The sequence below is a fragment of the Algoriphagus sp. A40 genome, assembly GCF_002002735.1.
Lineage (GTDB): Bacteria > Bacteroidota > Bacteroidia > Cytophagales > Cyclobacteriaceae > Algoriphagus.
Genome location: NZ_MUNY01000044.1, coordinates 115,343 through 173,013, shown reverse-complemented (window position 1 = coordinate 173,013; position 57,671 = coordinate 115,343). Strand labels below are relative to the sequence as shown.

Below are 57,671 nucleotides of genomic sequence, written 5' to 3'. Positions count from 1 at the left end.
AAATTGAACAGACTATTGAATTCAGATTCCAGGATTATTACCGATGGAGGGCTGGAAACCACCCTTATTTTTCACAAAGGAATTGAGCTTCGATCTTTTGCTGCCTTTGAGTTGTTAAATAACCCAGAAGGACGGGAAGCGCTGAAATCGTATTACCAGGAATATATTAAAATTGCCAGGGACCGGAATCTTCCATTTTTGCTTGAAACTCCCACTTGGAGGTCTAATCCGGATTGGGGGAAGAAATTGGGGTATTCAACTGAAGAGCTTTTTGAGGTCAATAAATTCGCTGTAAGTTTCTTTAAGGAGATGTTGGATGGGGAAAACGATCTGATTTCAGGTTGCCTAGGACCAAGAGGAGATGGCTATCAGCCCGGTGTTCAGATGAGCGTCGATGAAGCGAAGGGATATCACGTTACCCAAATACAGGCGTTCAAGGAAGCCGGTGCTGATTTGGTTTCGGCTATCACTATGAACTATCTGGAAGAAGCAGTAGGAATTACTCTTGCTGCAAAGGAGCAAGGCATTCCGGTGGTGATTTCATTCACCGTGGAGACTGACGGGAAGCTTCCAAGCGGTCTATCCCTAGCGGAGGCCATTCAGGAAAATGATCGGTTGACAGAGAGTTATCCAGCCTATTTCATGGTCAATTGCGCCCATCCCAAGCATTTTTCTTCTGTATTTGAAAGCAGCGAAAATTGGATCGGAAGAATTAAAGGAGTCCGCGCCAACGCATCTCTGAAAAGCCACGCGGAACTAGATGAATCCGAAACTCTGGATGAAGGGGATAAAGTACTGTTGGCTAATTGCTATGTCGAGCTGGATCGCTTGCTTCCTGAATTACGAGTGATTGGAGGATGCTGCGGGACAGATCATTCTCATATTGAGAAGGTTGTGGAAGGGTTGGTTTGAATCAGAAAGCCAAGGACAGCACTGTCCTGAAATAGAGATGCTGGTTTGAATTTTCACTGGCAGGGATACTATAACTTTTCCAAAGTTTCGAACTTTGGAAAAGTTTAAAAACTCAACACACCAATTTAAACCCATATCCCCGCACGTTCAGGATCTGAATCGCCGGATCGTCCTGCAGTTTTTTGCGGAGCTTGGTGATGAAGACATCCATGCTACGTGCGTTAAAAAAGTCGTCCGAACCCCAGATTTGGGTCAGAATCTTAGTTCGGTCGGTGATGTCATTCGCATTTTCCAGCAAAATCTGAAGCAACTGGGATTCACGGGAAGTAAGAGGATGCTCATTTTCTCCGAGTTTCAGCAATTGTCTGGTGGGGTGAAATTCGTATTTCCCCAAGACGATCCAATCACTTTGGCTTTGCCGGATTCGAATCTTGTCCAGATGGGATTTGATGCGTACAATAAGTTCCTCCATGCTGAATGGCTTGCGCACGTAGTCGTTGGCTCCGAGCCCAAAGCCTTTGACCACATCTTCGGTTTGGCTTTTGGAAGTGAGGAAGATGATCGGTGTGTAGGGATCGGTCTTGCGGATTTCCGCAGCCAAGGTGAAGCCGTCCTTTTTGGGCATCATTACGTCCAGGACCAGCACATCCGGCTTCTGCTGTTGGTAGCTTTCCCATGCTTTTTGCCCATCACCGCAAAGCCTGACCTTGAAATCCCGGCTTTCGAGACTTTCCTGGATGATCATCCCCAGGGCCAGCTCGTCTTCGGCCAATAATACGTTGATTTTGCTCATGGCCAGATGGTAGTGAAGGCCGTGTGCTTCGGCGCAGTGTCCAATTCGATTTTCCCCCCGTGTTTTTCGAGGATTTTTTTCACGTAATAAAGCCCGATTCCAAAGCCTTTGACATCATGCAAATCTCCCTGCGGAATCCTGTAAAACTGCTCAAAAACCCGCTCCTTTTGCGCAGATTCTATTTTTCCGCCATTGTCCCAAATTCGGATGCGGCTGTTGCCGTTTTGGTCCAGGCAAATCCGGATCTGGTCTCCACCGTATTTGATGGCGTTGTCCAGGAGGTTGGAGATGACATTTTCGAAGTGAAAGGGATCTGCCAAGATCGGTTTGCAATGGGAAGGCAGCGTGAGGTCAATGGATTTTTCGGGAGCCATCGTCTGGAATTTCTGCACGAGGGAGCGTAGCAAAATTTCAGGTTCGATTGGTTCGGGATGAAGCGGCAATTGGTCGGAGTCCAGGGTAGCAGTTTCCAGCAGTTTTTCCACCATCTGATTTAATTTGAGCATTTGGGCTTTGGAGATGCCCAAGTAGCGACTGGTCTTTGCCGGGTCATTTTCCGGATTGAAAAGCTGAATTCCCTCGATCGCTGATAGCGTGGTTGCAATCGGAGTTTTGAATTCGTGGGTGATATTGGCGATCAGGTCCTGCTTGATTTCGGCGATTTCCTTTTGGTTTTTGATCGTCTGATAGAGGTAATAGAAGGCATAGGCAATGATGGCCAAAAAGGTCAGAGAAGTCAAAATCTCAAAGATTCCACGTCTTACCAGGGTCTTCGAAATAATTTCAAAATGTATCTCCAACGACTGTCCCGGTGGCAAAAAGGTAGAGCGGGAAACGGTAATGTAGCTCAAGTCAGATTTTTTCTCTTTGGGTTTTGGAGGCTCGGCTTTTTCTCCAGTTCTGGGAATTCTTCTGTTGGATTGGAAAAGTTCGTAGTCGATTTCGATTCTTCTCCGATCCAGTTCCGCTTCGAGGAAGGTCTTTATTTTGTCAAAATCGAGAGAATCCCGGGTGATGGAGATGATGACCTTGTTGGTGAAGTAACGGAGCTGATTGATGCTGTCGTTTTCGTTTCTCCTGTAAAAAACGTTTAAATCTTGGCTTTTGTGCCCATTAATTCTTTGGGAAGAATCCAAAAAAATCATTTTAACAGTGGAGTCGGATGGTGCACTTTGCCAAAAAATGGAGTCAATTCCTTCGATATTTTCAGGATTTAGGGTCCTTTTCAGCCGAAGGGTATTCTGGCTCAGTCCATTCGCAGATATGCCTACAGTGTCTTGACTGTTTATGGTGATATGCGTGATATGGCCCGAGTCCAATCCGCCGATATTTGGGAGAGCGGGAGAGCCGGGCCGATTGGTCAACCCAATCACATTGGTTTGGGCCAGTTCGGCAAAGTAGCTTTCCAGGGCATTGTCCAGAGACTGCTGAATGTCGACAACGAGCTGACGTCTGATGATTTGCAATTGGGAATAGGTGCGCCAAGCCTGAACCCCGATGCTCACCAGCAGGGTAAATCCGATCAAAAATCCTATTCGCTTGAATTGCAGCTTTTTCACAACGCTAAATTAGGGGCTTATGTGAAAGCGAAAAACTGAGGTTAACACACGTTAACAGTGCTTAACGCTTTTGAAGTTTTCCTTTGGATTGGTTTGTAGCCGACAATTTTATCCCAATCCAAAATCCATTTAAGCCATGAAAACCAAACTTTTGATTCTTCTTTCCTTATTCGTCTTCCTAGTTGATGAGGCAAAATCCCAGCAGCTTTCTGGCCGGGCTTATTATAAAGCCTCCAATCAAATTATGATTAGAATAGACAGCGCCGATATGAGTCCGGAAGAAATTGCCGAAGCTCATGAAATTATGAAGAAACCCTGGCAGCGGGATTTTATCCTTTCTTTTACCCAAACTGAATCCAACTGGAAGCAAATGGAAACGCTGGAAAATGGCTCCAGTCCCTCAGCCTCCGATGGAATGACCGTAAATCTCTCCGGAAGTGGGGACGAAATTCTTTATAAAAACCTCGTAGATCAAAGCTATGTGCAGGAGCAAGAGTTTATGGGTAAGGAGTTTTTGATCCAGGATGCCTTGGTTCCACGCAAATGGGAGTTGAGCCCCGAGACGAAAAAGATCGGAGAATACACAGCGCGAAAGGCAAGCTATACGGAGCTGGTGGATGCTATGCACTTTTCGGCCGAAATGACTGAAATGGAAAATGTCAAAGACACGATCCGGGTCACAGTCTGGTTTACTACCGAAATCCCCGTGGCTCATGGTCCGGAAAATTATTTCGGACTGCCGGGTTTGATCTTGGAGGTTCATAATGGCGGTAGAACCTACTATTGTGAAAAAATCGAACTCAATCCTGCGGCCGATCCCGTGGAAATCGAAAAACCCAAGGAAGGAAAAGTGGTCAGCCAGGGAGAGTTTCAGTTGATCCAGGAAGAAAGCATCCAGCAGATGCAAAGCCGATATCAAGGCAAGCCGGGTGAGGGAAGTAAAGTCCGGATTGGAGGATGACTTGAAAAGTTAGTATCAAGAAAGTCAAAATCTGAAAGCCTCCAATTAAGGTTTTGCCAGCTTAAATTTCAACGTTAACACACGTTAACAGTGCTTAACGTATAGGTTTGATTGCTTTTTATTGGTTTGTGGCAGGATTGGAACTGTCAACAGTCCACGGTCAACAGACCATCGAATTTAATCCAAACAGTAAATTCAACTTATTAAGACAAATAATTTTACCCAGCCATGAAAGCAAAATTTCTATTACTCGCAGCGCTCTTTTTTGGAAGTGTGACGATTCCCCAGGCCATTGCTCAGGGATTGACCGGACGAGCTTATTACAAATCCTCCAGCAAAATACAGTTCCAGATGGACAGCAGCAAAACCAGCCCCGAGCAAATGGCCGAAATCCAAGCCCAGCTCAAAAAGCAGATGGAGAAAGATTACATTCTATCTTTTACCCAAACAGAGTCCAATTGGAAGCAAGCCGAAAGCCTTGGAGCCGGACCAGCTACTGCCAGTTCCGGAGGCATGACGATGGTGATCAATACAGGGAGTGCTGACCGGGTGCTATACAAAAACATCGCAGACCAAGCCTACGAGCAGGAGCAGGAGATGATGGGCAAGGAGTTTTTGATCAAAGACACACTGGAAACTGCCGAATGGGAACTCACAGGAGAGACCAAGAAAATCGGCAACTACAACGCTCAAAAAGCAACTTATTCAAGAATTATCGATTCCCAGCGGTTTTCCACCGGCATGACTGAGATGGAAGCTTTCAAAGACACTATCAAGGTAGAGGCTTGGTTTACCCCAGAAATCCCCGTTTCCCATGGTCCTGAAAATTACTTCGGCTTACCAGGTTTGATCCTGGAAGTCCATAATCAGGGCAGAACGCTCATTTGTGAAAAAATCGAACTGAATCCATCCTCTGATCCGGTGACAATCGAGCATCCCAAGCGTGGAAAAATCGTCAGCCGCGAAGAATTTCGGGTAGAGCAGGAAGAAGGCATGAAGCAAATGATGAACAAATATCAAGGCAAGCCCGGCGAGGGAAATCAGTTTACGATTCGAATAGGAAATTAGTGATAGTATCAAGGAGCAAGAATCAGTGGATGTCAGGCTGAGTCTAAAATATTCCGCGAACATAAAAAAAGGAAATGACGGCAATTTGATTGATTTGCCTGGATAGTGGTCACCCTGAGCGGAGTCGAAGGGTCCTCGACTCCGCTCGGACTGACACTAGTTAAGATCCTTAAGTTAATCAGTCATTGGTAGCGGAGTCGAAGCCTTTGCCCCGGTGAGTGCCTCTAATTACCGGAAATAGATAAGTAGAATTTTCCACGATCGACCCTGCCCCGGTGAGTGTCTCCACTCACGGGAATTCCAAGTCCAACTTCCAGTAAATACTGAAAACTAAACCAACTATGCCTTTTTTCTACCGGACTCTGATTTGCCTGGGCTTTGTCCTGATTTCCTTTTCTTCTTTTTCTCAAAGCAAACCCCTTGTCGGGCAGGTGTTGGACAGCCTTAATAGGCCGATTGCCTACGCAAATGTGGTGGCAGTGAACCAAAGCACGCAAAAGATCGGCGGATTTGGGATCACCAACGAGGAAGGGAGATTCAAGATCACGCTGGCCGAAGGGTCCCAATTTTTGCTCCGGGTTTCTTTTGTGGGGTATCACCAGTTTGAAAAACTGATCTCAGAATGGGATTCCGAGGTACAGATGCAGATTGTCCTGAAGCAAAGTGATACCGAGTTGGGCCTTGTCGAAGTGGTATCTGAGATGCCGGTCACGATGAAAGGCGATACACTGACCTACAAAACTGATGCTTTTACCACCGGGACGGAGCGCAAACTCGAAGATGTACTGGAAAAGCTGCCGGGATTCCAGATCGATGACAACGGGGATGTCAAAGTACAGGGGAAAAAGGTCGACAAAGTCCTGGTGGACGGCAAGCCGTTCTTCGATGGAGACACCAAATTGGCCACCAAAAACCTTCCAGCAAATGCTGTGGACCGAGTGCAAGTGTTGAAGAATTTCAATGAAATCTCCCCGATACGGGGATTGGATAATGACGAATCTTTGGCCCTGAACATCCAACTCAAAGACGGGAAAAAGAACATGGTCTTCGGGGATGTGACGGCAGGTGCGGGTCCGGAAGAACGCTACCTCGGTCACGCCAATGTCTTTTATTATGCTCCCAAACTGAATCTGAATCTTATCGGTGGTACCAACAACGTCGGAGAGCAGACCTTTACGCTTCAGGATTATTTTCGCTTTAGCGGCGGAATGGCAGGTTTGGGCCGAAGAACCGGGTCGAACGTGGCACTTGCAGGGGATGATATAGGAATTCCAATGGCCAGTCGGGACAATGCTGCTTCCCTGGAGACGACGCTTGGAGCACTTAATTTCAACTTCAACCCGAGCAAAAAGTGGCGGCATTCAGGATTCCTGATAGGTTCAAGTTCGGACAACAAGATGGGAAGTACTTCCTTGCGCACCTATTTGAATTCGGGCGAAAACAACCAGGAATTGCTGACCTCGGCCAGCCGGGTTGAAAACAAATCCGGACTCATGAAGTACGGTTTGACATTCACTCCCAAAGAGGAGACCTATTTCAAATACAGCTTTTTTGGAAAGCTTTCTGAAATCGAAAATGGGAATGTGATGAATTCTGATTTTGGGCAAAGGGAGCAAAATCTGGCAACCATCCAGTCTCGGACTCCCTACAGCTTTCAGCAAAAAGCCGAATGGTACCATGCCCCAAGCGAAAAGCGGGTATTTTCGATGGAAGCCAATTGGGAAAAGAAATTCACAGATCCACTCTATGATCTGACCACCAATCTGAAACCTATGGAAGGTGTGATTCCCCTTATAAACCAGGAGAGCTACCGATTTCTCCAGTCCCAGGAAATCAACACACAAACGATCGAAGGGGCTTTCAACTACTATCACATACTGAACGCGACCAATCATCTCAACTGGTCACTGGGCTATCAAAATATTGCTCAAAAACTGACAGGATTTTTGGAACAAGCGGACTCTGAAAGTGAATTTGAGGCATTTGACAATGATAATGAGTTTGGCCTCCAGGATATTTACCTGGGGATGACCTACAAGACCAAATGGAAAAAAGTCATCATCAGCCCATCGGTTTACCTGCATCGATATGCCTGGAGAGACTTCCAATTCGGGGATGAACTGAACTATGACAAAATTTTGGCCTTGCCGGGCTTTTATTCCAAATGGAATATCAAATCGACCAAATCTCTGACTTATCGATTCCAGACCGAGGCGAATTTCATGGACATCCAAAAGCTCGCTCAGGGATATGTCCTCCAGGATTACAATGCCGTATTTCAGGGAAACCGGGTTTTGGATAATGGACTTTACTACTCCCATTCCCTGTATTACAACCATTTTGATATGTATTCCGGACTCAACCTTTCAGGCAACCTGAACTGGCAGCGAAAAAGGAACGAAATCATCACTACTACGGATTTTGCCGGGATCAACCGCTTGCTTTCTGTCCTGAATATCGATCCTGTAAATGAAACTGCCACGGCTGATTTGCGGATGGACAAGCGCTACAACCGGTTCAAGCTGGATGCTGGCGGACGCTGGAATGCCTTTTCCACCAATCTCGTTTTGGATGAAAATCCTACCAGAAACGAGCAGTTTTCACAGACCTACGATGTTGGGGTGACGTCCACTTTCTTTAAAATTTTGGAGGTGGATCTGGGATATTCTTTTACAGCAAATGCCTACAATTCAGGTGAAATCAAGAACACTTTCACCACTCACAGTCCCAAAGTGGAGATCGACCTAGATATTTATAAAGGCCTAAAGCTAAAAGCCGATTATACTTATAACTCTTATCTCAACCAAGGCAGTGGTATCCGAAGTGACTTCGAGTTTTTGAATGCGTTCCTTGCCTACCAGGGCAAATCAAGCCCTTGGGAATTTCGGGTTTCGGTTTGGAATATTCTGGACACGAGATCAATCCGCAGAGACAGCTTCAGCGAAAACCTGATCAGCACTTATGCCTATCTCGTCCAGCCTCGGTATGGCTTGCTAACTGTGAAATTTGACCTATAACGAGACTTAAATTGGATTTTTGACCAAGGCTGTGGTCTATCGACTGTGGGCTGTCGACGATTTTCATTTTTCCCAAAAACCGCTTAATCCAACAGTTTTAAAGGAAACTCCTGTTTATTTTTCATTTTAAGTAGTCCGATTAATCCCATTGGGAGGTAGTATGAATGTGGTTTTTTTTGGCAGAATGATCGCGGGTAACGGTCGTTCTGCCTTTATTTCATTCCCTCTATGATTAACAAATTCAGAATTTCAATTGCGCTTTGCCTGGCATTAGGCTTAATGGTGCATTTCCAAAGTGCGGCTCAAGTCCCTGATTCCATTCCCGGCAAGATGGCGATTGCCGGATCGCGACCAGACCGGATTATCCTTCATCCGGGCGAAAACGGTGAGACTTCCATCGCAGTAAACTGGCGAACGGAATCGGCCGTCACTGAGTCATTTCTTGAGCTGGCACCGGCAACGCCCGGACCGGAATTCCAGAAGGATGTCAAGCAGTTTTCTGCCAGCACTTCCAAATTCACAACTCAGAAGGAAGATGAACCCATCTTGAATTTCAATAATCACGCAGTCAAAGTAGATCAATTGACTCCGGGTGCGATGTATATGTATCGGGTAGGCAAGCCGGGATTGTGGAGTGAATGGTTTCAGATCGAGATGCCGGATTCGAAAGCAGGATTTTCGATCCTTTACTATGGAGATGCACAAACTAATATCCTGTCACAATGGAGCCGCGTATATCGGGAGTCGCATCTGAAGTCAGGTCGTGTAGATGTCACTTTGCATGCCGGCGACTTGATCAACCGTCACAACTCGGATTTGGAGTGGGGAGAGTGGTTCAAAGGCGGCGCATTTTTGCATTCGTCGATTCCGACCATCATGACTCCCGGCAACCACGAGTTTCGTGATGTGAAAATCACCGAGCACTGGAGAGCGCAGTTTAACTTGCCGGCCAACGGCCCAGCAGGGGTGAAAGAATTGGAGGAGACAGCCTACGAAGTCAACTATGCCGACGTGAAGCTGATCTCCTTGGACACCGAGCAGATCGATGAATCTTCTGAAATGTTGGAAATTCAGAAGAAGTGGCTACGTGAAATTTTGACCAACAACCCCAAGAAATGGACTTTTGTCTTCATTCACTATCCGGTCTATGCCACCAAGGCAGAGCGGACGAATGTGAAATTGTTGGATGATTTTAGACCGATTTTCGAGGAATTTGGAGTGGATATGATTCTACAGGGACATGATCACGCCTATGCCCGAGGTCAGGCCAATACCATTGCCGGGTCAGATAAATTAGACTACCACAAAGGACCAGTCTATGTGGTCTCTGTCGCCGGGCCAAAAATGTATGATGTGAATAAGCAAGAATGGATGGTGAGAAGTGCCTTCAGTACGCAGCTGTTCCAAACGATCCGCATCAACGGCGATGAACTCTTGTATGAATCGTACATGGCGACAGGTGAACTCTACGACAGCTTTGTGATGACCAAAAAGAAAGGCGGCAACAAAATCGTCAATAAGATCCCGTCGACTCCGGAACGAAATGGGTCAAGAGAGCAATGATTTCCCCAAATATGAACTTTCGAATTTTCCTTATCACATTTTTCCTGCTGCTTTCCGCAGGAGCACAAGCCCAACTGAGTAGCATCCGGTTAAGAATGGAGCATCCGGATAGTCTAGTAATCGCATCACATAGGGCTGCACATGCGGTTTATCCGGAGAATAGCCTAGCCTCAATTCGGGAAGCAATCCGACTGGGTGTGGACATCATCGAAATCGACGTCAAAGTGAGCTCAGACGGAGTTCCTTTCTTGCTTCATGATGGCACCGTCAACCGAACTGCTGTTTCGGCGCGTGGCCCTCTTGAGACAATGACTGCGGAGCAGATCAAGAAGGTAAAATTGAAAAATACAGACGGAACCGAATCTGACCAATATATTCCCACGCTGCGGGAGGCATTGGAATTGGCCAAAGGGAAAGTGTATGTGGATCTGGATCTGAAGACTGAAAAAGTCCAGTACCTCGTGCCGATCGTCAAAGAACTGGGTATGGCGGATCAGGTGTTTTTCTTTGACTCGGACTGGAATGTGCTAGATCATGTGCGCAGTCTTATGCCAGAAGCCCAACTGATGCCGAGAGCTTATTCTACAGATGATATTTATAAGATCGAAAAGCGTTTCGCACCAGCGATGGTTCACATAGATCCGAGCTTTTACACTAACAAGACGATGAAGGCCTGTCGAAAATATGGGATGAAGACCTGGATCAATTCCCTAGGTGGAACTGACGGAAAAATTGCAGCAAACCCTGATCCCAAACTTGCCGAACAACTGGTGACTCCAGGTGCAAAGATGGTTCAGACGGACGAAGTCGCGTTTTGGGTGAGTTTCAGAAACACTGCCAATGCCAGGTAAAATCTAAAGCTTGGTAAAAAATTATATTACCTCAACTAACCTATGTAGTAAGCAAAAAAAACAGGCCGGAAGTCAATTTCCGGCCTGTTTTTGTTTATAGCTGTAGAACTTTTCAAGCTGAGGCACTAAAAGCAAAATCAGAAACAACTCTAAAAGCTAAATATTGGATATCATTAAAAGCTAAAAATAATAAAACAACATAAGCTAAAAATTGTAAAACCGTAAAAGCTAAATTACCTTTGGAAAAAGGGAAAAGAATGGCCACGATCTCCGAAAGACTCGCTAGCTCCCTGACCATCCTCAAGGATCTGCAGGAAGTAGAAAAGATTGCCGTCAAATCATCCGAACTCAGCCGTACCCATCGGGAGCGCTTGGTTCGTTCGGGTTTTTTGAAAGAGGTGATGCGGGGATGGTATATCCCTACCCGACCTGATGAGCCTGTGGGAGAGAGCACTTCCTGGTACACTTCCTTTTGGTATTTCTGCGCAGCATACCTTGAGGAGCGGTTTGGGAAGGAATGGAGCCTGTCGCCCGAGCAGTCGGTGATCATTCATGCTGGCAATCTCACCGTGCCCAGACAGTTGTTAGTTCGGGCTCCAGGTGCACGCAATCAGACTACACAATTGCCATTTGACACTTCTATTTTTGAGACCAGAGCGAAAATGGCAGATGCAGAAGAGGAAGTGGTGGACGCCCATGGATTGCGGTTGTTTTCCCTGGAATCGGCCCTTATTTATAGTCCTGAGGTTTTCTTCCGCAATAATCCCGTAGATGTGAGGGCAGCTTTGGCCACCTTTCGGGATGGAACAGAATTGCTTCGCAAACTCCTCGATGGAGGCCATTCGGTGGTGGCGGGAAGACTGGCTGGAGCCTTTCGGAATATCGGACGGGATGCGATTGCAGCCGATATTTTGGCAGGAATGCGGAGCGTAGGCTATACGGTCACCGAGCAGGATCCATTTGCTGCTCCTAGTACTTTGTTGCTTCCTTCCAGGCAGGTTTTGCCTCAGGTAAATCGGCTTCATCTGATGTGGTTGAGCATGAGGGAGACGGTTTTGGAAGAGTTTCCCGAAGAGCCGGGCATACCTGCGGACCGGGAAGGGTACCTTCAGCGAGTTGCAGATCTCTTTGTCAACGATGCGTATAACTCGCTTTCGATCGAAGGCTACTGGGTATCGGCAGACCTGATCGAGCGGATCAAAGCAGAGAACTGGCAGCCGGAGGCCCGGGACTCAGACCGACAGCATCGGGATGCTATGGCCGCCAGAGGGTATTGGCTTGCCTTTCAGTCAGTGAAAAAAGAACTCCAAGCCGTGCTTGAAGGTGCTGAACCCGGAAAAGTCGCAGAGTCCGCACATCGGACTTGGTATCGGGAGCTTTTTGCTCCGAGCGTGGAGGCGGGGATTATCCGTGCTTCAGACTTGGCGGGATATCGCAATCAGCCTGTTTACATCCGTCAGTCCAAGCATGTACCGCCGGGAAGCGAGCTGGTCAGGGATTTGATGCCAGCTTATTTTGAGTTGCTATCAACAGAAAAGAGTGCTGCGGTGAGGGCAGTTTTGGGCCATTTTGTCTTCGTTTATATCCATCCGTATGTGGATGGAAATGGTCGGATTGCACGATTCCTGATGAATCTCTTGATGGCTTCAGGCGGATATCCCTGGATGATTGTGCCGATGAGCAGGAGGGAAGAATACATGGCAGCCTTGGAGTCGGCCAGTGCCGATCAGCAAATCCGGCCTTTCGCCAGATTTTTGGCCAGTATTCTGGAGTCATAAAAAAAGGCCTGGAATTGCTTCCAGGCCTAATTTTTTGTTTTTGAAATCTTTCAATTTTCTAATCAAATAGTCGCTACCAGTTTCACTTCCAATTTCACTTCGTCATAGATGGCTTTGTCGGCCAGGTCTTCGAAGAAGTTGCTGGATCTGTACTTGATGTCAAACTTGGTACGATCAAAGGTAATCTCTCCGGTAGCCGTGAGTTCTTTGCCGGATACTGATACTTTGGCAGGAAAAGAAACCGGCTGGGTAGTGCCTTTGATAGTTAAGTCGCCCGAGATCGTGTAGTCCGTTCCGTTGGCAGTCTTTGCTTCTTTGATTTTGAAGGTGGACTTGTTGAATTTTTCCACGGAGAAGAAGTCGTCAGACTTCAGGTGGTTGGTGAGATTGCCTTTTGATTTGGGATCAGTCAGATCTTCCACAGTCAGGTTGGTCATGTCCATTTCAAAGGAGCCACCGGTAATCTTGCCACTTGCAACGTCAAGCTGGGCATCGGAGATGGGCACATAGCCCCAGTGTTTTCCTGTTACTTTCTCAGCTTTCCAAGTGACGGTGCTTTCGGTCTTGTTTACAGTGGCAGGAGCAAGCGAGCTGTTGGTAGCGAGCAATGTTCCGGCTGCAAGGATTAAAGTGGTAATCAAATTCATGTGTTTAACGGGTTTGTTTTGGTGTGTTTGATCGTTTGTAAATTGAAATGCTGGAGTTAGACTTCAATTATAACAGCTTGTTTAACGGACAATCCCTATAAGGTTGGTGTATTTTGACTAACGGCAATAAATCCGTTTGATCAGAGAATTTTCTGTTTAAAGTGGATCGGGAAAGGGGTTTTGGCAGGTTGATTTTTAGATAATGGGATAGATTTGGCAGAAAACCATAATCTCTAAAAAAGGATAAGCAATCACTGCCATCTGTAAGAGATCCTGTTTTGTAAACTTTGACATAGGATATTTCCACTCAAAATAGCCAAGTCATGAAAACGATCTTCAGATTTTTATCCCCGTTTGTCTTCGGCTCGATCCTTTATTCCTGCGGCCCGGTATTGTATTCGAATGTGGGACAGAACGTCCCGCTACTTCAAGAGAAAGGGGAGTTTAGCGGGCAGGTGAGCTACTCCAGCAGCGATGGAGCCTGGGTAGCCAATGGAGTGGGGCTTCAGGGAGCCTATGCCATTTCGGATAGGGTAGGTGTTATATCCAGCTTCTATTCCCTGAAAGGAGCCGAAAACGAAGATGACGAATGGGAAGGGAAAGGCTCCTATTTTGAGCTGGGAGTGGGGCTTTTCGGTGGGAATCCCGACAAGAAGATTAGCTATGAAGGCTACGCAGGAGTCGGAACAGCGTCCATCAAGAATACATCCTTGATAAATAACGGGTCAACGCTTCATTTGAACTATATCAAACCCTTTATTCAGTCCAGCATTGGTTTTACCACCAAGTATTTTGACCTGGCGCTCACTCCAAGAATTTCTTACTTGAACATCACCTCGGGCGATGACTTACAGCTGGTTTTGGATGGAATGCCGATCAACTCCGGAGAATTTCTTGACGAAATAAACCACAAAGTGATGTTCGAACCGGGGATTTTAATCCGGGGAGGATTTCCCCAGGCGAAATTGGAGATACAGTACAATATTTCTACCCTCAAAGAACCTTCTGAGGATTACTTTTTGCTCAACAATGAGTTTGTTTCTATTGGACTCAGGTTTTTGATTTCAGGCAGATTTGCTGAAAAGGAATGATCAGACCTCAGCGTTTGCCAATAAACCATACTCCACCTTGCCATGCCCATCTGGTGTAGTGTAGAAAGGACGTTGCTCGATTTCGTAATTTTTATCCGGAGGAATTCCCAGAGCATGGTAAACAGTCTGGTGGATGCTGTCGATTTTGATCGGGTTTTCGATGGTTTTGCAAGGACGTTCGTCGGCAGTTTTGCCAAAAACATGACCTCGCTTGATTCCTCCACCAAACATCAACATGGAGCAGCCATCAGTGAAATGTCGGTGCATGCCGTAGTTTTTCATGTCTTCGATGATATCCGGCACTTCGACTTGGTCAAGTACTTTCAGATCCGGTCTGCCTTCAGTCAGCATATCCCGACTGAATTCACTGGCAACAATCACCAAGGTTCTCTCCAATTTTCCACTTTGATCCAGGTCCTTAATGAGTTGTGCAATAGGAGCATCGATCATCTTTTTCATGTCCTTCAATCGGGTGTTACCATTGTCATGGGTATCCCAGCCAAAAAACGGCTCGTATTCGGTAGTGACAGTAATATATCGGGCACCCTGATCTACAAGTCTTCTGGCCAAAAGACAGCCTAAACCAAATCTTCCTCCAGTATCATATTTTTCATAGCTTTCTCTTGGCTCCTGACTTAGGTCAAATGCCTTGGCTTCAGGTGAATTGAGCAGCATATAAGCCTGCTCCATAGATCTTTTAAGTGATTCTTTTTGATAATCCGAACCAAATTCACCCATAGGGCCAGCTGAGATCAAATCCTTGTAAAGCTGATTTCTGGACTCAAAACGCTTGGAATCCATTCCTACTGGAGGTCGGACAGCATCCAATCCGGCAGTCGGGTCAGGAATCAAAAACGGTCCGTGTTCCGATCCCAAAAATCCTGCACTGTGAAATGCCTTCAGTTCTTCCCCTTCGCCTACCGTAAACCGCTGCCCGATATTGATAAATGGAGGAATCACAGGATTCAAAGCGCCTTTTTCTTTGGCAATCCAGCTTCCCAAATGCGGAACGACCACAGATTGTGGCGGTTCGTAGCAGGTATGAAAATGGTACTGATGGCGGGTATGCAGGATATGTCCGAGATCCGCAGCCTGATAGGATCGGATCAATGTTCCTTTATCCAAAACCGAAGCTATATTTTCCAATCCTTCGGAAATTTGGATTCCATCGAGTTTGGTTGGGATAGCAGGGAAAGTACTCAGCACTTCTTTTGACTCCATTCCCTTTCGGAAAGGGGTGAATTTTTTGGGGTCAAAGGTCTCGGTATGAGCCATGCCACCAGCCATGAAAAGCAATATCACAGAATCCGCAGTGGATGGTATAGTTGCCGTGCCACAGGAAGATAGCAGGCCGGCCAAAGGCCCTCCCATTCCCATGGTTGCCATGGCTGCAGCACTGGTTTTTTTAAGGAAATCGCGACGGCTTTGTAAATATTTCATGGCAATCAATAAATCATTTGAAATTCAGGTAACAGGAACACCGCCCAGAGGAGATCCTGGACTTCGGTAGCTTCCGGTTTTTCACCGAAGGCCTTTTTTGCAACCTCGAGTTCTTTGTCGCTTGGTTGCCGGAGCAATGCACGGACATATAGTTCCCTCGTTAGCTTTTCTGTATTTGGATAGCTTTCAGCCCAAATCACACCTCCTTTTTCAAGGGATTTGTTCAGTTTTTCTCCGTTGCTCATTTCAAGTGCCTGAAGCAAACTGGCTTGGGTATCTCTGCTTGTGGAGACAATCTCCCGGTTAGGACGTCCCAAAGAAGTAAGGAACGAATTATTTGCTACTAAAGCAGCTCTCGCAAATGGAAGCTCTGTTTTCGCTTCCGGAATCAGTTCATAAGGTCTGAATTTTACTTCCACCGAATCAAAAAGTGGTGTAGCCAGTTGGCTGACTGCATCGGAAAACTGCTCAGCGGTCAGTCGTCTTCTCACGATTCCCTGAAACTTGAAGTCTTCCGCCATCAGTTTTTCGGGAGAGTCTATGGCAATCGACTGGCTTTGATAAATTTTGGAAGAGGCTATCTGGAAAATCAAGCGCTTTAGGTCGTATCCATTTTCTACAAAATCCACTGCCAGCCAATCCAACAAGTCCTGACTCCAGGGCAGATTGTCCATTTCATCTACCGGCTCCACAATTCCGCGTCCCATCATTTGTTTCCAGATTCGGTTAACGACCGTACGGTACATCCGTCCATTTGCAGGTTGCACCAGTTGGTCGGCCAATTGTCTAAGTTTTTCAGCTTTGGCAGCTGTGCTATCGATAGAGCCTAACTCTTCCCAGAGGATTTTCGTTTTGGCCATTTTGCCGGTTGGCTGCTCGCAGCGGCTCACTTCCAGTGTAGAGTCTGCGAAAATATTGGCAAAAGCATAAGCTTCTTCCAGTTTCCAGTCACTGATAAAACTGTCATGGCAGGAGGCGCATTTCAGATTCAACCCCAAAATGACCTGTCCCACATTTTGTGCGGCCTGCATTTCGGTGCGTTGAGAGGCGTTTACAGTTCCTCTCCAGCGGATCCCTTCGATGAATCCCTTGGATTTATCATTGGGGTTGAGCAGCTCTTTCACAAACTGGTCGTAAGGTTTGTTGTCGCGAATCGAAGTGTACAACCAATCCGTGATGGCAAATCTTCCTTTGGTTATGTAGCCCGTGCCTGTGTAATCATTTCTCAACGCATCATTCCAAAATGTCATCCAGTGTTGGGCAAAGTCATCTTTTCGGTTGAGCAGGTTTTGAAGCCAGATTTCCCGCTTGCCGGGATTTGAGTCATTTTCAAAAGCTTCCAATTCCTGTGGGGAAGGCAAAAGCCCAATCACATCAAGATAGATTCGTCTCAGGTAAGTTCGGTCATCGACCAGGTCGCTCCATTCGAGTTGATTCTGCTGGAAATACTGGTCCACCCAAAGGTCAATCTCATTTTCCAGTCCAGGTTTCGAGGTAGGCAAAACTGGTTTTCTCGGAGCCAATTCTGCCGCTCGATAGATGGATTGTTGGGCTACACCATCCGGCCAGGGAGCTCCTTTTTCAATCCAAAGTGTCAATAATTTGATTTCATCCTTACTGAGTAATTTTCCTTTGGAAGGCATCACATCATCGTGGTTTTTTCCGAGGGAAATCCTTCTGATCATTTCGCTTTCACCCGGATTTCCGGGTACGAGAACAGCCCCGTTTTCTCCACCAGCAAAAACAAATTCCTTCTCATCCAAGCGAAGTTCTCCCTCGATTTTGGATCCGGAGTGGCATTTGTAGCAATTGTGTGCCAACACAGAGCGGACATTGGTCACCAACTTGATTTCCTGATCCGGAGAAAGTTCAGAGGTAAAGGTTGCCAGATCAATTGTCAAAGATTCGGGCACTTCAGAATCTTCACCTCCTGGCAAAACCTCAGTCAAAAAATCCTCGCCATGAGTCAGGGAGGCACCAAAATGTCCAGCCAAACCCACTCCGATACCGGAGATGAAAAGCAGAGTTCTGTAGATTTTGATTGCTCCGGTTTTTGATTTGAGTTTTCTTTTCCTCAAGACAAAAAGCAAGACCAAACTCAGTCCTGCAGAAGCAAAACCAATCCATTGATGTATGTCCAGCGTCTGTCCTGTAACTTCCTCATTGGTAGCTAACAGCCATCCGAATACTGCCGATCCAATAGCACTGAGCGCCCCAACCGAAGCCAGAATCCGGATTCCCGGCCGGAGTGGATGATTGAATTTATTTAGGGTAAATAGCTCCAGAAAACCTGCGAAAATCAGCAAGCTTATAGGAAAATGGACGATCATCGGATGGAGCCTGCCCAGGAGTTGCCAGAGCCAGAAACCGGAATCGGGCGTGCCGTCCTGAGCCAAAGCAGGGAATCCAGACAGCAGAAGACAAACAACTGAAAGGAGAATCAGACCATTTCGGAACTTGGAGGCCTTTGGAGGGAATAAGGACATTTTCAGAAATTGTAATTGATGAAAATATAAGGGTTTTGCCCACACTTTCTGTCCTGATAGTACCCTTTGTATTTGATTTTAGACTAGTTGAAACCGGAAGGGCTACAGAGGATTAACAGAAAAAAGGCTCCGCTTCTTTCAATACAGGGCCCGAATCAAGTTTTCGAACTGAGACGGTTTCCTTTACTCTACTACGAGCCAGATATAACCGTTCGCGGGGATTTCAACTGGGACAATAGCCTCGTATTCTCTGTTAAGTGGATAAGATTTGGCAGTACCTTCTTCCATACGGATACTTGCCGATTCTGATAGTCCAGTATAATACAAGGGAAGTGAAATTTGTTTTTTGATGGGTTCCGAAGTCGGGTTAAACAGCATGATCAGCCCTTTTTCTTTCCCTTTTGGATCCACATGCATCCAGCCGTCCCAATCCCGGCCATCTGCCCTTCTCAGACGGATGATGTCAGAATTAAGGATTTCCCGGTACTTTTTGTACCAGTCTATCACTGAGATCACCACTTCCTTGGTTTCCTCCGTGTCATATAGTCTCGGCCCCCGATAGCATGCTTGGATCCCCGCTCCGTAATATTGCATCATCAACTGCTTGTAGTCATCCAAGTGATCCTTGAGCGGTTCCAAAACTGCATCTGCCCCTCCTCCCTGATACACCGTAAGCGGGACAAATCCCCAACCCATGGATGGTGTTTTTTCCCAAGTGGCATCATAGATATTCTGTCTGTTCAGGATTTTCTGCCGGTCCCTTGGAAGTGAAAAGTTGACCTCACGGTATCCCAGGGCAATTTTGTGTGTGCCATCCAAGAAATACCAATCGGGTGCATTGATATAAATTCCCTGGCCATTCATCCATTGGTAAAGTCCCTTCTGAAGATTCATCTGTGTCCATTGAGAATCATCCAATCCCTTGTGTCCGGGATGGGAAGTTGAGGCACAGACATCACCCGGATAAGGTCCGTCATTTTCGAAAATATCAAAGCCGGTTTCGCCGAAAAAGAACCTGAGTTTTGCCAAATAGTCTAATCCCCATTCACTCCCCAGACAGGGAGCATTGCCGAAAAATGCTCCTCCCGGTTTGCCGGTGATCGGGCTGATCACGTCCGTTTCCGGGCCAATACTTCGGGAGGAAAAGAGGGAGTAACCCCCGATTTTGATACCTCTTTCGTGTGCATAATCTGCCAATGATTTCCAGCGGGCAATGTTTTCGGGAGAATTGTCTTCCATGTTTATATGACTGCCAAAACTCAGAATCAGGGCCTCGTACCCGGTTGCCACACACTGGTCAATGGCCGTTTTTACCTGCTCGTCATTTTTGCTGACCAAGTGCATGAAAATCGGGTTTTGCTGGGTCCATGGAGTGATGGCCCGGTACATTTTCCTTCTTGCCAAACCGTTTCTTTCCCGGTCATAGCTGTCTAATACCAGTTCATAGCTTCGAATGGAAAGGAAATTTTCTCCAGGTTTCAGGGCAACTCCAATTCCTTTTTCAGGATAAACTTCAAGCGTGCTTGGGGTTTGGTAGTTGTAATTAACCTGAGAGGTATAAGTTGAGTCCTGCTTCCAATGATTGGCCTGAGCGCTGAGCTCTGCGTTCATTGAATTATTGAATGCAAAGTTGTTTTCCACATACAGTTGATGCGGTTTTTTCATTTGCTCAGTGCTACCAACCACGGCAGATTCTTCTTCCACAGTTCCCAGGATTTCGTGAACCACCTGATCAATCTGAAAAGTTCGGGTCCCAGAGTTTTCCAATGTCAGGTACTTTCCGATGAGGGGAAGGTTGTCGTAGATTTCATAGTGGACTTTCAGGATAAGCCCGGAAAGGCTAGGGTGGGAATAGGAAAAAGTGATTTTTTTGCCGCTTGCACCTTTTTCTTTTCCGGCCCAAAATTGATTCTTGGAAGGAAACTGCGGAGTGATTTCTGAAACTGAGTAAGACTGATATTGGAAATTTTCGGCTGGTGTTGTGATTTCCGACAGCCATTCTTTCTTGAAAAATCCGCGCTCTTTTAAATTCAGTGACCCGCCAACTTCATATACTTTTCCATCCAGCGTGATTCTCGCTTCCGGCATGGCCGTGCGAAGAAGTTGCTCACCAGTACTCAGATTGACAAAATCATAGCAAACGAGATTTGGGGCTAAGAAAAAGCTACGACGAACCAATCCGTTACTGAGCTGGAGTTCATTTGGGGAAATTTCCACCACCTGGGCAGGTCTCGACTTTCTGTCCACCAACCAATCTCCGGCATTTTCTTGTGCTTTTGCAGAATTAAAAAGGAGCATAAATGAAAGGCATATCAGCAAAAAGTAACTGAGGAAGTGGAAAACAGGGAGTTTTTTCATAAAACGTCTATGGGTTTTTGGGTAGTCAAAGGGAAAAATTTGGCTGAAAATAAGCCATCACCATAACTTTTCCATCCAGAACTCAAAAAAATAGTGCATTTGGCCCAAAAAAAATCCCGAATCCTTAGATCCGGGATCAATACATTTTTTTGCCAGGTTGAGTCCTTTCAAACCTGAATCAATATCGGCTATTCATCTATCTTATTCTTAAATTCAATCTCAATGATGCTCATCAAGACTTCCTCCCCTTTGGCGTCCGGATTTTTGAAAATCAGATAAATGTCCTGAAGAGCTGCGACCGGTTTGATGGCGACTTTGGCCCGCGGGGCAACTTGTCTTCTCCATTCCAACATATTCATGCCCTGAGGAGGTCTGAAACCCATTTCCACACGGCCAATTTTCTCGGATGATCCGAGAATTTCACCTGTCGGGGAACCCAGTCGGATTTCTACAGATCCGCCGATTGCTCCATTTCTCTGGGAAATATTGGCCAAAACATCGATTTGCTGGATACCCGTCAGATCGATTCCCTTTAGCGCAAAATGAGAATCCGTGCCAACCATCATAAAACTCACACTTGGAGTGGTCAATAGTTGGACTCCTTTTCTGTCTACAGAAAGCTGAGGATTGAGGAAAGGATTTCGCAATGCAACAAAGTCAACTCCGGAAAGAGAACCGATGGCTCCTGCACCTTTATCTGCATAAGAGGCTCTCAGCAAAAAGCTTCCTTCGCCGTTTTCACCTTCGGGAACTACCGGATTTACCTTGCCGGAAAGTGGCAGATTGACAACCGTTGGCTGGACATCATCCATGCTCAGGATATAATCCACCATTCGTTTTGCATCTGCTTCGCTCAGCGATGGATGCGCTGCCATCCCGTGTTCACCCCAGACGCCTGCACCGCCGTTGATGATTTTGCCAATCAGGTATTTGGTGTTTTCATCAGAGTTGGGATACTTGGCCGCAACAGCCTCATAGCTTGGACCGATAGAAGTCTTGTCATATTGGTGACAGGATTTACAGTCGCTTCCTTCGATCAGGTTTTTGCCCAAGTTGAGAATAGCAACCGACTCAGCACCGCTTTGCTTGGAAGCGATTTCTATCGGGTCAAAACCTGCAGGCACGTAGTCGAAAGTCACCGCCACTTCCTCGGCTTTGATTTTTCCGTCAGCCGAACTTCCGTCTTCCTTGTCGCTCACGCTGATGGTGTAGCCCAGTTCTTTCTCTCCAAAATAGAAGGTTTTGTTCATCCCGCTGAAGTCGATGGCGACGACTGGAGGTTCGTTTCCGGCAATCACCTCCAAGGAAGCGGAGTTTTTCTCGCCTTTGGTATCAGTGACTGTCAGCGTGACTTGGTAAGTTCCGGCTTCTGAGAAAGTAAAGCTTGGATTTACCTCGGTTAAAGTCTGATCAAATCCTGCTCCGTTGGTGATTTTCCATTCATAGGTTAGTTTGCCGGCATCATAGTCATCGAAGTCGTTGGTGCCTTCGGAACTGAAATTCACTGCCAGCGGAACTGCACCGGAGGCCTTGTCAGCAATAGCCGTGACGTTTGGTTTGCGGTTTCCTGCATTGTACTCGATCTTGATCAGGCGGGAATTGGCATTGCCACGGAACCAGGCCGAACCGTATTCCAATATGTAAAGTGCGCCATCCGGACCAAAATCCATGTCGATTGCCGAGCTAAACGTCTCATTTGGCAAGACCCGCTCCATGCTTTGGTAGTCACCGTTTTCATCCATAGAAACGGCAAAAATCCAACCTCGCATAAAGTCCACGATCAGCCATTTTCCCTCATAATAAGCAGGGAAAGTATAAGGAGCACCTTCTTTGAAGTCCGCTTTGCGGAAAACAGGTCCTCCGGTTGCACTTCTTCCTGAGCTACCCAGCTGAGGAAAAACCTCAGAAACACCGTAAGGATAATAGATCATGGCCGGAACTGGTTTTGGAAGTTCTTTCAAGCCGGTATTGTTCACCGATTCATTCATCGGATTGTTCACATCATAAGGTGCGCCGTAGGAGCTGTCTGCGTGATTGTGACGGTTGTAGGGAAAATTGTCCCCGATAAAATACGGCCACCCGAAAAAGCCCGGGCCTTTGGCTTGGTTGAATTCGTCGTATCCCTTGGGCCCCCAGATGGAGTCCACAGAGGCATCTGGCCCGACCTCACCCCAATAGAGGAAGCCAGTTTTGGAATCAATAGTTGGCCTCCAGGCGTTTCTGTGGCCCATGGTGTAGATTTCAGGTTTGGTTTTTTCTGTCCCTACCGGAAAAAGATTGCCTTCTGGAATCGTATAGGTTCCGTCATCTTCGGGATGGATTCTAAGGATTTTCCCCCTCAAATCATTGGTATTTCCAGGAGCACGCTGGTCGTCGGAGTTTTCCATACCGGGTCTTTCGTCCAGATTGGATGAACCCTCACGGGGGTTTACGGTATTGTTTCCTACTGTCAGGTACAGGTTTCCTTCCGGGTCAAAGACCATCCCGCCACCAGTATGGCAGCATTCCTGCCGCTGGGTTGGGACTTCCATGATGACTTTCTTGGAGGAAGCCACCAGTTCATTTCCTTTCAGTTCCCATCTTGCCAACACGTGTTTTGCATCCGCCGAATCGGCATAATACATGTAGATCCAGTTGTTTGTGGCATAGTCGGGGTGGGCGATCACTCCCATCAATCCTTCCTCAGCTTCGCGGATCACCCCCTCTTTGTTGGTGTATTTGGTGTTGACCGGAATCGTGGCTACGAGGGTCATTTCCCCGGTTTTTTCATCAAAAATTTTGACCCCACCTTTTCGCTCCACGATCAGGACGCGGTTTTCCGGGAGGAAAGTCATCTCCATCGGTTCGTCCATGCCTTCAGTCAGGACAACTTTGGTGAATCGGTTGTCATCGGGTTTAATGGTTGAAACCTCCTCCCGCTTACAGGACAAAAATCCGAGAATCAGAAAAAGGAGTAATGGGTAGCTCCGTTGTAAAAGGTTTGTCATAGGTTATTTGTTGAAATGGGTATTTAATGGGTTGGTTTCTATTGTCTCAATTTTGATCAATTGGGATTCAAATCCAAAATTTATTTCTGAGACGGTAAAAATGAAGGATGAATGCGAATGGGAAATGACTGATTATTTGGGATATAACCCCAATCTGCGAACAGGGTTTTAAGAAAGACTCAAATTCAATTTTTCCAATCGTCAAAAAATCAAAAAACCAATTTATCCTTTCCTTATATTTTGGGATAAGTCTTAAATCCATGAGAAAATTACTCTTCTTTCTGTCCCTCTTGCCGGGAATCAGCCTTGCTCAAAATCACGAAACAAACATCAAACGGATCTTTGATGCCGAACTTTCTCAAGGCCATACCCATGACAACCTCCGTTACCTCACCAAAAACATCGGACACCGACTGGCAGGTTCTCCAGGAGCTGCGGCAGCAGTGGAATGGACTCGGCAGCTGATGGAAAGCTACGGTTTTGACACTGTGTATCTCCAGCCAGTGATGGTGCCACATTGGGTGAGGGGAGGAAAAGATGTGGTCAAGATTATCAATTCCGATAAGCATGGCTCGTTGGAATTAACAGCTTTGGCCCTCGGAAATACTCAGGGAACCGGTCCGGCTGGTCTCGTCGGAGAAGTGGTGGAGGTGAAAAGTATCCCTGAACTCAAGGAACTTGGCGAGAAGGTTCGGGGCAAAATCGTCTTTTTCAACGGACCGATGGACCCTACGAAAGTGGATGCTTTTGAAGCGTACGGCGGAGCAAATGCTCAGCGGAGTGCAGGTGCAGGCGAAGCCTCCAAGCTTGGTGCAATCGGGTCCATCGTCCGCTCTCTGAGCAATCGTATCGACGATATCCCTCATACAGGAAGCCAACGCTATAATCCGGATTTTCCGAAAATCCCGGCTTTGGCGATCAGTACTCAGGACGCCGAGTTACTTAGCTCTTTACTTTCCGAGCAGCCTGATTTGAAAATTTATTTGGAATCCCATGGCGAGATGAAGCCTGACAAGCTTTCCTACAATGTAATCGGTGAAATCCGCGGATCAGAGAATCCCGAAGAAATCATCGCCGTAGGCGGCCACCTCGACTCTTGGGATGTGGGGGAAGGTGCGCATGACGACGGAGCTGGCTGCATGCAGGGTATCGAAGTGCTCAGATTGTACAAGGAATTTGGTTGGAAACCCAAACGAACCATCCGTGCAGTAATGTGGATGAATGAGGAAAACGGGCTTCGGGGTGGTGTGGAATACGCTAAAATTGCCAAGGAAAAAGGAGAAAAGCACATTGCTGCGATCGAGTCTGATTCTGGAGGGTTTTTACCAATCGGATTTTCATCTTCAGGTACACCAGATCAGCGAGCCAAACTGTTGAGTTGGAGACCCTTTTTCTTGCCCTACCAAGTCTGGAGCCTGGACAAGCCGGGTGGTGGAGCGGATATCGGACCTCTCAGGGATCAAGGACCTCTGCTTATTGGATTGGAGCCGGACTCACAGAAATATTTCATCTACCACCATACCGAGGCGGATGTCTTTGAGGCGGTGGATCAGCGGGAACTTGAATTGGGTGCTGCGGCCATGGCGGCTTTGGTTTATCTTCTGGAGCAAGAAGGAATTTGATGATTTGATATTTCAGTTAGAACTAAAGAAAGGCTTCTAGAATTCTCAGAGGCCTTTCTCGTTTGAAATTGTTCTTGATTCAATTAGGTATTAAAAGTAACATTGAGATAAGTCCAGGAGGTGGAAAAAATAAGCCCCAGTTTACTAGACCGGGGCTAACCATTAAAAAATCGCCTATTTAATACACCTAACCTACTTCAATTGCCTTTTTGGGTTTATTTCCTTCCAAGGTCTTTTTGGGAAGTGTACATTCAGAATTCCGTTTTCATATTTTGTATCGATTTTTTCATCTTTTACATTCTGAGTTCTAAGTCAAATCTGACTTGAATACTATTGATAATCAGTGACAAAAGTCAGAATTGCATGTCATTGTGGTCAAGGATATTCCTCTTAATTCCGTGTCGTGATAATTTATTGCATCCGCTTGGCTAAAGCGGTATGAATTCCCTGCTGTCCCAATTATCTTACTGTTGAAAACAATAGCTATGGAATCAGGAAAGAGACCTTATGATCCCATTTTTCTTGGGAAACTTTTGCTGGAAATGGGCATTTTGATGATTCATGCCGGAGCACCTACACGAAGGGTCAGCCTGATTCTGACCAGAATATCCCAGGCTTATGGCTTTCAGGTTTACTCCGATCTGAGTACCAGACACCTTTCGATTAGCATGCAGGATCAGCATGAGGAAAAAGTCTTTTCAGGAGGTAGAAGCAATCATTCACTTCCTGGGGTGAATTTTTGGGTGGTTTCAGATATCAGCAATCTCAGTATTGAACTGTCTGAAAAACAGCTTCCCCTAGAGGAATTGAAAGATGCTTTCAAGCTCATCCAATACCGCCCGCATTACCCCCGATGGCTGATTTTATTGGTGGTGAGTTTCGCGGGGGCGGCATTTTGCTACACCTTTGGTGGCGATTTGGTTGAGATGGGAATTACTTTTTTGGCCACTTTTTGCGGCTTGTTTCTGAAGCAAGAACTGGTGAAAAATAATCTGAACACCTACATCGTCACTTATTTCAGCGCTTTGCTTGCAGCTTTTGTGATAGCGCTTTGCTGGAAGCTGGAAATCACAGCACAGCCTGATCAGGCCTTTGCTACAAGTGTATTGTTTTTGGTGCCTGGAGTTCCATTGGTGATTTCGCTAGTGGATCTGTTGGATGGTTATATTACTAACGGAATAGATAGAGGAGTGAATGCGCTTATCCATGCCTTCGGAATTGCCTCAGGCTTAGCTTCAGTTTTGTACGTTTTCAAAATCCCGTTTTGATGGAACTTATTGAAGTGATTTACAAAGGACTTTGGTGTAGCTGTGCTGCTTTTGGATTTGGAGTGCTATTTAATGCGCCAAAACGATGCTTGTGGATGATTTTGGTAGTGGGATTTTTGGGAGGTGTGGTCAAATTTGGACTCATGCTCCCTGAGATTGATGGGGGGATTGTTTTTTCGACCTTTGCCGCGAGTTTGGTGATTGGATTTACGGGTGTGTATTTGGGCAATTGGAAAAGGTTTATACCGATGATGATCACCATTCCGTCCGTTATCCCCTTGGTACCGGGAGCTTTTGCTTACAAAGCTATGCTTGGACTGATGGAACTTAGCCGGATCCCCGATGAAAACTATGGTCAAATCGTGAATCAAGCCATTTATAATGGGGCGATGACGCTATTTATCCTTTTGGCAATCACACTTGGAGTAACCATACCTTTGCTGATTTTCAAACTGGAATATGCAGGAAAAGGCGAAGTAGCTTTGAAAAAGACTTAATTTTTCTACCAGCCCAGGAAGGATTCAATGTCTTACTTTTTTACCCCTTTTAGCCAGGTCTTTTGCCAACCCACTGTGAAAGAATTGAAATCCTGACCAACCCTCACTACTGCGCCTGTACTTGCTGCAAATTTTAAGGAGCTGAACCTACCGGTGGGAATGACTGCAGTAATTCCGATCCGGGAATTGTCCTGGCGGTCGTCTTTGTAGATGCTGTCTATGGAGGATTTGCCTCCCAAATAGTAAGTGGTATTGATTGCGATCCACAACAATGGTTTGATATTATAGCTGAAATGTGCCTGGAAAGTACCCATTGGTTCTTGACTACGCACGGAGGATCCCGGATAGAAGGAATTGTTGTTGGTAAAAAGCCATAGTCCCGAATAGAAATCTAGCAGCCAACGCTTGCCAATGGGTTGGGAAAGCCCCAATTCAGGTCGGAAAGACCAGCGATTTGTCCCCAGATTGACAAGTTTTTCAGGGAAAAACTGACCTGTAGGAGCGACTATATTCAGCCCAAATCCGAGAATTGTCTTTCTGGGTGCCTGGGAAATTTCTTTCACAGTTCCTGCTTTGCCACCAATCAAAAGCGTACTAAATCGAAACCGCATATCAGCCAAGCCTGACCGGGTGATTTCTGTATATTGCTCGGCCACATCGCCCGAAACCTGCGCCCATGAATAGGGTAGGACTAGAAGGATTTGGGAAGTTTTTCCCAAAAATCCAAAGGAGTGTGAAACTCCAAAAGAGAGCGATTCAACTTTGGCTTTGATATTTTGGACCGGTAGGGTCGGATCTGTGACTACCTCTCCACGGGAAAAAGTGAATCCGGTAAAGGCAGTAGTGGTGCCGACTGGAACCTGCATGTATGCCCTTGGATCAAGGTCCTGAGCCTGTATAAAGAGAGAACAGAAACAAGTTAGAGATACCAGAATTGTCTTCCGATAGATTTTCCATGAGTACATAAAATGCCGAACAGGGAAAATAAATATACAAAAACCTGAATGCGAGTTCCTTCGGAGGAAGTTCTAAAGTTTAATTTCCGGATAAATCCAAAATCACGTTTCCGACTTTTTTTCCCGAAGCAACATAGGAAAAGGCCTCTCGGACCTGATCTAAGGAGAATGACCGATCGATCAAAGGCTTGAATTTTCCTTGGAGGAGCAAGTCCTGAATCACCTTCATACTGTCCAAAATATCAATGGGAAGCGGAAATATGACTTTTTTCCCTCCGAAAATCGGAGTAAGCAGGGCCAAAGTGAGGTTTTCCCAATTCGGGCCAAGCTCGGAAGAAATGTAAATTCCTCCTTCTTTTAAAATGGGTTTGCAAAGTGAAAACCGGCTTTTTCCCACCGCATCCAATACAAAGTCGTATTCGATTTTCTCTTTGGTGAAGTCTTCTTTTTCCAGGGCAATTACCCGGTCAGCACCTAGAGCTTTCACTTTTTCGACGTGGATTTCATGGCAAACTGCTGTCACTCGTATTCCACGTGATTTGAGAAGTTGGATGGTTGCAGAACCAATGGCTCCGGTTCCTCCATTGACCAAGACGTGGTCTCCTGTCTCTAATTTTACCTTGTTCAGAAAATTATAGGCATAATGTGCCGCTTCAGCGCAGGACACTATTGTAGCGAAATCAATTCCATCCGGAATTGGCAACAACGGTCTTTTAATGGAATAGCAAACAAATTCAGCATGTGTCCCAGATCCATCGTCTGAAAATCCCCAGACCCGGTCACCGACTTGAAAACCTGAAACACTTTCCCCGACTTTGTCCACAATCCCGGCAAAATCAGTCCCAGTTACAGGCAGGGTCGGTTTCGGGAAACCGGCAAATGCACGCATCAAAAGCGGCATTCCTGTCAATACTCCAATGTCGGTCCGGTTGACTGTAGTGGCCATCACCCGGACTCGGAGTTCATCTGGTTTGGGTTCTGGAATTGGGATTTCTTCTATTTGAATGGATTCGATAGGGCCGTAGGAATAACGAACTGAGGCTTTCATAAAATAGGATTCAGATGTGCTGATCGATCAGGATTGAGTTTCCGTCAGGATCAAAAAACAAAATACTCCCTGGTCCGCTGCTTCCGGCATCGGCTTCCTGAGCTAGTTTGATGCCTTTTTCTTTCAGATGGTTCTGGATAGACCGCACATCATCAAATGAATCAAGAGTCTTTGCATCCTGATCCCATCCGGGATTGAATGTCAAAATATTTTTCTCGAACATTTCATGAAAAAGACCGATCAACGTCTGTTCGTTTTTCATAATGAGGTAGTTCATCTCATCACTTCCTGCAAATACAGAAAAGCCAAGATGCTCATAGAATTCTTTGGATGCCTGTAGGTTTTTCACAGAAAGGCTGATGGAAAAAGCGCCTAGTTTCATAGTCTTTTAAATTTGAAGCCTACTTAAAGCTAGGAAAAACAGCAATTAAATTGTTGAAAATAAGGGTGTTTTTCCGGATTGAGCTTGTTTTAACCTGGAAATAAAAATTCATTGGCAGGTATTTTCAGTCGGTGGACTGGTCGAAATATAGGGTCTGAACAACTGTAGTTTGGATCCTCAGTTACTTACGCTCACCCTTGCTGTGAGGATATAGGCAGCCCGTTTCCATTGGCCAAGGCTGTTGTATCGAGAATAGCAGGTGTAATGCTCAAGCGAAAAGGGCAAGAGTGATACCCCAAAGGCAGTTCCCGGAAGAAAATGGATATAGTGAAGTGCAGGGATCATTTCTCCATCGACCAGTGTGGAGTCCATCACTACCCGCTCGGGATGCAGTTGCTCAAATTCACGGTAGATTTGTTTCAAGGCATCTCGCTCATCTTCCTCCAAGATCCATTCAAAAGCTAGAAAAAATGGACCAGCCACCAGGATATTGTATTGGGAAAGATCAAAATCAAGCCAGCCTTTCTTAATGTCTGATTCTAGGATGATACTTCGGTCAAGGAATTCGTTGCCCGGTGCCCCACTGAGCGAATCAATTTCGTAAAGTCTGACACGGATCTTGAAGGGGCCCGTGGTGTTGTCGCTGATCTTAAGTTTGGCACTTTCCAAATAGACCGGGTACACCAGCTCTTCGTGATAGCTCGGGTATTTGTTCTCGATCAAGAGAGCTACAGATGCTCCGGCGTTGGCATCCACGCCAGAACTCATATTCAGTCCGCCTTTCTCATATCTATTGCCCAGTTCCCATCCCTTTACTTTGTCTTTTTTGGACCGGACGGTGACTTCTTGAAGGAGCACTTCTTTTTGGAACAAATGGATCTCAACTAATTCTTCTAATGAAGAAACCGGAGTGAATTTTGGCTTATATCCCAAGGCGGAAAATGTCAGCGTGTCCCGGGCATTCTCGGAAGGTATTTCTATTGAAAAAGTGCCATCCCCGTTAGTAAGTGTCCCGACACGAGTGTTGATGATTCCGATGTTGGCGTAGGAAATCGGCTGGTTGTTTTTTCCGTCCAGCACTTTGCCTTTAACCAGGATTTGTCCGACAAGGTTATTGGAAAGCAACAAGATAAATAATGCAAAAAGAAAGATTTTAGATCTCATCCTCGGGTATTTGACGCAATAAAGGAAAGTGGCAATCCGACACAGAAGATCAAAATGAGAATGCCTATTCCAGCATTAAGCCATTGAAAATCACTTTTTGGTGTGTTCGAAAAGGGTAGGACAAGCAGGTTCATCACTATCCAAATCAGGACTCCGTACACAATTCCGGTGAGAACCCTTGCCTTAAGAATTACCGGGAAAATTGTGCCGATTACAAAAAAGAACAGCGAGAAGCTGAAAGCGATCAGATAATGAAACAGGATTCCATAGAAAATCATGATATCTCCTCCGGAAAATGCTTCAAGGCCAAATACTCCGCTGGCAATGAACTTCAAGACCGGGGCAGGGCCTTTTCCGGTTTTGAGGAAGTATTGGATACCAGCCGCTAAGAGGTCAAGAGTGCCGATGAGGAGAGTCGATTTTAGGACAACTGTCTGTAATTTTCTAAGCATCCTAGAAACCTCTAGTAGGCTTTTACTCCTGCATCGGCAATTATCCCATCCTGAGCTGAGGTGACTCCGGATACCCCAATTGAACCGACAATGATGCCGTCTTTGAAGATAGGAAGTCCGCCCTCGATGGCAGTTGCATTGGGCAGGGTGGCAATTCTGGCTCCTCCTTCGGCCTTCATTCCGTCTTCAAAGACTTTGGAGGGCCGCTTGAAATAAACAGCGGTTTTAGCTTTGGCCTGGGCAACGTCGACTGAGCCGACCTGAACCCCATCCATGCGTCTCAAAGAAACCAGATTCCCGCCATCGTCAAGGATTGCGATGACTACATTCCAGCCTTCTGCTTTTGCCTTTGCTTCAGCAGCAGCAGTAATCCGGTCTGCATCTGCAATGGTCAGGTAGGGTTTGGTCTGGGAATAGGAAAAGAAAGGGAGTGAGAGGAGAACAAAAATCAATAGCGTTTTCATGGTTTTTTGGAGGTTTATGTGATAAGTGTAATTCTAAAGTACCGATTTTTTTTAAGATCAATCCAAACGCTAAAATTTGATTTTCAATGACTTTTGACCAAATTCCAAATCAATATCAATCTAACTTTTACCTATTTAAACCATTAAACACCCAATCCATGACCTCAAGACGTGACTCTCTCAAAGCCCTTAGCCTGGTAGCTGGCCTGGGACTGGTTTCCCCCGGAAGCCTCCTGGCCTCCGGCAATCTCCTCAAAAAAGACAAACTAGGGATTGCCTTGGTTGGTCTAGGCTATTACAGCAAAGACCTCTTGGCCCCAGCACTTCAATTGACCAAAAATTGCTACTTGGCAGGAATCGTGACAGGAACTCCCGCAAAGGCGGCCGAATGGAAGGCGAAGTTCAACATCCCCGAAAAGAATATTTACAATTACCAAAACTTTGACTCCATCAAAGACAACCCGGATATCGATGTGATCTACGTAGTCTTGCCTCCCTCCATGCACCGGGAATATGTGGAGCGGGCAGCAGCTGCCAAAAAGCAGGTGTGGTGCGAAAAACCCATGGCTGTCACTTCTGCTGATTGTCAGGCCATGATCGATGCCTGCAAGAAACATGGGGTAAGCCTCTTAATTGGTTACCGTTGCCAGCATGAGCCTAATACCAAGGCTTTTCAGGAAATTGTTAAAGGCGAAAAGCTCGGAAAGGTTCTGTCTCTCGACTGCGCGGCAGGATACCGGGAGGGCCGCACCGACCATTGGAAACAAAAGAAGGAAATGGGAGGTGGTGTGATCTATGACATGGGTGTCTATTCCATTCAGGGAGCAAGATTGGGCGCCAATAGCGAGCCAATCGCAGTAAAATCAGCCAAAGTCTGGACTGAGCGGCCCGAAATCTACAAAGATGGATTGGGAGAAATCGTAGAGGCCGAGCTGGAATTTCCAGGAGGCGTCACCGGCAAAATCAAGACTTCTTTTGCCGAAAATGTGAATTTTCTCAACATCGTCTGCGAAAAAGGGACTATTGAAATGGCACCTTTTTCGGCTTATGCCGGTAACAAAGGGAAAAGCCCATTAGGAGAGATCAATTTCCCATTTCAGCAACCGATGGAGCAAGTTTATCAGATGGATGACGATGCCCAAAGCATCCTGAGCGGAAAACCAATGCAGGTGCCGGGAGAAGAAGGACTACGAGATATCAAGGTCGTGGAAGCTATCCTGGAAAGTGCCAGAACGGGCAAAAGGGTGATGGTTTAAGGACGACGGGGATCTCTGCCTGGAAAAGAGGAAAGATCCCCGCTTCTTTCATTTCAAAAGGAAAATTGTTGCTTGCCCAAATCATTTTTTCCCCTGACTTTCATCATGATAATTTGGACATCCTGGGCCTATTATTGTTAAAACTAAACCTCTTTTCTCCATGGACTCAAGACTTCCAAAGGCCAGTATTCTTCACGCTTGTGTGATCAAGCAACAATTGACGATTTCTGATTTTGAAAAGGAGATCCTGCAGCTCAGTGCTGCCGTAACGGATCACCAGGAGAGTGCAAGTCAGGAGCCAAGAGGGGCGTCAGAGAGAAATGAGGTGCTGATCAGAATGGAGCACGAATTGGTTTTTCTGAAAAATGAGTTGATGGCTTTGGAGAAAATCGATCCGGATCGGATTTGCCAAAAAGTAGAAGAAGGGGCTGTCATTGTGACCGATCAACGGATATTTTTCATCAGCACCTCAATCGAATCCGTGGACGTCAATGGAAAATCAGTTTTTGGACTGTCTGTGCATGCACCGATTTATGTGGCTATGAAGGGAAAAGTAAAAGGGGAAAAGATTGAATTCAACGGCCTTCGATACCAAATTCTGGACATTTTTTGATGTGTCTAAATGGATTCAGGAAGCTAAATCCTACTCCTGGGTAACAGGAAGTCCCGCTCCGGCCCAAGCATTTATTCCCCCACTCAAGTGATAGACTTTGGTAAATCCTTCTTGGATAAAAAGCTCAGCAGCTTTGGAACTTCGACCTCCCACAGCGCAGTAAATGTAGATTTCCTGATCCTTTGGCAGCTCCTTGACCTTGGCGAGGAAGTCGGATTGTTGAAAATCCATAGTTATCGCACCTGATATTTTCCCTGCAGCAACTTCTTCCGGAGTCCGGACGTCGAGAATGATTCCGTTTGCGCTCTTCTCCTGAAACTGAACAGGATCCAGGTTGGTTGCCGTGGCTTTCTCTATTTCCAAAGCACTTGCATCGGTACTTCCTTTTTTGGATTCACAGGAGGTGAAAGCCAAAAAACAAGAGGCCAATAGAATCAGGAGGTTTTTCATCTTTCCGGGTTTTTCTCAAAAGTAGTAAAATCCATTTCCATGAAATTTGACTTTAGAGGATAATGAATAATTTCCTTTACGGATTCTCAACTTCTTACCTGCCCGTTTCCCCTTACCACCCATTTGTAGCTGGTCAATTCCCGGAGTGCCATCGGGCCTCGGGCATGTAGTTTTTGCGTGCTGATGCCGATTTCGGCACCCAATCCAAACTGATTTCCATCTGTAAAAGCTGTCGAGGCATTGGCATAAACAGCCGCAGCATCGACTTCCAAGAGGAATCGCTCAATGTTTTCCGGAGTTTCTGAAATGATCGCTTCGGAATGTTTGGAAGAATATGTGGAGATATGATCCAGGGCTTCATCCAGGTTTTTCACCGTTTTGATCGCCATTTTCAGGCTGAGAAATTCGGTTCCAAAGTGGCTTTCATCCGCTTTTTGGATCAGTTCGTGCCGTTGAAGATGGGCAAAAGCTTTGTCGTCCGCATAGATTTTCACATTGTCCAGCATCAGCGGAAGCACCAATTCGCCCAATTCGTCCAGCAATTCTTCGTGGATGATCAGGCAATCCAAAGAATTGCAGACGCTGGGACGGCGGGTTTTTGCATTGTGAATAATTTTTTTGGCCTTAGAAATATTTGCCGATTCATCGACATAAATATGGACGATTCCCGCACCGGTTTCTATGACTGGAACTTTGGCGTTTTCTCTCACAAAATTGATCAAGCCCTGAGAACCCCGAGGAATAATAACATCCACAAATCCGACCGCTTCCAATAGGGCTTTGGTAGCCGCTCGATCAGGAGGGAGTAATTGAAAAGCAGCTGTCGGTAGCCCGTGTTTTTCCAAAACTTTGTGAATCAGGCTAAGGATTGCCCGGTTGGAAAAATCCGCATCAGAGCCTCCTTTGAGCACCAGCCCGTTTCCGGATTTGAGGGCAAGGGTAAATACATCAAAAGTCACATTGGGGCGAGCTTCGTAGATGATCCCGATAACCCCAAGAGGAACTGTTGTTTTTGTTAAAACCAGTCCGTTTTCCAGCTTTTTTTCCTCCAAAATATGATGGAGTGGGCTTGGCAATTGCCCCACTTGCCGGATTTCTGCGGCAATTCCTTGAATCCTTGCTTCGGTCAGTAAAAGCCGGTCGTACATCGGATTGGACAGTTCCATCCGTTCCAGGTCTTTTTGGTTTTCCTTCAATAGAAACACGGTCTCCCGCACAGCGAGTGTGGCGAGGTCTTCCAAAATCAGATGGACCAGGCTATCGCTGATGCCGGTCAGTCGCCGGCTAGTCTTTTGTACTTGTTCAAAAAGGTTATTGTACTCATTCATGATCGAAAAGATACAGGTAATCGTAGTGAATTAAAGGCTTTTGGTTCTTTTGCCCCATCCGTTCCAGGGCAAGTTTGGAGGTGTATTCAGCTCTTCCAAGTCCGGTTTTGTGGCCCGTTTCATCACGGATCAGGAGAATATCGCCTTTGGAAAATTCTCCCTCAATTTTGGTAATCCCTATTGGTAAAAGACTTCGGATCACCGTAGAAGACAGGGAATTTTTTGCTCCTTCATTGATCGTGATTTCTCCTTTGTAATATTGGGCTCCGTGTGCCAGCCATTTCTTTGGTGCATTCTTGACTTTTTGCGGTTCAAACCAGGTGCAGCGCAATGACTTTGCAGCAAACTCGTCCAAAATTCCATCCCGCTTTCCATTGGCAATGATGACCTGGATGCCCAAATCGGCAGACTTTTTGGCCATCGTATATTTAGTTAGCATCCCTCCCCGCCCAAAGGACGACTTGGTAGCTGAAATGTAATTCGATACTTCAGGCATGGAAAAGGCCACTTTTTCAACCAACTCGGAGCTAGGGTCAGAAGGGTTTCCGGTGAAAATCCCGTCCACATTTGTCAGGAGCATCAGCGTATCCGCATTGATCATAGCAGCGGTCAGACTGGCCAGTTCGTCGTTGTCGGTAAACATCAATTCGGTGATCGTTACTGTGTCATTTTCATTAATGATCGGTAAAATCCCCTGCTGAAGCAGCGCTTCGATGCAGTTTTTCATGTTCAGGAAGTGCTTCCGGTCGCGAAAATCTTCCTTGGTCACCAGAATCTGGGCAATGTGCTGATTCAGATTTCCAAAGAATTGCTGGTATTGGTTGATCAGACGGATTTGACCTGTGGAGGCCCAGATCTGCTTTTTGAAAACAGGGTTGAGTTTTTCAGGCAAGGGAATAGACTGCCTTCCGAAAGCCACAGCTCCAGAACTGACAAGCACCACTTTTTTTCCGGAGGAAATCAAACCATGGATTTGATTGACCAGATGCTGCATCCGCTCCAGGTCCGGCAGCCCGTTGGACTGGGTCAGGACATTCGAACCGATTTTTATTACCAATACCTTACTTTCCAGCATTTGTTAGAAAATTTGCATGAAAATAAGGGTTTGGATGCCAAATCGCTAGCTTTTTGAGGTTGTTTTCGAAATTACGATTTTTGATTTACGAAGGACGACGCCTTGTCCAGGTTCAATCTTCCTTCAAGTTTTAAGTGAAAAGTTTAATCCTAATAGGGGAAGAAGAAATCAGTAACCACTTTCATCTTTGAAATGAAAATTTCCAAGGCCTCGTAAACCGAAAATCAAAAATCATAAAAACCCCATACTCAGCGTCCCGACCAACATCAGGATTTTGGCAATTGCACTGAGTTGAGTGAAGTGATCCTTTCGGTCGGCCTGGTAGATTTTCCACATAAACCAGAGGAAAAAAATGCCCAAAATCCCGAAATAAGCAAACAGAATCGGACTGTTTATTTTGAAAGTGACAATCAAAATTGAACATACAAAGCCAAAAGCAATCAAGAAAATCACTTGTTTGGTTTTGCGGAAACCGATCACAATCGGAAGTGTGCGGCATCCGTGTTTCCGGTCACCCGGTCGGTCTTCGATGTCTTTAATGATTTCCCGGATCAGATTGAGGAAGAAAGCGAAAATGGCATAGGTAAGTACCAGGAGTTCTGATTTTTGGTAGTAAAAGGACACCAGGTATACCGAAAGTCCGGTTAAAAAAGCAACGGTAAAGTTGCCTATAAAAGGCTCTCGCTTTAGCCGGTTACTGTAAATCCAGAGTAAAAACGTGGCTACGAAATTGATTACGGCGATCCGGGGCGACACCAGGTAGCCGAGTCCGATTGCAAAAAAATTAAGTGCTGAGTGGAGGAAAATTACCATCCGACGCTTGATTCCCTTGCCTACCACAACTTCATTCGGGCGGTTGACATAGTCGATTTTGACATCGTAGTAGTCATTGATCATATAGCCTGCCGCCGTGATCAGAACAGTGGCAAATACCAAAAGATAAAGTCTGTAATCCTGTAAAACCGGAAGTCCAGTTTGAGTGGTTTCGACCAAGAAGAACGCAGTCATCAGCTGGGTAAAAGCAACCAATAGTAGGTTGATAGGCCTGCTGATGCGGAAAAGTCCGCGAATGGAAATACTGCGCTCTATGCTCAAGGTATTCATGATCTAAAATTAGGGTAAATCAGCTCTCTTTTCCGGAGTTTTTCCCTTTATGTGGTTTATAAATCGATTTCGTAATTTTTGAAGCTCCTTTTTTAAGTTTTGCCTAACTTCCTTTCATTACCAATGAACTAACCCAAAGAACTATGAATAAAGCAGAAAATCAATCCAGGAGGGATTTTATCGCAAAAACCGGTGGAATGCTGGCGGGATCATTGCTGATTCATCCCATTGCCGAAGCACTTACGATTTTTAACAAGCCGGGAGAAAAAATGAAACTCGCTATGGTCGGTACAGGCGTGAGAGGTTTGTCTATGTGGGGCAGGGAAGTGATCCGGGCGTATCAAGATCAGGTGGAATTTGTAGGGCTTTCCGACAAAAACGAAGGCCGTATGAAGTATGGCAAAACCTATATGGGGGTGGAATGCCCGCTATTCTTGAATGCGGATGATATGCTCAGGGATGCCAAGCCCGATGTGTTGATCGTCACGACCATGGACAGCACCCATCACGAATTTATCGTCAAAGGTCTCATGGCCGGGATGAATGTGATATCCGAAAAGCCAATGACCACCGATGAAGTGAAGATGCAGGCTATCCTTGATGCAGAGCGCAAGTCTGGCAAAAAACTCATCGTGACTTTTAATTACCGCTATTCTCCCCATCGCCAAAAACTCTATGAACTGCTACGGGCGGGGGAAATCGGTACCATCACTTCGGTAGATTTTCACTGGTACCTCGACACTTCTCATGGAGCGGATTATTTCCGAAGGTGGCATGGCAGAAAAGAGTTTGGAGGCTCCCTACTCGTGCACAAATCCACCCACCACTTTGATCTGCTCAATTGGTGGCTGGACTCGGATCCTGAAGAAGTCTATGCCTATGGGGCTTTGGAGTTTTATGGGAAAAACGGCCCATTCCGATCCACGACCTGCCGGGGCTGTCCTCATGCTTCCAAGTGTGATTTCCATTGGGACATCACCAAGAGCGAGCACCTGACCAAGCTTTATGCAGAAAATGAAAAATACGATGGCTATCATCGGGATGGCTGCGTTTTCCGTGAGGAGATCGATATCTACGACAAGATGGCGGTGCAGATTAAGTACAAAAACAAGGTGCAGGTGAGCTATTCGTTGACTACCTATTCGCCTTATGAAGGCTATCGCATCGCTTTCAACGGTACTAAAGGCCGATTGGAAACCTGGATCAAGGAAAGCCAACCTTGGGATGAAAGGGCTGAGGACGAACTCGTCTTGGTCAAAAACTTTGGCGAGCGTCATGTCATCACTGTGCCTCAAGGTGGGGGTGGCCATGGAGGAGGAGATACCCGGCTGAAGAATAAGCTCTTTCTTGATACCAATGCACCGGACCCGTGGAGACAATCTGCCGGAAGCAGGGATGGAGCAATGTCCTGTCTGGTGGGGATCGCCGCACGCCATTCCATTGAGCAAGGCAAGCCGATCAAAATCCAGGATCTTACGGATATTCCGCTTCAAGTGAGCGGGAGAGGAGCCTGAGGATTTCGGATGCTTCGGCGAGCTCAGCACAAGTTTTGGATTTGGGATTTCGAATTTTCCCGCGGGGCCTGGTGCTTCGCGGGATTTTTTTGATGTTTTAACCGCAAAAAACGCGAAGGCTTTTCGCGAAAAAAATCCTTTTAAACACAAAAGAGCAAAGTCATCAAAGAGTTTGCTCAGGTTGAGTGAATGTTGATTTCAATGTTTCTCTGTGTTTTAGCTTGAAAAAATCAGTCAACACAAATGAACAAAGTCCACATAGAGTTCGCTCTGGCTAAATGACTTTGATCTCTTTGATTCTATGTGTTATAAAAAGCTTAAACTCACTTTTTGATCAGCTTTAGTTGCTCGGGATTTTCGATGAGTTGTTCCTCGTACATAAGCGTCCAGCCCATGGATTTGGTGAGGACATAGAAGTTGGTCAGCTCCACCATCAGCCTTTCCCGGGAATTTTCCATCAAATCCGATTTTTCAATCTGAGTTCTGATTTGGGCGGTGACAGAGTTTTTGATCTTGTTGTAATCCTTTGCCTCGAAGGAATTGAAATAGTCCTGGGTCACATCGTAGTATTCGATTTCAGGGTAGATGTTGAGGATGGGTTCGGGGATTTTTTTCAGAATGAGGGTTTTGTTTTTGGCATCGATTTCTGTTTCCAATTGTCTCAGGTCATATTCCACCGTAGCCTTGGCGTTGACTACGACCAGCGCTTTTTTGTCTGAGGTCCAAAGGTTCAAAAAGAGGCTTTGGGAGTTTTTGAAGGTAAAAACCTTGGAATAATAGCCCTCGGTGACGATCAGTTTACCGACTTGCTGAACCTGTTTTTGGATCAGCTCCGAACTGGCCAGCAACTCCTCCCGCTCCTGCTTTCCATTGTAGAAAAACCAAAACCCCGCGAATAATACCAATGCGATGAGAAAACCGAATCCAAATTTGTTCATACTTAAGCAGAAAAATGATGTTTCGAAATTGTGGAAAATTCCAAGTTGATCCAATTTATCTTGATAATTAAGATAAACACAGGGAGATAAAAGAATGGTAATTATTCAAATGAAACACTGCTTTGCCTCTCCCGATTGACTTTTAATTGTAATACGTCCGGTCGGGAATAATGTCCAACGGGATCGAAGTTTTGTCGCTCTTCCAATACTCTGTTGAAGTCCAGAGTTTCGATCAAAAGCCCTTCTTTGAAAGGTACAGGTTCCAAAACCCACTTGCCATCCGGCCCTGCGATACAGCTGCCACCATCGCCCATATTCTCGGGAAAGTTTTCCAAAATCAAATCCAAGTGAGGGGTGTCAGCAGGAAAGCCTGCAACCCGCATCAGACTGGAAACAGAAATCACAAAAGATCGGCTTTCCTGTGCGATCATCCGGGTGATCATTTCAGTATTCCTTACAGAACCAGGCCAGACGGCGATGTGGAGGTTTTCACCCTGGCCATACAAAGCAGTTCTTGCCAGGGGCATCCAGTTTTCCCAGCAGTTTAGTCCTCCGAGAGTGAAATTTTTCAAAGAGTGAGTTTGGAGCCCTTTTCCGTCTCCGGGTGACCAAGTTAGGCGCTCCTCATAGGTCGGTTGAAGTTTGCGATGGACTGAGCAGATTTCTCCATGTTGATTAATGTAGACCAAACTGCAATACAGACTGTGTCCTCCTCGGTCTTGAGGTCGCTCAATAATTCCCAAATAGATCGCGATGTGATGTTTCTTCGCTAATCCCTGTACTTCCTTCAGGTCTCCAACTTCGATTTGCACCGCATTTCGGGCATAATGTGCATAGATTTCTTTTTGAATTTTGTTGTCCCAGGCCGAGGCATTGGTGATGGAAAGCCACCAAGGGTAACCAGGAACAAGGCCTTCTCCAAAGACAATTAATTCTGCACCTTTTTCTGAAGCTTCGGTGATTGAAGCTTTGACCTTTTCTAGCGTTGCAGCTTTGTTTGCCCAAACCGGAGCGATTTGGGCTAAGGCGACCTGGAGTGAGGAATCGGACATCGATAATTGGTTTGCGATTAAAAATAACAGAAATCTTTTGGTTGGATGGGGTCTTGATCCATCCGTTTTTTTAATCTGCTAATCTTGGCAACTTAGAACTTTTTGTGCCTTCCTGCCTTTGTGGCCCAAAAACAAAAAAAAGCGATTTCTGAGAAACCGCTCTTTTTGACTAAAAAACCAACTTTATTTTTTTTAAACTGTCACCATATCCTTTTCGGTATCCACGAGGGCAACAGCTCCATGAATTGCTGTTTCGTCCAACTCCGAAATCAAGATTTTCAGGTTCGCCAAAACCGTAGGATAGGCAAATGTCTCCAAGCTTTTGAACAATGATTTTTTGAAAAGCGGGTAGGTTTTCCGGATCGATCCTCCCAGAATTATGGCCTCGGGGGCAAGGGAATAAAGGATCACTTTTAGGAGTTCCCCCAAATGATGCCCAAATTCCTCATAGGCTTGAATAGCCACCGGATCACCGGTCAAAGCCAGTTTGGCAAGTGCTTTTGGCTTGCTTTTATAGACGTTTTGGAAAAATTTTCCACTGCAATAATATTCGTAATTATGGTCAAGGTAGGGGGCACTACACCATTCCCCGGCGGCTGAAAACATCCCCGAATAGAGTTGACCATTGATCACAATTCCTCCTCCAACTCCGGTACCGAGGGTGATTCCGACCAAATTTTTGAAGGGTTTTCCTACTCCATATTTGTGTACTCCTATAGCAAAGCAGTTGGCGTCATTGTTGACAAAAACGGGTTTGCCAAATCGTTCGGTAAGGAATTTTTTCAACTCCACATGCTGAAATGAGGGGATATTGGCCAATCCTAAGACTATCCCTTCCCGGGTATCAACTAAACCGGGAATCCCGATTCCGATTCCTACGAAATCATATTGGGAGTATCCTTCGATAAACGAGGCAATAGTCTCCAGAATGAATTCCTTACTCTCCAAAGCTGGGGTTGGAATTGAGCGAATGTCTTCAAGATGTCCTTTTACCAGGACCCCGCCTTTGATGCCGGTTCCACCGATATCTAATCCTAAAATGGCTTTTTCCATCCGCAGTGGTCTATTGAACTGTAATTGGTTTGTTTTGGTGAAGAAAGCAGCAAGGATTGTTCCTGCTGCTTCCTTGTTTGAATTGGCAGATCTTCGAAGGATTTAAAGCATCCCTTCAATTGATTTTTCCAGTTCTCTTGCTGTGGCCAAAAACTCGTCCACATTCATGTCTCTGAAGAAAATCAAGCCGTGGCTGGCTCTTACTTTTGCCCGCTCATGCAGGTAGAAGTAGTTTTTGCCCAGCAAAAGCTGAATGTCATTAAGTTGCCCAACCCAAGTTCTTTTGGCTACTGTACTGAATTTACCATTGTGAGCGTAACTAGGGAAAGAGGCATTTACCTGGCTCAAGTAGCAGTTGGAAAATGAATCTTCCATCACTGACATGTCGCCAAGCGAAACCGGAACGATCACATTTGCCTCATGCGGCTCAAACTTGAACCAGACGTTTCGATAACCGATGATTCTCAGATTGCTGGTGTCATGCTCTTGGCTCCATTTTTTCACCGCTTCGGCAGTGGCCTGAAGTACCTTATAGTGCGTGTCCGGCCCGGAACCTTCCGGATCCAGTGTCAAACTTATCTTGGTCGGTTTGATTTTGCGGAACATTTCCACGATCGGTTCGACATCGCGGTTTTTATCCGGTTGTTCGGTGAAGATGTCCCCGGTATAGAAGCCCAATCTCAAGTGGTGGACGTTTTTCACCTGTACTCCAAAGTGTGCCCAAACCAGTTCTTCTTCAAACTCCCGGATCATGCCTTTCAGCTTTTGAATCTTTGCAGGGTTTTTCTCCCCATCGTAAGAGTTCTTCAGGATGCTGATGACATCATTGATGGTTTCGCGAAGCTGGGTTTTGTTTTTCACACCATAGACTATTACCAAGGCTCTCACGACTCTATGACAAAGGCCACGCTTACGGGCATCGGGATTTTCGGAAGCCACGTTGGTCAGGAAGTGGTAGACGTCTTTATCTGTTTTGAGGCTGTATCCCACTTCGAAAAAGTCCTCGAAATTGACCATTTGGATTTTTCCTTCGTCGAGCAAATTTTTGGTGTGCTGAAGGGTGTCAATCACAAAGGTGTTGGTTACTGCGGTGAAGCCCGAAGTCAATACCGAAAAGTGCGCTTCGTTGGTAGGTTCATTGAGCTGATTGGTGATGTGAGGAAGAATACCCAAGGAAATATCGTCGTGGTGAGGTCCGGTATGTAGAACTACCTCGTTGCTTTCTTGTTCGAGACCCTTTGCCAACTTGGCTTCGGCAGCTTTCATCACCTGATTGACCGTGTCTTCGGAAAGCCCAGGGATCAACTTGGTGTATTTGTCAGCCTTGAGGTCTTCGATTTTGATTCGGTGACCGTATTTGTTCAGTTTTTTGCAAAGTTCAATGACTGAACGCTCGGTCTTTTCAAAGGTCCACTCTCCTTTTTGGTAATAGGCATCCATGGAATCTGTCAGCTTGACAGCGGCACCTTTGGTCAGGTAGAACCTTCCATTTTTAAGTTTTTGCAGGACAGTGCCCGGGAAAACGTTGTTGAGAGGAGTCTCCAGTGAGTCTCTCACAATGCCGGCTTTGGCTTCACCGGCGGCAATGATGATTGCGACTGCCTCCGGATTGTACACAATGGTATCCAATCCGATGGTGATGACGAGTCTGTTTGCCGAAATCTCGATTCCCCCCAAGTCACCTGCCGCTACTGCCTGTGTTTCAAAGTTAGTGTCAGTCAGTCGGGTCACGGAGAAAATGTGTGATCCCCGGGTGTTGAAGGCGATGTGTCCATCAGGGCCGATTCCTCCCAAGAAGAAACCGATGCCGCCCTTGTCACGGATGCGCTGCTCATACTCTCCACACCATTGGTCGATCATGTAAATGGATTTCTGTTGGATCTTCTCCAGATCATTGACCGGATCGCGGAATCTCAGGGAAAGATCCACTTTCAGGTCAGGGAAAACCTCCTTGAAATGAAGACCATTGGCTAATGGGATTTCATCTGAGTTGATCAGGATGGCATTTTCCTTAGAAAGTCCAAAGCCATTGATGTAGAACTTGTTGACGTAATCGTAAAAGCTATTATGCTGCTTGGAAGAAATCGGATAGAATTCGTCGATCTGCACAAAAGTCAAATCCTTCAAAATCGGTTTTTTGGTGGCCCCAAGACCGTGTTTTTCTCGGACCTCTTTTCCTTTTTTGGTGTCCCAGTTTTCCAGTAAGTATTGGGTCCATTTGATAAAAAACTCAGGAGATTTACCTGTAGGCAAACTGATTACTCCCTCAGGATTGGCAGCTGCCCACTCCAAGAAGCGGCAAGCGGTAAGCAGGCCAAGTTTTGGGAAATTGTCAACGACAAGATAAGGGATCAGGGTCGAGATTTTGTCCACTCCGGATTCGGCCAAAAAGGCTTTTTCTACTTCGGAGAGAGGATACTTACTGAGCATACTGGTGAGACAGTTTAGTGGTGTAAGATATATTGTTATGGTTCTAGGTGATTTCCAAATTTTCTGGAGAAGTTCTATCCATTTTCTCCAAATTTAAATTTGTATAGAAGTGTTTTGCCAAATTTTAGTCAAATTTTATCGACTCCTTCCGCAATTTATTCTTTCATACAAAATTAAAAAACTTTGGTGAATAAAAAACAACTTTTATAAAAAATTTAAAAAAGTATTTCTGAAAGCAAGAAATTATAGACTCCGTGTAAATGAAATTTTTATTCGTGCCTGGAATTCTTCGATAACTTTAAAAATCTCAATGAGGGTGACTTGCTGGACTTTGGTGAGGTCTTTGACTTTGAGGTAATTCTTGGGTTTACGGTGTTTGTCAAGTATGGAAAGAGACTGATTTTCCAGCCTTAAACCCATCAAATAGTCAAAGGCATGGATCAGTTCCTGTGCTTCTTTGGCAGTGAAAACACCCTTTTCATGCAGAAGGCTAATTCTGTGGGTGGTATTTGTCTCAAAAATCCGGTATTTCAGGGCGTAAACTCTGGCGAGATCCACGATTGGCCGCATGGTCTGCTTGAGATTCAGTTGTTTTTCACCGTCGATTTCTTCAGTTTTTATTTTTCGGAAAAATGTCAGCGGAGCCACGTATTGCAAAGCATTGTGGCCAAGATTGGTATAAAACCGCTCAGAAGCCTTTTCCAACAGTTCACCCATGTAAATTTTAAGCTCCTCCAAAAGTGAAAATTCCCCGTAGATGGCCCTGCAATCAAAAAAAGTGGTGTAGTTCATGGCCGTTTCCTGGGATGCATCCGAAATCCAGGAATCGTAATTTCTCTTCCAATGGGACAGCGAATGGGTCCACTTGGGATTCATGGCCATCAGTTCGCCTTCACAGAAGACAATTCCAATTTTATCCAAAGAAGTGGAAACCCTAGTGGCAAAGTCCAGAAAATATGCCCGGACCTCCTCCCTGTGTTCATTGGCCTTGTCTTCGTAAATTATTGCATTGTCCTGATCGGTTTTCAGAGTGAGTTCACCTCGGCCTTCACTTCCCAAGACAATAAAAACGAATTTGGCCGGGGCTGGTCCAATCTCTTTGATCACCCGTTCAATGACCCGTTGGGTGATAGTATCTGCCACGGTTGTAATGATCTGATTAACCAATGCTGCTTTCATCCCCCGACTGATCAGCAGGTGGATGATTTCAGGCATTCGGGCCCATTTTTCCTCCAGTTCGGTGATGTGTCTTGCTTCCTTCACTGATTGAATAAACATAAAGGGCCCCTGACTCTGCTCAGTCAGGACCTTAGTCCTGCTGATCCAGCCCAAGAAACCTTCTCTATTTTTAACAAGTAGATAGCGTGCTTTGGTCTGGAACATCAGCAGAAGCGCTTCGACAAGTGAAGCTTCCGGGGAAATAAATACCAGGTCTGTTTCCAGGATTTGGCTGACAGGTGATTCGGCAGGAAATCCCTTTGCCAATACTTTGTCCCGAAGCGTAAGATCTGTGATATATCCCGCGATTTTCTCAACAGTTTCCCCGATAAACAAGCAACTGACTTGTTCCAATGCCATCATTTCTGCGCAATTCCGGATGGATTCTTCAGGTGAAGCCAAGCGGATTCTCCGGACATTCAGTTCCTTTATTTTTTTGGAATAAAACTGATCGGAGACAAAAGTGCCAGGTGCGTGCATGGATTGAAAATACGAAAAGTGAAAAGGTTTCCATTCACCTAAAAATAAAACCGCCTCGAATTTTATTTCGGGGCGGTTTCTTTATTTAAAGTTCGGGCCAAAAACCCAAATGATTTACCGATTAGGCAGTTACACCAAGAACTTTTGCAATAGTAACTCCGATTTCAGCAGGAGAATCCACGACGTGGATTCCGTTTTCTCTCATGATGCGCATTTTGGCTGCTGCTGTATCATCAGCCCCACCAATTATGGCTCCTGCGTGTCCCATTCTTCTGCCTGGAGGTGCGGTCTGACCTGCAATAAACCCTACCACTGGCTTTAGGTTGCCGTTGTCCCTGATCCATTTTGCAGCTTCCGCTTCGTAGTTTCCTCCGATTTCACCGATCATGACAATCGCGTCTGTCTCAGGATCATTCATCAGCAATTCAACAGCCTGCTTGGTGGAGGTTCCAATGATCGGGTCACCACCGATTCCGATGGCGGTAGATACACCAAGACCTGCTTTTGCAACCTGGTCAGCTGCTTCATAGGTCAATGTTCCTGATTTGGAAACGATTCCTATCCGGCCGGTTTTGAAAACGAAACCTGGCATAATGCCAACTTTGGCTTCACCTGGGGTGATTACTCCGGGGCAGTTTGGACCGATCAGGACACAGCCTCTTTCTTTGATGTAAGGTTTGGCTTTCATCATATCAGCCACCGGAATTCCCTCGGTGATGGTGATGATTACTTTGATGCCTGCATCGGCAGCTTCCATGATTGCGTCAGCTGCAAATGCTGGAGGAACAAAAATGATGGAAACATCAGCGCCTGTCTTCTGAACTGCCTCTTCTACCGAATTGAAAACAGGTCTATCCAAATGGGTCGATCCGCCTTTGCCAGGAGTCACACCGCCGACTACGTTAGTTCCGTACTCGATCATTTGCTGTGCGTGGAAAGAGCCCTCAGACCCGGTGAATCCCTGTACGATCACCTTGGAATTTTTATTGACTAGTACACTCATGCTTCGAATTTTAAAGTTTGGCACAAAAATAAAAGAAACCACCCGCTGACAAAAGAAAAGCTGAACATTCTCGGGGGAAATCGCTTTTGAATCCTTTTGACTAAAAACCCATTAGGTGATATCTCTAAAGACTTGCCTATAGTTTGGGTTAAAAAAAATTAAACTGATCAGAGACTGGAAATGAATAGTTCTAAGTTTAGGGCTGAGTAGCAATTCAAGTCCCAAATTCTTGAATGTATTTGTTGACTGATTTGGAGGCTCCGGTTTCCATCCATGGAAATAAAAGGATTTCTTTAATAAGCTCTTCCCCAGAATCATTCCCGGGAAATTTGGTGAGTGGAATCTTTTCCTATTTTCGTTTCATGCTAAGATTGTGGTTTCCGGCTTTTCTTTTGACAATGGGTCTTTTGTTGATCCAAAGCATTGGTTTTGCCCAGAATTTTAAGTTTAACGCCAATCCAAAGGGAGTTAATTTACCGGTTCAGAATGTTCTCGAGATCGAGCAGGATACCTTGGGCAGGATGTGGTTTTCGACGACCAGGGGGATTGTTTATTCCGATGGGATTCAGACCCATGAGTTACCTGATACTCTGATTCGAAAATTTAGTTATAGGATTTCTATTCTGAAAGACGGGGATGGGATCATGTGGCTATACAATGCCAACGGAACGCCGGTTTTGATGAAAGCAATACAAGATGGATGGGAGGAAATAGAGGTTCCCGGGGAAGTGAAAACCAGGATCCATTCGATAATTGGGTTTTTCACAACCGGAAAATCGGACGCGAAGCACTTTTTCCTGGATGCGGGAAGGAGTCTGGTGTATTGGAAGGAAGGACAGAAAGAAAAACTGGTGATTGACAGGGAGTCAGGCCAGACCGGGGAGCTGATTTCGGTATTGGAGATCAATGGAGAATTCATGCTGAATTTTAAGTATCAGACGCTGAAGTTTGACGGGGAGAAATTGATCCCCTACACTTATCGGGGCATCCCCTTGCCATCCACTCCTTTTTTGGTAAAGCAATCCCCTCATTCAGGTGAATTCTATTTCTTGGGAAAAGACTACTTGGCCAAAGGGCCCAAGGCGGAGTTTCCCACGGAAATTGTCAGCAGGGGTTTTTCCTCCCAAGCCTATATGCATGCGGATTATTTTTCTCTTGAGTTTGCCGGAGAAAATGTCTTTTTTCATTTCAACTCTCACCTCTTGAAATTCAACCCTTCAAGAAACAGGCCTGTTTACATCAATCTTTTTGAATTGTTCAACACCATTTACCTACAGACAATTTTTCTGGACAGGGAGGGGATACTCTGGGTAGGAACCAACAGAGGCATGGCTAATAACAACAGTCAGGTTTTTCAGAATTATGGATCGGAGTCCAAGGAATTTTTGGGTGAGGAATTGACAGCGATTTCCGACCTGGGTAATGGGTCCTTTCTTTTTGGATTCAACAATGGAATTCAGATTTTTTCCCGAACTGGGATCAAAACGATTTTTCGGGACGATTTTGAAGTGGGTCTTCCCAACCATAGGATAGTCAACTTTTCGAAGGATAATAAACACGGAGTATGGTTTTCAGCGAGTTGGGGTGGAGTCGGGCATTTTGATACCCGAACCGAAAAAATAACACTTACTCCCTCTCCGGATAATGTCAACATTTCGGCTGTGCAAGTGGAAGGGGACAGCCTTCTGATGGTCGCCAACGACCGGGTGTTTATGGCACCACTTACTGCAAGAGGGAATCAACTATTCAAACGGGAACTGACATCAGAAATTGATTCACTGTTGATAGGATCTCCTGTGTTTTTCAGAAAGGCCGGAAAACTCAAAAACGGAAAAATAATTGTTCTGAGGGCCAGTAAGCTGGAAAATCTTTACCCCATGGTTGAAACATCCAGGTACATTTTGGCCGAAGGCTATGATTACCTGGAGATGCCGGATGGAAGTCTGCTGCTGGGTACTGAGTTTGGTTTGAAAATCTACAGGGAAGGGTACCTAGGTTATTATATCCATTTGGGCAAACCGATCACCAATGCTGTTTTTGCCTTGTTAAGAGACAGAGGAGGAAACATCCTGGCAGGAACAGATAATGGAATTTTTATTTTGGGGGAAGATAAAATCAGCCATTTCAGAGAAAAAAATGGGCTCGTAGGAAACGAAATAAATCGGGGAGCATTAGTTGAATCCTCTACTGGAAGGATTTTGATCGGGACCCAAAAAGGCCTTTCCATTTTTTTTCCGGAGGAGAGCTTTTATGCCAGCGGAGCACCATTTGTATTTTTGAGTTCGGTTAAATTGGGAGAAGATGAAATATTAGGCAAGGTGAATCCGGATATTTCTTTTTCCCAAAATTCCCTTGAAGTAAGTTTTTTGTCACCAGCATTTAATGAATCCCGGGAACTTTGGATCCATTACCGACTCAAAGACCAGGAAAATTCAGAATGGACAATTTTGAAAAATCCAGGATCAAATCAGCTTTTTTTCAGCAATCTACCTGCAGGCGACTACCAGTTTGAGCTAAAGGCTTCCTATGATGGGGAGATTTTCTCTGAAACAGTTTCTTCCGGGCCTTTTGTGGTGCTTGCTCCATTTTACCTTCAGATATGGTTCATTGTTTCAGCGATACTTTTTCTCCTGGGATTGGGAGTATTGATCAATATGTTTTTCAGGCAGCTCCAGAATCTTGGCGTCCTTCAAACCGCCGTAGATAAGGAAAGCAAAGGCAAAGTGATCGCCGAACAGCAGTTTAAAAACGTCTGGGAAAGTTCTCAAGACGGGATGCTCCTGACCCTGAAAGGACAAAAAATCCTCACCGCAAATCCGGCATTTGCTGCGATGATGAAAAGTACCGTAACCGAGCTGGAAGGTCAGCCAATTTCCTTCTTGTTTAAGGACGAAAGCATGAAGAATTATTATTTGGATATCCTGCTTAACCGGCTAAAGTTTTCTCCAGAAAAAGGGATATCAATGGAAGCACCTATTGAATGGAAAACAGGCCTATTGGATATGGAAGTTTTTGCTGTTCAACTTGAGCATGAGCGTGAAAGTAAGGGGCTGGTTCTGTCAGTTTTCAAGGATATTACAGCCCAAAAATCTGTCCAAAACAAGTTGAGAGAAGCCAAGGAAAAGGCTGAGGAGGCAAACCGGTTTAAGTCCAGCTTGCTTTCCAATATCAGTCATGAAATCCGAACACCATTGAATGGGATCATTGGTGGTGCCGAGCATATCATGATGATTCGAAAAAATGATTCAGATCTCCATTCTCAGCTCGACATAATCCTTCAGAGTGGCGAAAGGCTCCTAGGCACGATCAATTCCCTGCTGGATATCGCAAAAATCGAGGCAAACAAAATGCCAGTCGTCTATACTAAAACCGACGTAAAGGAATTTTTGGAAACCATCATCCGCCCACTCCGGGATGTGGCTTTGCGCAAAGGTTTGGATCTGGAATTCCAGTTTTTAAGTCCTGCTTTCCAGTCCAAAGTGGACCGGAGATTCTTAGAAATGATCTTAAATAATCTGGTCAGCAATGCGACCAAATACACCGAAGAAGGATTGATAAAAGTAACCTGCCAAAAAGTGGAAGACCGGCTTTTGTTGGAAGTCTCAGACACCGGAGTTGGAATTTCTTTGGAATTTCAAAGAAAAATGTTCGACCCATTTGAGCAGGAAAGTAAAGGCAATGACCGGATGTTTGAAGGTACAGGTCTTGGGCTGAGCATCACTCGAAACCTGGTACACCTGATGGGAGGAACCATTCAGGTTTGGAGTGCCAAAAATTCGGGCACGAGAGTCTTGGTCGAAATTCCATTGTCCGAAGTTTAATTTTTGTATTTTCAGGACAAATCTATTACCCATCCCCCTCCGATTAAGCTCATGTTTACATTGAAAATCCTCATTGTTGAGGACGATTCGGTTTCAGCCTTGTTACTGCAACGCGCACTCGAAAAAAATGCCCATCAGATAGTGGGAATTGCAGATACAGGGGAAAAGGCCCTCGAAATATTAGAGGAGAACTTCGTGGATATCGTCATGATGGACATCAATTTGGCAGGTGAGCTCGACGGAATCAAAACCACCGAGATCATCAATGAAAAGTATGATATCCCGGTAGTCTACCTCAGCGCCAGTTCGGATGCGGAAACACTCAACAAAGTGGTCGGGACCAATCCAAGTGCCTATGTGATCAAACCCTTTAATATTAGGGAACTGAACATGGTGATTGAATTGGCGATATTCAAAGACCGCAAAGAAAAAGAACTTCAAAAACTCAACAACGAACTGGAGGAAAAGGTAAGACAGCGGACTGCCGAGCTTTATGAAGCCAATAAGGAACTGACAAAAGCCCTCGAAAAAGAAAGGGAAATCAATGAACTGAAATCCCGCATTGTGCTCAATGTATCCCATGGATTTAAGACCCCGCTTACTTCTATTTTGAGCTCTGCCCAGCTTTTGCAGATATATGCCGAAAAGGACCATCCTTTCAAGCAGAAAATCGCCAAACACGCTTTCAAGATCGAACATTCTGTCCGGGCATTGAACAACCTCCTGACCAGCGTGCTCTTTTTTGGAAAAGCAGATGAAAACAAACTTGAGTTCAGGCCCAAAAAGATTTTTTCTGCGGCTTTTGTAAAAGAGCTATTGGATACTGTCAAGGCCGGAATAGACAATGATGTGACCATCAAATCCGAAATCGGAGAACTGCCCAAGACAATCACCTCTGATCCAGAACTGGTCTATCAGGTTTTTGAAAATCTCCTCTCCAATGCGGTGAAATATTCCAAGGAAGGAAAGCAGGTAGAATTTAAATTGACATTTGTTGATAATAATCTCCATGCTCAAGTCACTGATAAAGGGATCGGAATCCCCAAATCGGAGCAGAGCAAATTGTTTGACCGATTTTTTCGGGCCAAAAATGTGGGAATCGTCGAGGGTTCCGGACTTGGGCTTTCGATTGTCAAAAAATGTCTTGATGTCCTTCACGGAGATATTACTTTTGAAAGCGAAATGGATAAGGGAACCACTTTCTTTGTCACTATTCCTGTAAAGTAAAGTATGTTGCTGGAGACTAGCTATTTACAATACGCCCATCCCGGGCAATCCATGATTGCTTTTCCCGAGATCAAAGTGGATAAAGGTGAAGCACTTTTGGTTTTGGGTAAATCCGGTAGCGGCAAAACTACCCTGCTCAACCTGCTGGCAGGCCTTCTTAATCCGGCAAAAGGTGAAATCAAATTGGACGGAGTCGTTCTTTCATCTCTTACCGGTCAGAACCTGGATTTGTTTCGGGGGAAAAATATTGGAATCGTTTTTCAGAAACCACATTTGATCACGGCACTCAATGTCAACCAGAATCTGGAATTGGCGCATTTTTTCAGCAAAAAGAAAGGGCAGGAAATAAGCCATCTGCTTTCAGAGCTGGGTATCGGATCAAAGGCTAATTCTTCGGTTTTGACATTGAGTGAAGGCGAAGCCCAACGGGTTTCAATTGCACGAGCTTTGGCAAACAGTCCCAAATTGATTTTGGCAGACGAGCCCACTTCAAGTCTCGATGATGAGAATACCGAAAAGGTCGTTCAATTGTTGAAGCAGCAGGCTTCAAAAATCGGAGCGGCGTTGATCATTGTTACCCATGACCAGCGGGTGAAAAGCCATATTTCCAACTTTATCGAAGTCAAATCCTCATGAATCTGTTTAAGATCAGCTGGAAATACCTGACTTTCCGCCCACTTTCGACAGCTTTGAATATCGTCCTGCTTGCGCTGGGACTGGCGATAATTACTGTTTTGCTGTTGATTCAGGATCAGTTTGAGAAAAAAATGAACCAGGATGCTGAGGGCATTGACCTGGTCGTCGGGGCAAAAGGAAGCCCGCTTCAATTGATTCTTTCTTCAGTCTATCACATTGATTTTCCTACCGGAAATATCAAAGTGGAGGAGGCCAAACGGCTTTCCCGAAACCGGTTGGTCAAGAAAATCATCCCTCTTGCCTTGGGAGATAATTTTCAGGGATTCAGAATTGTCGGGACAAATCATGATTACCTGGAGCTTTACGATCTGACTTTTTCCGAAGGAAAAGCCTGGGAAGTTCCGTTTGAAGTAGTGCTCGGATCAGAGGTCGCAGCAAAATCAGGATTGAAACTTGGGGATGAATTTGCCTCCAGTCACGGCATCAGTGTGGGAAGTCATGACCATGATCAGCACAATTTCGTGGTTTCCGGGATTCTTGCCCCCCGTGGCAATGTGGCAGACAGGTTGATCCTGACTAGCATCGAATCCGTCTGGTACACTCACGATGAGGAACCTGAATCTGAAGACCCGATAACAAGTCAGGATTCTGTTCCTGCTGGGGAATTTCCCCAAGACACTTTAGCAACCGAAAGTGAAGCAGATCATGATGCCAAATTTCATCAGGAGGTTTCCAAATCCGGATTTCCAGCCTCGGACCAAGATCGGGAGGTGACGACCTTGCTGATTCAATACCGAAATCCAATGGCAGCCATCCAACTGCCAAGGATGATCAATTCAGGCACTGGCATGCAGGCAGCTTCTCCTTCTTTTGAAATGTCCCGCCTTTTTGAGATTCTGGGTGTTGGGATCAGCTTATTGCAGGGGCTTGCTTTTGTGCTAATCGGAATTTCCGGGCTGGGAATATTCATCGCACTCTACAATTCCCTCAAGGAGCGAAAATACGATCTGGCAATTTTGCGAGCGATCGGAGCATCAAGAGGTCAATTGCTGGTTTTGATTTTTCTGGAAGGTTTGATGCTGACATTCTTGGGGGCGGTATTTGGGATTACCTTGGGTCATACCTTCCTTTGGCTGGCAGTCAGTCAAAGCGAGCAAAACGTTGTTGCGGCCATTCAGCCCTGGATTTTTCTCAAACAGGAACTATGGATCATCGCTTATGCGTTAGGCGTGGGAGTGTTGGCATCCATCATTCCGGCTTGGTCAGCTTATCAAACAAGTATTGCAAAGCAGTTGACAAAGGCGTAACTAGCGGGCAAAATTCAACAATGACCATGAAGAAGTTGAGAGTAATACTGGTATTTGGATTGATTTTCAGTTTTTTAGTAGCTGGGGCAAAAGCTCAGGGAGTTTGGAAAAGCCTTTCTGAAGTATCCTATAAAATAAGTGAGGACCAGTTTGGTGAGTTGTATGTGCCGGTTTTTTCGGAAAATATCAAGAAACTGGAGGGCAAAGAAGTGGAGGCTGATGGGTACATTATTCCTTTCGAGGGAATGTTCAAACCCGAGCATATTATATTATCCAGTCTGCCTTTGGCAGAATGTTTTTTTTGCGGTTCAGGAGGCCCGGAGACTGTCATGGAGGTCATGCTTTCCAGCCCAATCAAGTACACCTCCAAGCGGGTCAAAGTTCGCGGGAAGCTAACCTTGAATGCCAAGGATCCTGAAAAACTCATGTATATCCTGAAGGACGCCAGATTGATTTTGGAATAAAAAAAGCTCTGACAATCAGAGCTTTTTTTTAGGCTACAGTTTCTCTTTCCAATTTTCTGAAATTTCCGAGGATTTCCATGGTCACCGGTCCAGGTTTTCCAGATCCGATTTTGCGTTCATCCAGTTGGGTTACCGGCAACAGTACCTTGGTGGTGCTGGTGATAAATGCCTCCTCAGCTTCCCAAACTTCTTCCAGGGAAATTGGCCGTATGACTACATTTCCGGCCATTTTCAGAATTTGCTTTCTGGTAATTCCCATCAGGATATGCTGATCCGGAGTGTGTAAGACACCATTTTTCACAATGAAAAAATTACTGCGGGAGCTTTCACTCACCAGGCCGTTCCAATGGTAAAGTACATCTTCGGCACCCAGTCTTTTCCAATTTACACTATGCCAAACGGGCAGCGTGTAATTGGTGGTTTTGATGTCTGAAATTGGCCTAACATATTCCAAAGTGAGCAATTTGATGCCTTGTTGATACTTTTCCTCCGATGGCATAGCCAGTGATTCTGCGAAAATAAAAAGCTTTCCCTTAGCCGGTGAAAAGTGATTTTCGGAAACTCCACCACTCAATACCATTCTCAAACCACCGTTTAACAGGTCGTTTTTCTCGATCAATTCCGCAATAATGACACGAAGCTCCTCTCTACTGTAGGCAACAGGAAGGTATGTTTTCTCGGCCGAAGTAATAAATCTGTCCAAGTAGTGCTCCAGAAAAAGCGGTGAATATCCGGAAGTCCGGAAAAAATCAAAAATCCCATACCCCCTGATCAAGCCCAGATCCATTGGGTGTATGGTAGCTGATTCAGTTGGAATTATTTTTCCGTCGGCAAAGCAGAATGGTTTCATTTTGTAAGAAATTTTCCCCCAAAATTAGCATCAAAAACCATTTTTTCATTTAATGATTTTTGATCTTAATATTTAATTATAGTAAGAAAGAATTGTACCTTTATGGATCAAAAAATGAATTCAATGAAGTTAACTCGTATTTGTTTGATCTTTAGTCTGGTTTTGTTTTTTCAGGCCTGTGGTCCAAACCAAAAAGATTTGAATTTGGAAAAGAGAGCAGAAGTCATGGCTGTTCATGATGAAGTGATGCCAAAAATGGGACAGCTCAAATCACTCGAGAAGAAGGCCCTTCAAAGAGCGGATGAACTTGCAGCCATGGATACTGTGAATTTGGTTAAAATGGAGGAGTTGAAAAGCCTCGCAGCTGAATTAGATCAAGCCTACGAAGGAATGTTTGTTTGGATGCGGCAGTACGAAACAGAGGACAAAGACCGAACCCCAGAGGAAGTAAAAACATACCTTGAAGAGCAAATGGCTTCTGTTTCTGAGGTCAACAGAATCATGAAAGTTGTGTTAGCAAAGGCTGATTCGGTTTTGAATGATTAATATCCTTCAGGTTTATTTTTTAGATAATCTTCAATTTCCGAGGCTGTGATTACCCCCTCATTCATTCCCCAAATATTGTAGAGATAGGTGGTGATTTGGGCAATATCCAGAGGTTTGAGCGTTGGATTGGCAGGCATTGCCTGATCGTATTTTTCACCGTTGACCGTGATTTCCCCTGTTTGACCATGGCGGATGATCCAGGCTGTCCGATGGATACTTTCCTTGAAATAGTCCGAATCCCGAAGTGGTGGGATCAATTTTCCGAGCCCTTTTCCATCCGACTGATGGCAGTTTCCGCAATAATTTTCATAGAGGGTCTTTCCGGAAATGGCATATTTCATCACATCCGGATCAGTGATTTGGGCTAAAGTATTTTCCTCATTGGTTGATTTTGGTGCACAGGAAAAGGCCAAGATCAAACCGGCTATTATCACAGGGATCCTCATTTATTGAGCAATTTTGGGATATCCGAGATCAGTCGGTCCACCTGATCCGACTTAGTCCCATTGTACACTCCTCGGATTCTTCCTTCACCATCTATCAAAAGGAAAGCTCCGCTGTGCAAAAATCCTCCCGGCTCCATTTGGTCAGCCATTGCTGTAGTCAGATAGCTGGTTTGGCCTATTTCAAAAATTTTCTCTTGATCTCCGGTCAGGAAATTCCAGGTCGAAACGTCGGCAACGCCCAGTTTTTCGGCATAATCTTTTAAAACAGCCTGCGTGTCAAACGTTGGATCAATGGAATGGCTCAGAATTTTGAAATTTGGATTGTCTTTGTATTGCTCATATACCCGAAGCATTTCCTTTTTCATAATCGGACAGATCGTAGGGCAGGAAGTGAAAAAGAAATCTGCGACATAAATCTTTCCCGCCACGTCTGAATTGCTGACCGTATCTCCTATTTGATTGATAAAGGCAAAGTCAGCAATCTTGTGATAAACCGTATCCTGATTGTCATCTACATACCGCTCGCCCAAAATGGGGAGTTCAACAGATTCTGATGAGTTTTCAGTCGATGGCTTGCATGAGAATCCCACCAGAAGTACTAATCCAAGAAGAAAGTTGCTCGATTTCATTGTCCTTTTTTGAGTCTATATTTTTTGTAAAGCCGAATGCCAAGCATCAGCAAGATTGCCAACCCAATCAATCCAGCCACGCCCCAGACCATGCTCAGGGTATTTTTAAGTACGATCAGGAACACTATTGCAAAAAGCAAAATTGTCGAGGCTTCGTTCCAAATCCGGAGTTTGGTGGAGGTCCAACGGGCTTTTCCAGCCTGCAATTCTTTGAAAAGCACGTGGCAAAATCCGTGGTAGAGGTAAAGCAAAAACACAAATCCAAGCTTGACATGCATAAAACCCAACTCCATATAACCCCAACGGTAGCTGAGCACCCAGGCTCCGAAAATCAAGGTTAATACCGCTGATGGCCAGGTAATGATATACCAAAGTCGACTTGCCATCAGGTCAAGTTGTGGCTTGAGTATTTTGCGTTCAGCTTCAGGTCTTTGTAGCGCCTCAGTTTGGTAGATGAAAAGTCTGACGATGTAAAAAAGCCCTGCAAACCAGGTGACTACGAAAATGATATGAAGCGCCTTGACGTACTCGAAACCCATTGTCAGAATTTTGGGCTAAATTAAGGCCTAAACCCCGTAAACCCGCCAAAGTTTTTGAAAAGGAACAAACTCATTTTCTATTTGATCGCAGCTGTGGTCGTAATCGTGATTTATCAGATTATGAGTTCCAGCCTTTCTCAGCCCGGTTTGGAGCAATTCGAAGGGAAGTACGAAGAGTTGGGTTTTTACCGAAATGAAAACAATACCGGTCCGGTAGTTCGGGTTTATGCCATTCGGGCTTTGGATCCAAGTCAGGAATGGATGAAGGAATTTGCCGATGCCCAGCCCCATACCAAATATGGAAGGACGCTTGTTTTTTTCTTTTCAT

The 57,671-nt window shown here is 45.5% G+C and carries 48 protein-coding genes (2 of these 48 running past the window's edge); 21 read left to right on the top strand and 27 right to left on the bottom strand.

Annotated elements, in window-relative coordinates; all coding sequences use genetic code 11:
• Window positions 1–912, top strand: partial view of a homocysteine S-methyltransferase family protein gene (locus B0E43_RS28525; RefSeq protein WP_077348247.1) — the 3' portion only. It extends 3 nt beyond the left edge of the window; only the last 912 of its 915 coding nucleotides appear in the window; the start codon falls outside the window, past its left edge; its stop codon occupies window positions 910–912.
• A 112-nt stretch (window positions 913–1,024) separates the two neighbouring features.
• On the opposite strand, the gene B0E43_RS28520 is transcribed toward B0E43_RS28525, so the two are convergent.
• Window positions 1,025–1,705 carry a response regulator transcription factor gene (locus tag B0E43_RS28520; protein ID WP_077348245.1) on the bottom strand — a complete coding sequence of 227 codons (681 nt, stop codon included), beginning with the start codon at window positions 1,703–1,705 and terminating at the stop codon, window positions 1,025–1,027.
• On the bottom strand, window positions 1,702–3,264 hold the full coding sequence (locus B0E43_RS28515) for a sensor histidine kinase KdpD (RefSeq protein WP_077348243.1): 1,563 nt from the start codon (window positions 3,262–3,264) through the stop codon (window positions 1,702–1,704). Before B0E43_RS28515 ends, B0E43_RS28520 begins: the two co-directional genes overlap by 4 nt.
• A 136-nt stretch (window positions 3,265–3,400) precedes the next feature.
• Here B0E43_RS28515 and B0E43_RS28510 point away from each other — a divergent pair, with 136 nt between their 5' ends.
• The 6 genes from B0E43_RS28510 to B0E43_RS28485 all read left to right on the top strand — a co-directional run bounded on the left by B0E43_RS28510 (window position 3,401) and on the right by B0E43_RS28485 (window position 12,502).
• On the top strand, window positions 3,401–4,225 hold the full coding sequence (locus tag B0E43_RS28510; protein ID WP_077348241.1) for a GLPGLI family protein: 825 nt from the start codon (window positions 3,401–3,403) through the stop codon (window positions 4,223–4,225).
• A 228-nt stretch (window positions 4,226–4,453) separates the two neighbouring features.
• Window positions 4,454–5,293, top strand: a complete 840-nt coding sequence (locus B0E43_RS28505) for a GLPGLI family protein (protein WP_077348239.1) — start codon at window positions 4,454–4,456, stop codon at window positions 5,291–5,293.
• Between the two features lie 341 nt (window positions 5,294–5,634).
• Window positions 5,635–8,310: a carboxypeptidase-like regulatory domain-containing protein gene (locus B0E43_RS28500; protein WP_077348237.1), complete on the top strand. Its 2,676-nt coding sequence runs from the start codon at window positions 5,635–5,637 to the stop codon at window positions 8,308–8,310.
• Window positions 8,311–8,538: 228 nt separating this feature from the next.
• Window positions 8,539–9,873, top strand: coding sequence for a metallophosphoesterase family protein (locus tag B0E43_RS28495; RefSeq protein WP_077348235.1), 1,335 nt, complete (start codon window positions 8,539–8,541; stop codon window positions 9,871–9,873).
• A gap of 11 nt (window positions 9,874–9,884) precedes the next feature.
• Window positions 9,885–10,724 (top strand): glycerophosphodiester phosphodiesterase family protein, encoded by an 840-nt coding sequence (locus B0E43_RS28490; protein ID WP_168171912.1) that lies wholly within the window; start codon window positions 9,885–9,887, stop codon window positions 10,722–10,724.
• 239 nt (window positions 10,725–10,963) lie between these two features.
• On the top strand, window positions 10,964–12,502 hold the full coding sequence (locus B0E43_RS28485) for a Fic family protein (protein WP_217349144.1): 1,539 nt from the start codon (window positions 10,964–10,966) through the stop codon (window positions 12,500–12,502).
• Window positions 12,503–12,564: 62 nt separating this feature from the next.
• On the opposite strand, the gene B0E43_RS28480 is transcribed toward B0E43_RS28485, so the two are convergent.
• Window positions 12,565–13,149: a YceI family protein gene (locus tag B0E43_RS28480; protein ID WP_077348231.1), complete on the bottom strand. Its 585-nt coding sequence runs from the start codon at window positions 13,147–13,149 to the stop codon at window positions 12,565–12,567.
• Between the two features lie 323 nt (window positions 13,150–13,472).
• Here B0E43_RS28480 and B0E43_RS28475 point away from each other — a divergent pair, with 323 nt between their 5' ends.
• Window positions 13,473–14,240, top strand: coding sequence for a hypothetical protein (locus B0E43_RS28475; protein WP_077348229.1), 768 nt, complete (start codon window positions 13,473–13,475; stop codon window positions 14,238–14,240).
• Here the strand turns inward: B0E43_RS28475 and B0E43_RS28470 are convergent, their stop codons facing one another.
• From B0E43_RS28470 to B0E43_RS28455, 4 genes are all read right to left on the bottom strand, one after another.
• Window positions 14,241–15,680 carry a DUF1501 domain-containing protein gene (locus B0E43_RS28470; RefSeq protein WP_077348227.1) on the bottom strand — a complete coding sequence of 480 codons (1,440 nt, stop codon included), beginning with the start codon at window positions 15,678–15,680 and terminating at the stop codon, window positions 14,241–14,243.
• Window positions 15,681–15,685: 5 nt separating this feature from the next.
• A complete protein-coding gene (locus tag B0E43_RS28465) occupies window positions 15,686–18,010 on the bottom strand; it encodes a PSD1 and planctomycete cytochrome C domain-containing protein (RefSeq protein WP_254423382.1) in 2,325 nt (774 codons plus the stop codon).
• Window positions 18,011–18,349: 339 nt separating this feature from the next.
• A complete protein-coding gene (locus B0E43_RS28460; RefSeq protein WP_254423380.1) occupies window positions 18,350–20,524 on the bottom strand; it encodes an alpha-galactosidase in 2,175 nt (724 codons plus the stop codon).
• Window positions 20,525–20,712: 188 nt separating this feature from the next.
• The gene (locus tag B0E43_RS28455; protein WP_077348222.1) at window positions 20,713–23,511 is read right to left on the bottom strand and encodes a PQQ-dependent sugar dehydrogenase; all 2,799 of its coding nucleotides are present in this window, start codon (window positions 23,509–23,511) and stop codon (window positions 20,713–20,715) included.
• A gap of 260 nt (window positions 23,512–23,771) precedes the next feature.
• Between B0E43_RS28455 and B0E43_RS28450 the strand changes: the two genes are divergently transcribed.
• From B0E43_RS28450 to B0E43_RS28440, 3 genes are all read left to right on the top strand, one after another.
• Entirely contained in the window at window positions 23,772–25,133 is a 1,362-nt protein-coding gene (locus B0E43_RS28450; protein ID WP_077348218.1) for a M28 family peptidase, read from the top strand.
• A 485-nt stretch (window positions 25,134–25,618) separates the two neighbouring features.
• Window positions 25,619–26,401 carry a threonine/serine exporter ThrE family protein gene (locus tag B0E43_RS28445; RefSeq protein WP_077348216.1) on the top strand — a complete coding sequence of 261 codons (783 nt, stop codon included), beginning with the start codon at window positions 25,619–25,621 and terminating at the stop codon, window positions 26,399–26,401.
• Complete coding sequence (locus B0E43_RS28440) at window positions 26,401–26,898, top strand: threonine/serine exporter family protein (RefSeq protein ID WP_077348214.1); 498 nt, start codon at window positions 26,401–26,403, stop codon at window positions 26,896–26,898. Before B0E43_RS28445 ends, B0E43_RS28440 begins: the two co-directional genes overlap by 1 nt.
• A 32-nt stretch (window positions 26,899–26,930) precedes the next feature.
• Here the strand turns inward: B0E43_RS28440 and B0E43_RS28435 are convergent, their stop codons facing one another.
• From B0E43_RS28435 to B0E43_RS28410, 6 genes are all read right to left on the bottom strand, one after another.
• Entirely contained in the window at window positions 26,931–27,764 is an 834-nt protein-coding gene (locus B0E43_RS28435; protein WP_168171911.1) for a transporter, read from the bottom strand.
• Between the two features lie 169 nt (window positions 27,765–27,933).
• The gene (locus B0E43_RS28430) at window positions 27,934–28,902 is read right to left on the bottom strand and encodes an NAD(P)-dependent alcohol dehydrogenase (RefSeq protein WP_077348210.1); all 969 of its coding nucleotides are present in this window, start codon (window positions 28,900–28,902) and stop codon (window positions 27,934–27,936) included.
• Between the two features lie 10 nt (window positions 28,903–28,912).
• Window positions 28,913–29,284, bottom strand: coding sequence for a VOC family protein (locus B0E43_RS28425; RefSeq protein ID WP_077348208.1), 372 nt, complete (start codon window positions 29,282–29,284; stop codon window positions 28,913–28,915).
• A 177-nt stretch (window positions 29,285–29,461) separates the two neighbouring features.
• Entirely contained in the window at window positions 29,462–30,448 is a 987-nt protein-coding gene (locus B0E43_RS28420; RefSeq protein ID WP_077348206.1) for a carboxypeptidase-like regulatory domain-containing protein, read from the bottom strand.
• The gene (locus tag B0E43_RS28415; protein ID WP_077348204.1) at window positions 30,445–30,900 is read right to left on the bottom strand and encodes a hypothetical protein; all 456 of its coding nucleotides are present in this window, start codon (window positions 30,898–30,900) and stop codon (window positions 30,445–30,447) included. Before B0E43_RS28415 ends, B0E43_RS28420 begins: the two co-directional genes overlap by 4 nt.
• Window positions 30,901–30,911: 11 nt before the next feature.
• On the bottom strand, window positions 30,912–31,364 hold the full coding sequence (locus tag B0E43_RS28410; protein WP_077348202.1) for a heme-binding protein: 453 nt from the start codon (window positions 31,362–31,364) through the stop codon (window positions 30,912–30,914).
• A 158-nt stretch (window positions 31,365–31,522) separates the two neighbouring features.
• On the opposite strand from B0E43_RS28410, the gene B0E43_RS28405 reads away from it, so the two are divergent.
• On the top strand, window positions 31,523–32,620 hold the full coding sequence (locus tag B0E43_RS28405) for a Gfo/Idh/MocA family protein (RefSeq protein ID WP_077348303.1): 1,098 nt from the start codon (window positions 31,523–31,525) through the stop codon (window positions 32,618–32,620).
• Between the two features lie 160 nt (window positions 32,621–32,780).
• Window positions 32,781–33,233, top strand: coding sequence for a hypothetical protein (locus B0E43_RS28400; protein WP_077348200.1), 453 nt, complete (start codon window positions 32,781–32,783; stop codon window positions 33,231–33,233).
• 30 nt (window positions 33,234–33,263) lie between these two features.
• On the opposite strand, the gene B0E43_RS28395 is transcribed toward B0E43_RS28400, so the two are convergent.
• The 4 genes from B0E43_RS28395 to B0E43_RS28380 all read right to left on the bottom strand — a co-directional run bounded on the left by B0E43_RS28395 (window position 33,264) and on the right by B0E43_RS28380 (window position 37,190).
• A complete protein-coding gene (locus B0E43_RS28395) occupies window positions 33,264–33,683 on the bottom strand; it encodes a rhodanese-like domain-containing protein (protein ID WP_077348198.1) in 420 nt (139 codons plus the stop codon).
• An 86-nt stretch (window positions 33,684–33,769) separates the two neighbouring features.
• The gene (locus B0E43_RS28390; RefSeq protein ID WP_077348196.1) at window positions 33,770–35,011 is read right to left on the bottom strand and encodes a glutamate-5-semialdehyde dehydrogenase; all 1,242 of its coding nucleotides are present in this window, start codon (window positions 35,009–35,011) and stop codon (window positions 33,770–33,772) included.
• Window positions 35,004–36,086 (bottom strand): glutamate 5-kinase, encoded by a 1,083-nt coding sequence (proB, locus tag B0E43_RS28385; RefSeq protein WP_077348194.1) that lies wholly within the window; start codon window positions 36,084–36,086, stop codon window positions 35,004–35,006. The genes B0E43_RS28390 and proB overlap by 8 nt, the downstream gene beginning before the upstream one ends.
• Window positions 36,087–36,317: 231 nt before the next feature.
• Window positions 36,318–37,190, bottom strand: a complete 873-nt coding sequence (locus tag B0E43_RS28380; protein WP_077348192.1) for a geranylgeranylglycerol-phosphate geranylgeranyltransferase — start codon at window positions 37,188–37,190, stop codon at window positions 36,318–36,320.
• A 143-nt stretch (window positions 37,191–37,333) separates the two neighbouring features.
• On the opposite strand from B0E43_RS28380, the gene B0E43_RS28375 reads away from it, so the two are divergent.
• Window positions 37,334–38,704: a Gfo/Idh/MocA family protein gene (locus B0E43_RS28375; protein WP_077348190.1), complete on the top strand. Its 1,371-nt coding sequence runs from the start codon at window positions 37,334–37,336 to the stop codon at window positions 38,702–38,704.
• A 323-nt stretch (window positions 38,705–39,027) separates the two neighbouring features.
• Here B0E43_RS28375 and B0E43_RS28370 read toward each other — a convergent pair whose 3' ends face one another.
• The 6 genes from B0E43_RS28370 to sucD form a co-directional block, all read right to left on the bottom strand.
• The gene (locus B0E43_RS28370; protein ID WP_077348188.1) at window positions 39,028–39,642 is read right to left on the bottom strand and encodes a DUF4230 domain-containing protein; all 615 of its coding nucleotides are present in this window, start codon (window positions 39,640–39,642) and stop codon (window positions 39,028–39,030) included.
• 101 nt (window positions 39,643–39,743) lie between these two features.
• Window positions 39,744–40,694: a carbon-nitrogen hydrolase family protein gene (locus tag B0E43_RS28365; RefSeq protein WP_077348186.1), complete on the bottom strand. Its 951-nt coding sequence runs from the start codon at window positions 40,692–40,694 to the stop codon at window positions 39,744–39,746.
• 192 nt (window positions 40,695–40,886) lie between these two features.
• A complete protein-coding gene (locus B0E43_RS28360) occupies window positions 40,887–41,747 on the bottom strand; it encodes an ROK family protein (protein ID WP_077348184.1) in 861 nt (286 codons plus the stop codon).
• Between the two features lie 102 nt (window positions 41,748–41,849).
• Window positions 41,850–44,177: a PIG-L family deacetylase gene (locus tag B0E43_RS28355; protein WP_077348182.1), complete on the bottom strand. Its 2,328-nt coding sequence runs from the start codon at window positions 44,175–44,177 to the stop codon at window positions 41,850–41,852.
• A 243-nt stretch (window positions 44,178–44,420) separates the two neighbouring features.
• Entirely contained in the window at window positions 44,421–45,875 is a 1,455-nt protein-coding gene (locus B0E43_RS28350; RefSeq protein WP_077348180.1) for a DUF294 nucleotidyltransferase-like domain-containing protein, read from the bottom strand.
• Window positions 45,876–45,996: 121 nt separating this feature from the next.
• Entirely contained in the window at window positions 45,997–46,878 is an 882-nt protein-coding gene (gene sucD / locus B0E43_RS28345; RefSeq protein WP_077348178.1) for a succinate--CoA ligase subunit alpha, read from the bottom strand.
• A gap of 362 nt (window positions 46,879–47,240) precedes the next feature.
• Here sucD and B0E43_RS28340 point away from each other — a divergent pair, with 362 nt between their 5' ends.
• The 5 genes from B0E43_RS28340 to B0E43_RS28320 are packed head-to-tail and all read left to right on the top strand — an operon-like array spanning window position 47,241 to window position 54,333.
• A complete protein-coding gene (locus B0E43_RS28340) occupies window positions 47,241–50,699 on the top strand; it encodes an ATP-binding protein (RefSeq protein WP_168171910.1) in 3,459 nt (1,152 codons plus the stop codon).
• A 51-nt stretch (window positions 50,700–50,750) separates the two neighbouring features.
• The gene (locus B0E43_RS28335) at window positions 50,751–51,926 is read left to right on the top strand and encodes an ATP-binding protein (RefSeq protein WP_077348301.1); all 1,176 of its coding nucleotides are present in this window, start codon (window positions 50,751–50,753) and stop codon (window positions 51,924–51,926) included.
• 51 nt (window positions 51,927–51,977) lie between these two features.
• Window positions 51,978–52,562: an ATP-binding cassette domain-containing protein gene (locus B0E43_RS28330; RefSeq protein WP_254423379.1), complete on the top strand. Its 585-nt coding sequence runs from the start codon at window positions 51,978–51,980 to the stop codon at window positions 52,560–52,562.
• On the top strand, window positions 52,559–53,869 hold the full coding sequence (locus B0E43_RS28325) for an FtsX-like permease family protein (RefSeq protein ID WP_077348172.1): 1,311 nt from the start codon (window positions 52,559–52,561) through the stop codon (window positions 53,867–53,869). Before B0E43_RS28330 ends, B0E43_RS28325 begins: the two co-directional genes overlap by 4 nt.
• Before the next feature lie 26 nt (window positions 53,870–53,895).
• Window positions 53,896–54,333: a hypothetical protein gene (locus B0E43_RS28320; RefSeq protein WP_077348299.1), complete on the top strand. Its 438-nt coding sequence runs from the start codon at window positions 53,896–53,898 to the stop codon at window positions 54,331–54,333.
• Between the two features lie 28 nt (window positions 54,334–54,361).
• Here B0E43_RS28320 and B0E43_RS28315 read toward each other — a convergent pair whose 3' ends face one another.
• Window positions 54,362–55,183 carry an aminotransferase class IV gene (locus tag B0E43_RS28315; RefSeq protein ID WP_077348170.1) on the bottom strand — a complete coding sequence of 274 codons (822 nt, stop codon included), beginning with the start codon at window positions 55,181–55,183 and terminating at the stop codon, window positions 54,362–54,364.
• 204 nt (window positions 55,184–55,387) lie between these two features.
• Between B0E43_RS28315 and B0E43_RS28310 the strand changes: the two genes are divergently transcribed.
• On the top strand, window positions 55,388–55,729 hold the full coding sequence (locus B0E43_RS28310; protein WP_217349143.1) for a hypothetical protein: 342 nt from the start codon (window positions 55,388–55,390) through the stop codon (window positions 55,727–55,729).
• On the opposite strand, the gene B0E43_RS28305 is transcribed toward B0E43_RS28310, so the two are convergent.
• The 3 genes from B0E43_RS28305 to B0E43_RS28295 are packed head-to-tail and all read right to left on the bottom strand — an operon-like array spanning window position 55,726 to window position 57,343.
• The gene (locus B0E43_RS28305) at window positions 55,726–56,175 is read right to left on the bottom strand and encodes a cytochrome c (protein ID WP_077348166.1); all 450 of its coding nucleotides are present in this window, start codon (window positions 56,173–56,175) and stop codon (window positions 55,726–55,728) included. The two genes, B0E43_RS28310 and B0E43_RS28305, sit on opposite strands and share 4 nt — an antisense overlap.
• Window positions 56,172–56,804, bottom strand: a complete 633-nt coding sequence (locus tag B0E43_RS28300; RefSeq protein WP_077348164.1) for an SCO family protein — start codon at window positions 56,802–56,804, stop codon at window positions 56,172–56,174. The genes B0E43_RS28305 and B0E43_RS28300 overlap by 4 nt, the downstream gene beginning before the upstream one ends.
• Window positions 56,801–57,343 carry a CopD family protein gene (locus tag B0E43_RS28295; RefSeq protein WP_077348162.1) on the bottom strand — a complete coding sequence of 181 codons (543 nt, stop codon included), beginning with the start codon at window positions 57,341–57,343 and terminating at the stop codon, window positions 56,801–56,803. Before B0E43_RS28295 ends, B0E43_RS28300 begins: the two co-directional genes overlap by 4 nt.
• 54 nt (window positions 57,344–57,397) lie before the next feature.
• Here B0E43_RS28295 and B0E43_RS28290 point away from each other — a divergent pair, with 54 nt between their 5' ends.
• Window positions 57,398–57,671: the 5' portion of a hypothetical protein gene (locus B0E43_RS28290; RefSeq protein WP_139352694.1), read on the top strand. Its footprint extends 131 nt past the window's final position; 274 of the gene's 405 nt are visible here — the first part of the coding sequence; the start codon lies at window positions 57,398–57,400; the stop codon falls past the right edge of the window.

What these genes read in the sequence shown, in the direction of transcription:
- B0E43_RS28520 (WP_077348245.1), bottom strand. Translation starts at nt 1,705, where the DNA reads ATGAGCAAAATCAACGTATTATTGGCCGAAGACGAGCTGGCCCTGGGG.
- B0E43_RS28510 (WP_077348241.1), top strand. Translation starts at nt 3,401, where the DNA reads ATGAAAACCAAACTTTTGATTCTTCTTTCCTTATTCGTCTTCCTAGTT.
- B0E43_RS28505 (WP_077348239.1), top strand. Translation starts at nt 4,454, where the DNA reads ATGAAAGCAAAATTTCTATTACTCGCAGCGCTCTTTTTTGGAAGTGTG.
- B0E43_RS28500 (WP_077348237.1), top strand. Translation starts at nt 5,635, where the DNA reads ATGCCTTTTTTCTACCGGACTCTGATTTGCCTGGGCTTTGTCCTGATT.
- B0E43_RS28495 (WP_077348235.1), top strand. Translation starts at nt 8,539, where the DNA reads ATGATTAACAAATTCAGAATTTCAATTGCGCTTTGCCTGGCATTAGGC.
- B0E43_RS28490 (WP_168171912.1), top strand. Translation starts at nt 9,885, where the DNA reads ATGAACTTTCGAATTTTCCTTATCACATTTTTCCTGCTGCTTTCCGCA.
- B0E43_RS28480 (WP_077348231.1), bottom strand. Translation starts at nt 13,149, where the DNA reads ATGAATTTGATTACCACTTTAATCCTTGCAGCCGGAACATTGCTCGCT.
- B0E43_RS28475 (WP_077348229.1), top strand. Translation starts at nt 13,473, where the DNA reads ATGAAAACGATCTTCAGATTTTTATCCCCGTTTGTCTTCGGCTCGATC.
- B0E43_RS28470 (WP_077348227.1), bottom strand. Translation starts at nt 15,680, where the DNA reads ATGAAATATTTACAAAGCCGTCGCGATTTCCTTAAAAAAACCAGTGCT.
- B0E43_RS28465 (WP_254423382.1), bottom strand. Translation starts at nt 18,010, where the DNA reads ATGATCGTCCATTTTCCTATAAGCTTGCTGATTTTCGCAGGTTTTCTG.
- B0E43_RS28460 (WP_254423380.1), bottom strand. Translation starts at nt 20,524, where the DNA reads ATGAAAAAACTCCCTGTTTTCCACTTCCTCAGTTACTTTTTGCTGATA.
- B0E43_RS28455 (WP_077348222.1), bottom strand. Translation starts at nt 23,511, where the DNA reads ATGACAAACCTTTTACAACGGAGCTACCCATTACTCCTTTTTCTGATT.
- B0E43_RS28450 (WP_077348218.1), top strand. Translation starts at nt 23,772, where the DNA reads ATGAGAAAATTACTCTTCTTTCTGTCCCTCTTGCCGGGAATCAGCCTT.
- B0E43_RS28445 (WP_077348216.1), top strand. Translation starts at nt 25,619, where the DNA reads ATGGAATCAGGAAAGAGACCTTATGATCCCATTTTTCTTGGGAAACTT.
- B0E43_RS28440 (WP_077348214.1), top strand. Translation starts at nt 26,401, where the DNA reads ATGGAACTTATTGAAGTGATTTACAAAGGACTTTGGTGTAGCTGTGCT.
- B0E43_RS28435 (WP_168171911.1), bottom strand. Translation starts at nt 27,764, where the DNA reads ATGCAGGTTCCAGTCGGCACCACTACTGCCTTTACCGGATTCACTTTT.
- B0E43_RS28430 (WP_077348210.1), bottom strand. Translation starts at nt 28,902, where the DNA reads ATGAAAGCCTCAGTTCGTTATTCCTACGGCCCTATCGAATCCATTCAA.
- B0E43_RS28425 (WP_077348208.1), bottom strand. Translation starts at nt 29,284, where the DNA reads ATGAAACTAGGCGCTTTTTCCATCAGCCTTTCTGTGAAAAACCTACAG.
- B0E43_RS28420 (WP_077348206.1), bottom strand. Translation starts at nt 30,448, where the DNA reads ATGAGATCTAAAATCTTTCTTTTTGCATTATTTATCTTGTTGCTTTCC.
- B0E43_RS28415 (WP_077348204.1), bottom strand. Translation starts at nt 30,900, where the DNA reads ATGCTTAGAAAATTACAGACAGTTGTCCTAAAATCGACTCTCCTCATC.
- B0E43_RS28410 (WP_077348202.1), bottom strand. Translation starts at nt 31,364, where the DNA reads ATGAAAACGCTATTGATTTTTGTTCTCCTCTCACTCCCTTTCTTTTCC.
- B0E43_RS28405 (WP_077348303.1), top strand. Translation starts at nt 31,523, where the DNA reads ATGACCTCAAGACGTGACTCTCTCAAAGCCCTTAGCCTGGTAGCTGGC.
- B0E43_RS28400 (WP_077348200.1), top strand. Translation starts at nt 32,781, where the DNA reads ATGGACTCAAGACTTCCAAAGGCCAGTATTCTTCACGCTTGTGTGATC.
- B0E43_RS28395 (WP_077348198.1), bottom strand. Translation starts at nt 33,683, where the DNA reads ATGAAAAACCTCCTGATTCTATTGGCCTCTTGTTTTTTGGCTTTCACC.
- B0E43_RS28390 (WP_077348196.1), bottom strand. Translation starts at nt 35,011, where the DNA reads ATGAATGAGTACAATAACCTTTTTGAACAAGTACAAAAGACTAGCCGG.
- proB (WP_077348194.1), bottom strand. Translation starts at nt 36,086, where the DNA reads ATGCTGGAAAGTAAGGTATTGGTAATAAAAATCGGTTCGAATGTCCTG.
- B0E43_RS28380 (WP_077348192.1), bottom strand. Translation starts at nt 37,190, where the DNA reads ATGAATACCTTGAGCATAGAGCGCAGTATTTCCATTCGCGGACTTTTC.
- B0E43_RS28375 (WP_077348190.1), top strand. Translation starts at nt 37,334, where the DNA reads ATGAATAAAGCAGAAAATCAATCCAGGAGGGATTTTATCGCAAAAACC.
- B0E43_RS28370 (WP_077348188.1), bottom strand. Translation starts at nt 39,642, where the DNA reads ATGAACAAATTTGGATTCGGTTTTCTCATCGCATTGGTATTATTCGCG.
- B0E43_RS28365 (WP_077348186.1), bottom strand. Translation starts at nt 40,694, where the DNA reads ATGTCCGATTCCTCACTCCAGGTCGCCTTAGCCCAAATCGCTCCGGTT.
- B0E43_RS28360 (WP_077348184.1), bottom strand. Translation starts at nt 41,747, where the DNA reads ATGGAAAAAGCCATTTTAGGATTAGATATCGGTGGAACCGGCATCAAA.
- B0E43_RS28355 (WP_077348182.1), bottom strand. Translation starts at nt 44,177, where the DNA reads ATGCTCAGTAAGTATCCTCTCTCCGAAGTAGAAAAAGCCTTTTTGGCC.
- B0E43_RS28350 (WP_077348180.1), bottom strand. Translation starts at nt 45,875, where the DNA reads ATGCACGCACCTGGCACTTTTGTCTCCGATCAGTTTTATTCCAAAAAA.
- sucD (WP_077348178.1), bottom strand. Translation starts at nt 46,878, where the DNA reads ATGAGTGTACTAGTCAATAAAAATTCCAAGGTGATCGTACAGGGATTC.
- B0E43_RS28340 (WP_168171910.1), top strand. Translation starts at nt 47,241, where the DNA reads ATGCTAAGATTGTGGTTTCCGGCTTTTCTTTTGACAATGGGTCTTTTG.
- B0E43_RS28335 (WP_077348301.1), top strand. Translation starts at nt 50,751, where the DNA reads ATGTTTACATTGAAAATCCTCATTGTTGAGGACGATTCGGTTTCAGCC.
- B0E43_RS28330 (WP_254423379.1), top strand. Translation starts at nt 51,978, where the DNA reads ATGATTGCTTTTCCCGAGATCAAAGTGGATAAAGGTGAAGCACTTTTG.
- B0E43_RS28325 (WP_077348172.1), top strand. Translation starts at nt 52,559, where the DNA reads ATGAATCTGTTTAAGATCAGCTGGAAATACCTGACTTTCCGCCCACTT.
- B0E43_RS28320 (WP_077348299.1), top strand. Translation starts at nt 53,896, where the DNA reads ATGAAGAAGTTGAGAGTAATACTGGTATTTGGATTGATTTTCAGTTTT.
- B0E43_RS28315 (WP_077348170.1), bottom strand. Translation starts at nt 55,183, where the DNA reads ATGAAACCATTCTGCTTTGCCGACGGAAAAATAATTCCAACTGAATCA.
- B0E43_RS28305 (WP_077348166.1), bottom strand. Translation starts at nt 56,175, where the DNA reads ATGAGGATCCCTGTGATAATAGCCGGTTTGATCTTGGCCTTTTCCTGT.
- B0E43_RS28300 (WP_077348164.1), bottom strand. Translation starts at nt 56,804, where the DNA reads ATGAAATCGAGCAACTTTCTTCTTGGATTAGTACTTCTGGTGGGATTC.
- B0E43_RS28295 (WP_077348162.1), bottom strand. Translation starts at nt 57,343, where the DNA reads ATGGGTTTCGAGTACGTCAAGGCGCTTCATATCATTTTCGTAGTCACC.